The following is a 57,671-nucleotide window of genomic DNA, read 5'->3' as shown; positions in this document are numbered from 1 at the left end:
TGTAACACCGACTTGCATCAGGTTGATCGTATGCAAGGCCACACTATAATAAGCCCGCTCCGGTGTTTCTTCTTCTCCGGAAGCATATTCTATTTTCATGATCTGCCAACGACCATCCAAATCTCCGTTAATCGGTGTTTTTCCACAAGCGCTAACTATCAATATTAGCAGCACAGCTATTATATATCTTTTCATCGTATCCATCCTGTTTTTCTGATTGTTAACATACCACCGACACTTTTACCCAACATAGCACCCCGGTCTAGTCCCAATGATGCGGTGAAATCCCAGCCTTTCAACCTATGAGGAGTATATTTTAATTCGGCTAAAGCATTTCCGTTCTTTTTGATTTCATAAAATGGTAAATCATAAGTACCCCAGTTGCGAGTAACTGACAGGAGAATACGATATTGCAGATCGCCACAAGGATTTCCCATTATTCCAAAATGATGTCCCTGCATACGTGAACTTTTAAAACTGATATCACCGTCAGTATTATAGACAGGAGACATCACCAAAGGATTTCCGATCCCCATCCCCCAGTGCTGCCAACCGGTATAAATACCATGGTTATAATAATTATCCGCCCCACTCACCTGCTCAGGTATCTCCGGCGTATGGTCCCAATAGACAGCACCTGTCTGATCTTTTGTCGACAGATATTCATACACAAAACGACTAATGACGGGATTTTTGGGAAATGTTATCTCTATCCCCGCCAGACAATCCTTCCAGCCATACTCACCGAACATCTGCGAATGGTCTTCAAAATAATGCTCATAATAAGGACGAACCGTCCAATCCTGCGGAGCGTACCAGGTGAGTGAAAAATTCCAGCTTCCCAAATGATTCCCGTAAATGTTGGTTTGCTCTCCCATTGGAGTATCACTACTTCCTCCGCTCGGAATAAACACTTTAAAGAAATCCTTTATCCCATTCGGCATATCTATCTTTCCATTCCCGATAAACGCATTTCCTCCAAACTGTGCAGCCATCTCCAGCCCTCCTTCAAAGATCAGCGGGAATTTCTCCCGATTGCCAACCTTCACATACAGATCTTTGGAATGATAGAGCACATGTTCCGTATATTTATTTCCCGGAACTACGAAATCCTTCTGCCAACCATCATCCGTAAACATGCCATAAGCAATATGCCCTTTAAAGGCCAGCCACCCTTTCGTCCCCGGCACAGCGGTATATTCCGGAATACCGATACGCACTTGCGGAATGGGACGAGCATTCCCCGAAAACGTCAATCCCCCGCTACTTAAAAGCGGATTATTAAATTCACTATACCGTTCCTTACTACCGATACTCAGTCCCAGGCAGCGATATTTCAAATCGGCATATAATTGCTGGATAATGAATGTCGACGTAAAATTATAGGCTACAGCCAGATCCGCCCCGAAAGCATACGAAAAGCGTTTATCCTCTTCCATCTCCCGGAAAATCCCGGCACGCAGATAACCGTTATTCTTTTCGATAGACGAAAGACCTTGTTTATTAGCTGTCAACCAGAAAGGAGTATGTTCCCCTCCGCTAAAACTGACGCCAGTCTCCGCCCGGTAGCTCAAACCTTTGGTAAACTGAGCATAAGAAGTTAAAGGAAGTATACACATACTTCCCAAAAGAATTAAGTCTGATATTATTTTCATTTATTTCAGATATAAAATAAGATGCTGATTATCTCCTGCCCAATTCACAGGAAACGCTACTTAAATAATTTCGTTGATACTGTAAATCAGATAATAAAAGAACACGCGACTCTTCATCGGCAAAAGTACGGGATAAACGATAGAGGTCCTGCCGGACACGGTCAACCAGGCGTACCTCCAAATAACCCAGAAAAAGATAACGGACCAATTCACTGCGACGTACCCGGTCACTATGCAGCGGATCCGTATGCAAAGCATACTGTTTATCCAGCTCTTTATCCTCCGCCCGGAGGCTTTGCAGTTCTGCATCAGGCAAAGATACCAGACTATCTTCCGGTAACAAATCGTCACAGGAAAGGATCTTCCGGATATTATCCACATAAAGAACTTCTTCCCCTTCTTCCGTCAGGCAACATGTATCCGGCCAACGGTGACAGGCAGCAACCAACAACGATTCCGCTCTCCGTCTCGCCGGAGGGAGCATCCCATTTTTCACCCACCGGATAAATACCTCACGCCCCATCAGGCGGAACATCTCATCCGCATCCTTTCCTCTTTCCGGAAGTATATCCACCACTTGCAAACCGGCTTTATACAGTTTTGGAATAACCTCCGCCACCGTCTTCCGTCCTGCTTCGTCGGCATCCAGAAACAAACAAACCGTAGAAGCCACCTTCCGAAGCATGGCAATATGATGTTCCGACAAATTCGTGCCACATATAGCAACCGTATTAGTAAAACCAGCCGCATGCATCGCCAGCGTATCCTTATATCCTTCAGTCAGGAAAACCACTCCTGTTTCACGCACAGTCTCTACCGCCCGGTGCCAACCATAAAGTAATTCATCTTTTTTATAAATAGTACAGGTCTCACTATTCAGATACTTTGCGATCTTTTTGGAAGGCAACTCCCCCTTGTAACGGGCTGCAAAAGCGACCAATTCCCCTCCGGCATTATGAATCGGGAAGACAATCCGCCCGCGTGTAAATTTCCAGGCATCCGGCACGACAGCCGGTGCAATACCCACTCCAAAAGCAACATACGTCTTCACCAGCTCTTCCATCCCAGGATTATACGGCAGTAACGTCTGCCCATACTGTCGATTCTCTTCAACCGTAGGAGCAACAGCCTGCCTCTTCGCCTGATGTGAAACCGCACGGGAACTATCCTTTCCGGCCGGTTGCTTTACCTGCTTCCGTACTCCCTCATCGGGTACGGGAACGGACAAACAACAGATATCCGCACAGATACGGACCGCCTCACTAAAACCGCATCCTTCCTTTTCCTGTACAAAACAAAAAACATCCCCTCCTGCCCCGCAACTAAAACAGTGGTATACCCCTTTTACCGGATCTACCCGCAACGAAGGATGATGATCGTCATGGAAAGGACACAATCCCAGATAAGCCGCCCCTTTCTTTTCGAGTGTCAGGAAATGGCCGACCACCTTTATCAGATCGACCCGTTCCTTGAATGATGAAATTTCCAGTCTGTTCATCAATCTTCAAAATGTAAGTTACCACCCGGATTCACAAAAGACGTATAGGTATCATTCCTGTATAGCTCGGCAATACCTGTCGATCCGTTACGATTCTTCAGGACATACAACTTGACCAGGTGTGAGGCATTCTCCCCGTATTTGTCCAGATTCTTCTCGAAACGTTCCGGACGATTGATGATCACCACACAATCCGCCACAAACTCAATGGCTCCCGAATCACGTAAATCGCTCATCATCGGAACAAAACCATTCTCGGCACGTTTCAACACCTCTCGGTTCAACTGCGAAACGACCAACATGGCACAATTAGCCTCCACGGCAATACGTTTCAATGCCGTTATGGTATTACGGATCACAGACTCCTGCGTCTCCCCCTTTTTCGTCGGTGGAGCAAGTGTATGCAGGTAATCGATCACGACAGCATCGCATTCGCCCTTCCGACTCCGGAGCATCACCTCCGCCCGCAATGCCTCGAGGCTCATAGAAGAAACATTCGCAAAATAATAAGGCATTCTTTCCATACCGGAGGCATACCGTTTCATCCGATCGATATCCTCCTCCCGAAGTCCCCCTATACGCAGTCGGGCAGCCTCCACACCGGCATAACCGGCAAAAAAACGAGCGGCAGTCTGATCCCCGGTCATTTCAAAACTAAAATGAAGCACATGCTTCCCCTTGCAAGCCAAATTCATCGCCATAAACATCGCCAACGCCGTCTTTCCATCGCTCGGAAGACCGCCCAACACCAGCACTTCTTTCCGGTAAAGTCCTCCCGTCAGTCCGTCCAGCCCGCTGATACCGGTCAGCATGCGCACCGGATCGTCCTTATGGCTCATCCGGTCGAGATGAATGTCTATAGATTGTTTCATCACTTCACTAAGCGGCTGAAGCGAGTCTGATTCCGAATTATCCATTCGCAAACGCAGTAAATCGCGCTCGCAGTCTTCTATCACTTTCTGGTAGTCCGTACCGTATTGCAGGCATTCCGATGCTTTTTGTACAAACAGTTTGTGCATACAAGCCAACAGATAATGACGAAGGATTTCGCGCGCATACTCAACGGCATTATATTCCAGGCGAACCGTCTCCATTCCATCCGACAAGTACGCTATGCCTCCCATCTTCAGGTAACGCTCCGGGTCTTTCTTTTTCATTTCCTCTTCCACCAGGATCAGGTCAGGACGTTTATTCCGGTTAAACAAATCGGTAAAAGCCTCGTAAATAAACCCATGATCCGGATCGGAAAACATCTCCGGACGCAACAACCCGACCACTTCCAGAATCGCCACCTGGTCCAGAAACAAAGAACAGAGCAAAGCCCTTTCAATTACATTCTTTTCCATATTCACAGCAGGTTTTTAAAAGGTCGGTACGAGGCACATTCCCGTGACTAATCTTCAGTTCGGCCTCCGCTCTTCGCACAGCTATCGCGTCCGGCTCAACCGTTTTCTTTGTCACTCTGGTTCTCTTACTCTCTTGCGGTATTTCCGCAGGGACATCCGAAGCCGTAAAACAGTTATAACCACAAACACGGAAGCAGCTACAGTTTGCTACCCGTTTCACTTCTATCAAAGATTCCTTTTCCAGCGAGTGGACATACCTTCTGACAGAACGGCTATCCACCATCATTAACCGGGCTAACTTTTCGTAAGTGATGATGCATTCTCCTCTATGGCAAACTTCTTGTTTTCCTTTGATCGACACATAGCCATCGGCATAATTGCAAAAACAAAACAGCAACCAATGTACTATTCCGATCATACGTTCACTATTATTGGATGAGGACATCCGTTCTATGATTACACGAGGTATTTTTAAATAAGATTTTCCAAAATAGATCAAGGCCTTAACATCCGTATAAACATTCTCATTTTCAGCTATTTCCATAATGCCGTTTGTTTGTCACACATAAAATACAGTAAATCAACCCTATACACCACCTCCTGCCTGAAGGTTGTCAAATCCCTACATTATATATAAGAATAAAAGAAAAGGGATTCATTCTTTTTATGCGTTTTGATTATTAAAATTTATCGATTAAATAAAATACAATTGTATTCAGTCACAAAAACAATTGTATTTGTAAGCAAAAACAGTTGTATTCGAAATCAAAAACAATTGTTTTTTTGCATACACAAAGTATTATGGTTCGCCTAAAAAATCCACAATAATTGCAACTTGCAAAGGAGAAAGAATACGGACTCCTTTAATCCACCCGGAACGTATCAGACGTTCGTACAGTTCTTTATTTATTATCACCCAATGTGTAAGTCTTCTCGATGCAGAATGAGGAGTTAATCCCGGAGCATAAAGGACGGCTAATTCTTGCCATCCGTATGCTTTTTGTTGAAATAGTTCTTTCATAATAATATGATTTTAAATTATTTTATCACTCCCTAAATATACAAAACAATCCTGACATACCAACTATATTATGAAATAAAATCAACAAAAAGTTCCCCTAAATACCCATTGAGTTCCATTCGGTTCATTCACCTTATATCTGCATCGTATATTTGTAATGAATTCAAGAGAAAACACCGGTTAATTCCTTCCGAATTCATCACTAATTTTCAATCTTCAATTATCAATTTTCAATTACAAAGTTATGCCATTAAAGTATCGAATCGTCCTCAAAAAGGACATGAGCAAAGGAGCAGCCCAAGGCGCTCAGTTGTATTACGGTCAGATCCGTTCGATGGAGAAGACTACTTTCAAAAAACTGTGTAAACTGGTATCCGGTTATTGCACCGCCAAACCCGGTGAAGTAGAACTGGTTATCGATGGTCTGATTTATGTTCTCTGTATGCTGCTCGAAAGCGGCAATGTGATTCAAATGGGAGAATTCGGTAACTTCCGCATGGTAGCCGGAAGTAAGGGTTCCAATACCCTGAAAGATTTCGACCCTATGATGTTCAAGAAACCTCGTATCGTCTTTACCCCCGGCGCCATGTTACGCCAGCTGATCTCCGGTACAAGTTACGACCGCCTCGATGCCTTCTCCGATCCGGAAGAAAAGAAAGAAGAAGGTGGCAGCGACAGACCGGAAATCGAATAATCCCCTATAGGCTATGACTAAAAAGGATTTTATCACCAAGTATCTTCCCCTGGCCCAAAAGGCGGGGGAAGCTTTCCGGATCAATCCGGTTGTTATCCTGGCACAAGCGGCCATCGAAACAGGTTGGGGACAAAGTGACCTTTGCCTGCGGTATCATAACTTTTTCGGTATCACCGCTTACGGGAAAAAGAACGTCTGGTGGACAGGAACCTCCGCACAGTTAAGTGCCGACTCCCTCTCCTTCCGTACGTATCCCGCCCCGTTACACTCTTTCATGGACTATGGCCGCCTGATCCGCCATGCCTACACCGATGCCGCCGACGTCAGCTACAAACCTGCAGCCTTTGCCCTCAAAATCGGTTACAGCAAATACATCAGCGAAGTAAACGGCGACAACCGGGAAGCCTACCGCCGGATGCTAGTCTCGATCAGTCGGACAATCGAAAAAGCAATAACGAATTAGATTCAATATTTTTCTAAATTCAAATTATCAAAACGATGAATGTACTCGAAACGATTTTCAATTTCCTCACCAGCCTTGCTCGGATCATTTTCCCCCGTAAGCAAAAAACGGCAGCCGGTGATTACCCCTGTCCTAATCCCTACCCTCGTCCTCTTTCTGATGGCGATCACTCTACTGTCTCTCCTGATGAAGCAGACGGAAGTGACGCTAACTGCGATCGGAGCGATACTCTCACTCTCAACCAAGGCGACTGGGGAAAACATGTCGAACCGATAGATATTGCCGGGTATTGTTTGATGGCCGGAGGATTGATTGGAGGGGTGTATAAACTTTTTATCAGTTAACAACTGACAGAAAAAGTCTGGAAAGTTTATTAATCACGAATCTTGTTGTTATTCTTTAAATAACAACAAGATTCGTGATTATGTATTATTTCTGCTAATGCCTAACTGGTGCAAATAAAAATACTTATTCATAAAACCTATATAGCACAGACTCAATGCTATAATCGTACCTGCCAAATAGTAATAACTGTATTCGTAAAAATAAATGAAACCTATTATTATCAATCCTTGTACAACCATATAAATAGTAGCCACAACTAAATGTGGTATCTTTAATTCATTAGCCATAATCTGATACAAATGCTTACGATGAGGCTGTCCAATATTTTCATGAAGCATCAAACGGTGTACAATAGTCAATACGCTATCTACACCATAAACTGCGAGAAACACGATATAAGTAAAGTCACCCGTTTGTAAAATTAGCTTTCCTATAATAAATAAAAGAATAAAAGCGATCCCTACCGAACCAATGTCTCCTGCAAAACATTTCGCTTTTCTCCGGAAGTTAAACATGCAAAACACCAATACACTCAAGATAATAATGATCAAAAAACTATTATCAATAAAATGAAGGGAGTGATTCACATAAAATAAAGGAAGAAGTACTGCTAGAGAATATCCTCCCGTAATACCGTTTATACCATCCATGAAATTATATGCATTCACAATCCCCACACATAAAACTAGTCCAATTAACACCATCCACCAACTATCCATATTTAAAATTCCATATTCTTGAAACATCATGAACATAGCTGTAAAATGGACTAATAATCGAATTTTATTGGGAACAGGATGTATATCATCCACAAAACTGATCCCAGCTATAGCTGTCAATCCTGCCAAAAAACAAGGATATTGAAAACCAAAAAACAAAGCATGTATCCATAGTCCCAACAAAAAAATTATACCACCTCCTCGTAAAGTTATATTTGTATGAGAACTACGTAAGTTAGGTTTATCAATGATATTAAATTTATCAGCCACATAAAAATATAACAACTCTAACCCCAAGAGTAATATTGCTATGATAATATAAGTAATCATCAGTTATTCTTTCTGGAAACTTTTAATGGTTTTCTTTAATCCATCTATCGCTCGCACAGGCATTCGTTCTATACCAAGCGCTTTTTTTATTTTAGTATTAGAGACGACATAATTTTCTGTTAACTTTCTCAATCGTTCTTCGTTTAAAGGTAAATGCAACAATGTCCCCAATCCAGCACACCATTCCATCGTCCCTTTATTCACTTTCCAGATACGAGATTTCTTTTCCATCACCTCACACATAGTTTCTATCAGTTCATTGGTTGAAATAGGCTCGTCATCTCCCATATGGTAAATGCCTGAAGGAACATCCTTCGTCAACAAACCTTCTACTACATAGCACAAATTATCAATGGAAGTAAACGAACGATGATTCTCGAAGTTTCCCAATGGCCAAGGGATCCCTTTCTTCACTACGTTATAAAGCAAGTTCAAATTTCCTTTATTTCCAGGCCCATGAATCATGGAAGGACGTAAAATATACACTTGCTTATCTTTAGGCAAATGTTGTTGTATATATTCCTCTGCTTTTATTTTGCTTTCCCCATAAGGTCCAACAGGCCTTGGAATCACATCCTCCGTCAACATCTCCCCTATTACGCTATCCGCGGCAGCCTTTACCGAACTGAAAAAAATAAATTTCTTTGCAGAAGATTGCAGAAAGAAATCAAATATCTTTTGAGTCAGCCTTGTGTTAATGTCAAAATATAGTTGAGCCGAGGACTGATTTTTAGTGTCATGAGCCTTACCTGCCAAGTGGATAATAGCATCTATTTGAGACACATAAGCACTATTAAGTTCCGCCCAAGAATAAATTTTTACTACTCCTTCCATTTGAAGCGTGACAATATCTAAACCATATATTATATGATTAGATTTAAGTGATTGAACTAAATTTGAACCTACGAAGCCGTGAATACCTGTTATTAATATATTCATGGCTTATTATTCTTTAACAAAAACAAACTCAAAACCCTTTATTATGTATTTAAACATAAGTAAAAACATACATGTCCAGATTCCATTCTCTTTACATGCCCGCACAATCTCTTTATTAAGCAACCAATTACTCTTCAAAGACGCAGTACTAGTTCCTCCCATACGCATTTTCATGAAGTCTAAAAGAATATATTTACATTTCAATCGATGTATGTACATGAAACGAAGCAATAATTCAAAATCTGCAGCAATTTTATAATCCGTTTTATAATATCCAAATTCCTCAAAATATTTTCGATAAGTAAAAAAAGTAGGATGAGCCGGCATAAATCCATATCGAAAACGTTTCAGAGAGAAATTTTTAGAAGAATAATAACGCACTGTTTTATTCAAATCAGTTGAATTTACAAAACGTACATCTCCGTATACGGCCTGCACACTTTTATCCTGAAAAGTTTCAGCCACGCGAGTTATCACTTCACGGTGATGATAAAAATCATCAGAATTAATAATTCCTACAATATCACCTGTAGCCATTCGTATACCTTTATTCATGGCATCATAAAGCCCCTTGTCGCTTTCACTAATCCAATGCATTCGACCATTGAAATATGGCTCATATTCTTTAATGATACTTAGTGTATTATCTTTAGAAGCACCATCAACAATTATATATTCAATATCAGGATAAGATTGAAAAAGAACTGATTGAATAGTAGCTGGAAGAGTCATAGCACTATTAAAAGTAACAGTAACAAGAGATATTTTCATTACGAAAAGTTTTAATCCAAATATTGTTCTATTCTTTGCCGATAAGATTTTATCATCCTTGCCTCATTTTTATGAACCAAATAAAAATAAATCCAATCAGGCAAAACATCTTTTACTTTTTCTTTTATAACAAAAAACTTCATTTTCCATACACTTATTTTAAAATCAGTATAGGGAATCGGAGTCTTCCAATTTTCACCATACTCATATTCCAAGAAAGAAATAAAATCTTTTGGAATCATAAAGTCACTCCCTTGAAAGGATATTAAAACAGTTTCCTTCAGAAATCTTTCAGGTACACACCAACCACTACAAATTCGGATATTTCGTTCAAAGGTTGCAAAAAAATATAGATCAATATATTCTCCTCCCCGCATGATAGACAATAATCCACGTCTATCATATCTTGCGATTCTAAAACCGACATTCATCAGTAGATGCAAAATACTAAAAAAATGCTGTTTGTCTTCCTCGAATAAAAATAAATCGACATCTTCATCATGCTCAATAAAATCATGTTCACGGATAGCTCCCAAAAGAGTTCCTGCTATAAGTCCAAAGGGGATGTGATGTTTAGACACAATATCCTTAAACAACAACAAATTTTCACGTGCTATAATCTTATCAATTTTTTTAATTCCTAGATACAGAGGATAAGTAGTGTAGCTAATATCACCACAAATTGCTTTTATAACTGGCATATTATTATTTTTTTAAGTAAAACAATCCTTTCTTAACCCACTTTTTAATTTCTCGCGGAAAAAATCTAAATACTCTTATTGACAATGAATTTGTAGATCTATAGAAATCGTGATCAAACTTATAATAAGGCATTACATATTCAGGATGTTTCAAGGGAAAATTCAAAGAAGATGATTTCAAGGTTATATTCCCAAATGACGTATGAGTCGCATCTACATCGTTACCAATATTCGATACCAAATTCACAACTGGATATATACATAGTTGATTTTGTGCTGCTAGTGAAAAATACCATTGCCAATCCCACGCTGATACTATTTCTTTATCAATACATTTTAATTTATATTTCCATCCTGCTATATCTTTTCCACAAAAACCGGAATTTCTCAACACCGAATAAGTATTATCCTCTCTCCAAGACATATTAATATCCATATTACGCCATGCACGACGCCAAGTAGCCCATCCCCAACAACTTTTGTACTTTGAAAAAAGATACGAATACTTATAATCAAAAAGTTGTATCGGATTTGTCCCAGCAATCATACCTATCCTCGTATCAGTTTTATATTTCATCAGCATTTCTTGTACAAATTCAAAGAAGGATGTATTAACAACACAGTCATCTTCCAATATGATCCCATATTCAACACATTCAAAAAACCAGCTAATGGCTGTATAAACACCTATTCCACACCCCAAATTCCTATCTTGAAATAATGTTTTCACCTCACAATCCCAATCAATCCGGGACAAAATGGACTTTCTGACATTTTCTACAACTTCATTCTCTTGGTTCACATTTACTCTTGCGCCATCCTGGGCTATATATAAAATAGTTGGTTTAATGTTTCGAATTGCTTCAAAAGTCTGTATTGCAACTTCAAGCCTATTAAATATAATTAAAAGTATAGGAGTATTATACTGCATATTATTCATTTCAAATTAACAATATTACCCTGCAACAATTTCATAATTCCTCGCTTGTATCGTTTTATTTTGCCTATAATTAATCCCCAAGAAATTTTTTTTAACAGATAATACAGAAAATCTTCTCTATGTCTTCCATTTTTATCTAATGCATATTTGTAAATAGCAAATTTTTGTTTCCCATCTAAATGAAGTCCTCCTACACGAATATAACTACCATCTTTCGATAAACGAAAATAGGGAATATTTTGTTGCCAATATATTTTCTTAACTCCATTATACATTTCAAACAGACCAAAAGAACCGCTGATGCCACCATCAAAACAAATATGTTCTTTTGGTATAGCTATATCTAAAACAGCATTCGGATACTCCTTGACGTAATACTCAATAGCAGTCATATCACAATTCCCACCTGGTTTTTTTTCTAATATAAAGGATTGATATCTTTCCTTTAGCTTACAAAAAGAAGAAGGCTCTATATATAGCATCTTCATATAATGGCAAAACTTATCCAGAGATTCAATATTAAAAAGATTGAATCCTGGATGATATCCGTTGCATATAGTGAAGTCATATTTTCCAATATAACTGGATAGTACCGAAGTCATATCACAATACAGTAGCACATCGCTATCCAAACACACAAAATTCTCTATCTTTTTATTTCGAACAAAGTCTAAAATTATAAACCATCTTTGAAAACAAAAGAGTTCATATTCATACAGATTTGAAGACATATGTTCATACACTTTTTTAAACTCATTAGCAGAAGACATATAATCACTAATCATCACATGATTAACAAAATTATAACGATGATTTGTTTCATCTCCTAACAAATAAATATCAGCATCCCCATTAAAATAACGGGCTTGTCTTAAAACATAGTTTAAATAAAAGTCATTTCCCCTATGAGTAAATATCAATGCTATTCTTTCTTTCATATATTTCTTTTTTTCATTCTAATATCTTCAATAATTTTATCATATTCATATACATCTATTCGTTTCATTTTAGCTATAAATTTTAATATATAGTATCTATACAAATTATAATACAATATATTCTTTACACTCAATGAATGTTTACGTGCATAGTATATTTCTGAATCTAAATAAACCTTACATCCATTAAAATAGATCTTACGTTCACCAATCAAATGTCTATAGCAAATTGATTTCAAATAGATATTCTTCAATGAATTTTTTAATGAAAATAATCTTCTATGCAAATCCTTCTCTTCACAATACATAAATATATTTTCATCAAACATACCCGCTTCAATAAAATAATCTTTTCTTATAAAAAAGCAAGAACCATGAATAAACATTTTTTTACTATTATACAAATCAAAATAGTTTATCAATTTATTAGCAAAAAGGGTAAAAAACACAGAGAATAAACCATAGATAGGATACAAATTAGAATTATCATCCATCAATAAATTAATAGAGGGTGCACAACTAGTTCCATCTATGAGTTGCTTCATACCTACAATAGCCACATCTGCATCCTTCTCATATATATGAAAAACTTTACTAAACATAGGATTTACCAGTCTTACATCTGGATTCATAATTAAAACAATTGGTGAAGATGCCGCTTGTACTCCAATATTGTTACCTTGACCATACCCTCCGTTCTGACAATTCTTTATCAACAAAACTGAGTCACCATAGGTCTCCCTAATCCAGTTAAACATACTTTCACATTCAACACTATTGTTGTCTACCACAATTACCTCTAAAGAATCAGCAATATCATTGTATAAAAAAACAGAATGCAAACAATCTTTTATAAGAGTTTTCGAGTTATAAGTCAAAATAACTACTGAAATTTTTTTTTCACTAAGCATAAATTAAACGATAAATTAAGATTAGTTGAAAAAGGACTAATCCACAACTGACATAGAAAATATTTTTGTGAAATTTTAACGACAAAAAAAGCATAGTATATAACATAAATGTAATAATATAAAAAAAATCAAGTATTCGATACATCATTGATATTGGAGCAAAAACTGCACCTAATATTATACCCAAAATATAAATATTCAAAAAGCAATAATATACTTTCTCTTTTAAGTTTCCCAAAAGAAAGATAAAACCTGATAGTAGTTGAAATACATACTTGAAAGATATTTTTTGACTTGAGTCAACAAGAACATCCGTATACAAAGAAAATTTACTTAAATCAGAATTTTCTGTTTTCATAACGAGCGAAGACAAAATTGAGGAGAAATTATTTAATATCATCATATTTATACGAGAAAAAAAGAGTACAGAACATAATAATAATATCAATAAATACCCTTTTTTATCTAGTGGTTTAGTTAATTTAAAAATTAAAATAATTGGCAAATATACTATAGATGAAACGTGAAATAAAAATGCTAATACAAAAAGTATAGAAATAAGTAATATATCCTTTTTATATAAGCGTTCCTTACAGAGCAACGACAAGGTTTCCAAATATAATCCCATAGCAATTCCTGCTCGTATAGTTATACCACCATAAAAAATACCATAATATGAATAAAACAAAATGAATGCATATAAAACTGGCAATTTAATAGCTGATCCTAATCTATTATCATTCTGTATATTGAAAAGTATACGTTGAATAGCATCCCACAATAAGCACGAAATAATAAATACAATAATGAAGAAATAAACAGCTGAAATATCTCCAACAACAATCTTTACAAGATGGGTTAAAAATTGAAACCCAGGTTCAAAAAAATAATAACTAAAATGAGAAAAATCAACAGCATCTATATCATTATAATATTCCAAATATCCCGAAGTATCTGGAACATCTTCTCCTCTACAACCAATAATTGATCCTACGGCTAAAATATATAAAAATGTATATTTTTTTTCATTTGCTCGACATGACATTTTAAATGAACAACAAAGAAAAAACAAAAACAAAATAAATATCAGAACAAAATTCATCTATTTCTGTATTATTATCCTCAAAAGTCGGAGTACTCCAACAGCTAGTCTTCGCAATTTTGCAATAACTTTTTGCATACTTGTAGTCTCGACCCAACTACCCGAACAACAATGTACTGCAACAGTCTGATCTGTTTCATAAGAGGGATAACCTGCAAATATGGTAGAAGGAAGAATCAACATATTATCACGTAATAATTGTTTTTCGTCTTTATAAAGAAAACCAAATGACACAGCCTGATTTGCCAAAAAATCCGGAGCAATAAGTCCACTACCCTTACCATCAGGTATAGCAAAAGTTGTATTTTCATAGAATGACATACAACTTTTCAAAAATGGATGCCCTTTGATAGACCCTAATATGGCAGCTTGCAGTCCCAAACCTGGAACGTGACACACGGAAGAATCAAGTAATTCACCCTTACTATTTAGTAAAGATTTTCCATTTTCTTTTTCGAATATTTTAGGATGATACTCAACTGAAGTAAAAAAATCAAAATTTAAAAACTCATCAAAATTTTGTTTCACAAATACATCGCTATCTAAATAAATTCCTCCTTCTGTATAAAGAGCGTATAACCTAATATAATCAGCTGCAAATGCCCATTTTTTCATAAAATAAGCTCTCTCTACATAAGAAACAGAATGTATATCAAAATTTGATGTATTCCAACATTTCATTTCATATTCTGGCAATTTTCTCTTCCAAGTATTTATACAATTTTCAATCGACTTAGGAAAAGGTTCTCCACTCAACCAACAATAATGTATTATTTTGGGAATCATATTTAAAAATATTTATATTTTTATTCTTTCCACCATTCTTTCCCATGACAATGATGTCACATCATAGTCATTATACACATCTATCTCAAGTTCCCCCAATATAACTTCATTTAACCGTTCAGCTAATTCCTCATCTGCATTTTGAGACACTGAAATTCCTAATTTACCATTATCACATAAGTCACGAAAAGCACCAACAGGTGTAGAAATAAGATAATTTCTAAAGCGTTTCGCTTCGTTCAATACCAAAGCAAAGCTCTCAAACTTAGATGTCAATACAAAAACTTTTGCTTTATTATAGTATTCCCATAATTGCTTCTTATCATAAATTGGACCCGTAAATAAAACTTGTTCTTTTTTATTAGGACATTTCATATAAAAATCCTCAATATACTTCTCAAATAATTCACATATTGGTCCTATTAAATAAACCTTCCATTCCCCTAAATCTATTTTTTCTAATGCTCGTAATAGCATTTGTGTATTTTTCTGATCACGACCTAAATCTCCTACAGTTAAAATTAGATTCTCTTTCTCCTCAAATAATCGTTCGTGAATATGCATTTTTTTTAAGTATTCTTCATCAAATCCATTTGGCATTAATATCAATTTATCTTTTAATATTGAAGAATACACTAAATTAGATAGTATTTCTCTATATGCTTGTAGCAATTCACATGTAAAAACATCTATGTATTTCACAAAATATTTCAAATAATAATCTTTTCTAAATAAGGCATCATTATCCGAATCCAATTTCACATATGTTTTTCCATTAGGTTTCAATTTTTTATATACAAAAGCCATTATAGCCATATATTTTCCCCAGTGAATTTGCATTAATAAATCAATAGTATGCGCATTACGTATCAAATATTTCAATGATGACAACTTATAAAATATAAGAAAATTTCCTATTGACTTTAAAGGAACTAAATTCACTCCTCTAACTTTAGATGGCAAATTTTTATTAGTTCCCGTTAAAGGATAAACGATTGTTACTTCGTAGCCTAAGCGTTTTCCCAAATAGTAAGGAACTAAAAAAACATCTTTTCCTAAATGAACCTCCTCAAAACATCTAAATATCAATGTTAAATTCATATCAATCATCTTTATTTAATCAGATTATGCAAAATCCCTACAAAGAGAATAAGGAAATGACTTTAATAACTCAGTCTGTATTATTTTTACTTTATCCATAGAAGGCAATAGTTTTTCATTTGTATAATTGGGTAATTTATCTAATTGCATACAATCCACATTTAATGGAGAATATGAAGGGATACCCACACTATAAAAATAATCTAAGAATTTACTTCCATCTCCACCTATTTGGTTATGTTTTACCTCTATTTGGATAGCTGGTATTTGATAAGCATGAGCAACAATTAATCCATGTAGAGATGAAGAAAAAATATAACTACAAGAATTTATTTCATCAATAACCTTCTCTACATCTTTTGTTCTTAACGATATTACTAAAACATTTTCACAATCTTTATACAATCTACTTATATATTCAAAATCAACATTATGAGGAATTATTCCGTATTTATACTTTTTGATAGATACGGTTTTATACAACAAGGGCATCAACAACGCAGGATCCCCAACAGCAATATTACTTATATTGATATCTAACGCTTTCAATCTTTCTATTGTCAATGGTCCACGAACTGCTCTAATCCCACATTTCTTATTCACCATAACGTCAATTGAAGATATACCTGCTCCCCATACTATACAGTTTTCTGTTGCCTCTGCTATTATAGATCCTACAGCCAGAAGAACTTTTTTACGTAAAGAATATGCTAAAATTCTTTTTCTTATATTTTTATTACGAATATATTTGCAATATCTAATAATATCAATAAAAAAATTTGAAAAACTAAATGGTTTCAAAAAGTAGGTTCTACATCCTGAAAGTTTTTCCACAATATATGGAGACAATTCATCACCAAAATTATTAATATAATTGTAGAGAGGTATTTTTTTATTTTCTGCCATAACAATAATTACTTTATTTCCAATTATAATAAATAAAATTCATTTTATTTCTCAGCTTCTCTTTATCTTCTTTACTTAAACATATATTATATACCCAAAAACAAAAAGAGAACATAGATAAAAAAGAGATAACAACTAAACGAAGAAATCCAGGAGATAGTAACCATGCAATACTGAGTGGTAATAAGGAAGCTAATATTGATACAGTCAATGCTTGAAAAATTACATACTTAAAAAAAGATTTGATATTAATATCTAAAATATCATGCAAAATAAACATGCGAAAAAGTAATGCAATAATAGATATAAATATACTCACATAAAAAGTTATTTCTGCCGGATATCCTAATTTAAAAAACAAGTAAGAAATAGGTAAATTTATTAACCAAATAGTTCCTATTACAATTTGGTATTTCTTTATTTTACCTGTAGCCTGTATAGCTGTAATCAACCCACCTGAAAAGGAATCAATCAGCGAGTTTATTATAATCAAACGACAAAAAAGAATAGTAGATGAAGGGACAATTCCCAACCATAAATAAAGAATAGTCTTTGTTTCAAACAGAATTGGAACAGCAAGTGCAGCCAATAATAGAAAAGAAAATTTTGAACTTAAACAAACTAGCCGATACATATAGTATTGTTCCTTTTGAGCGTAAGATTTTACAATTGATGGATTGATTGCTAATTGAAAATTAGTCATGAACGACTGAGTAGCAGCATTTACTTGAAAAGCAATACCTCTAGCAGCATTTACAGAAGGACCGAAAAACATATTCAATAAGATGTTCCCCCCTTGTAGACATCCAATATAAGCACTACTTCCATACAAATTCCATCCTCCATAATTCAATAGTTTAAAATATATATTTTTATCCCATATAAGTGAATATCTACATTCTAAAAAAAAATATTTACAATACAATTTATAGATTAATGCAATAAAAAAAGTAACAATAAATAATAATGCAGCATATAGCTTCAATTTGTCAAAAACTCCCCATTCCAATATAAAAACAATAGTTAATTTAAAAACAGCTTCTAATACACTAATACATGCATAAATATTCATACGTTCATGTGCTATAAGGCTTGCTGTATAGGGGACTTGAATAATTGAAATTAAAAGAGAAAATAATGAAAATTGAAAAACCCATATAGCAGCTTCCATACGTTCTGTAGGGAAATTCATTTGGGTTTTAAGAAACCACATTCCAATCGATTCTGCAAATAGAAAAATCAAAATGGCTATTGTCAAATGAATGTTTAATGTAACTTGAAATGTTTTTTTTAACTCATCCAATTTGTTTAGTCCTAACTCAAAAGATAAAAATCGCTGAGTGGCAGAGGTCATTGAGGCATTCAAAAATCCAAACATCATAACAAATCCACCAACAACATTGTAAATGCCAAAGTCATCAACTCCTAACACATTCAATACAACTCTAGAAGTATATAATGATACTCCCATAATTAATAACATACGGAAATAAAGCATTAATGTGTTTTTTGCAATCAAACTCTTAGATGATATCATTTTAAGAAATATTCAAGATGTTCTTCGGATTACCTACCGCTAAAGCAACTCCTCCCATAATTAACAAACTACATATTAATATTTTTATAGAAAATGTACCATCAAATAAAAGTACGCTAAATAGAATCGTCCAAAAGGAATAAGTAACATTCAAAGAGATAGCTCTTGAAGCACCAATCGTATCAATAGACTTATACCACGTCAAATAGGAAATAACACCTATTAAAGCGACTAGCAACAACCAAAAAATACTAATAGAAGAAGCCACTTCAATAACTCCACTATATCCACCACAAAACAAAGGAATAACCAGACTACCATAGACAATAGACGAAGACAATTCCCTAATTGCTAATGCCATTTCTGGAGTCACATTACCCCTTTTCATTCCGTAAGCACAAACAACACTTTCCAAAGCCCAACCTAATGCGCTAATAATAGCAAATAGAATCCCCATATAAACAGAGGAAGACAATGCCGATTCACAGGGCTCAAAACTCAGCAAAGAAATTCCAAATAAACAAATCAAAAGTCCTAGATATCCCTTTATAGAAGTTTTTTCTTTTAAAATTATACCAGCTAAAGTAACTCCCAGGGCTGGGTAACAACTCGCAATAATAGCCGTATAAGCCGGACCTGCATTTTTTATTGCCAACACATAAAAACTCATGCCTATGGGACCACCAAGAATAGCACCCAAGACGCAAAATAAGCCATCACGTGTTTTAATTTTAGAAGCTAATAATTTAATTCGCTTCCTAAATCCCCAAAATAGCGTCATCCACATCGCCGCAAAAGTATCATGGATAAAACTACAAACAAAAACTCCCGATACAACTAGTATAGCAGATGAACTAAAAGGAGCAATAGACAAAATAACACTAATCAATACGGTATCTAATCCCCAAGTCATACCGGATAACATTCCAAGTGAATATCCTTCCCTGACATCAAGTATAGTTTTCGCTTTCATCTAAAAGAAAATTTAACAAATAAATAACTTCTCAATTCAGTCAATTCTTTTGAAAAGTAGTCATATTGTGCTGATGTACTCCATGCAATCCAATAATCACAAAGAAGTAGGGTTGCAAGGGCAGCCTGCTTTGGATTTCTTGTTTCAATAATTTTCAAGTATATATTTTCACTATCTGAATGTCCATAAATATACAATGATGCCAAAAAACAACCTAAGTCCCAATACTTCACCCCATAGCATAAAAACTCCCAATCTATTGGTATTAGGCCTGTTTGTCCCTTGACTAAATTAGTATACGCCATATCTCCATGGCATACAACAGTCATATCACTCAACAGATCTGCATATAATTGTTCATTAGGAATAAAACTGTATTTTTTAAATATATCCAACAAGGATATTTTAGGTTTTAATCCACATTTACTAATATTATCAGATAAAGAAACTACATCCTGAACAGATATTTCAGGAGTGATATTCCCTTCAATAAAAGGTAAAAACACTAATTTACCAAAACGTTGATAATTAGTAACTCCGAATAAATTATTACTTAACAGTTGAGTATAAGCATCATCCATAAATTCCGTATCACCATGTATTACCTCCTTTATTACAATATTTCCTAAACGGAAATTTTGATTTGTATCTCCATCAAGCTTTACGACATGTGAAGGAGTCAATTTATTTATCAGTTCCGTAGTTGACATTAACTCACTACGTCCCATCAAATGAAATCCATTAATTGACTTTATATATTCATAAACTTTTGGATTCTCATCAAAATCAGTTCCTTGGCAATGATCTGTAATGCCGTATTCATCATAAAACCATTTCTCATAATTATCAGTATAAGTATCTAATGGATCTTGAATAACCATAACTTTTTTATTAGAAGAAAAAATAGTTTCAATCGTATGTATACGCTCCAAACATGTTTGTACTGGTGTTCTTTTAAAAGATTTCGTGTATTTATCAGTAGCAACTCCAATAATCAAAACTTGATCAGGAAATTTATTTAACACTTTCATGATACTCTCCATATGACCTGCATGAAACAAGTCAAAAACTCCTGCTGTAAAAACGTTTCCTTTTTTCTTATTTTCCATTATTATTAGTTGTTAGATAGACAGAAAAACTTGCATATGATTTCTTATATATGAGTTGGATATAAGAGATCCACTTTATGAGATAAAAAGTTTATTAAAAGAAATTGGATATCTATTTCCTGATTTAATTATCCAACTTTTCAAACTCTGAATTCTGACTCTTAAACTCAGGAACAAAGCTTTTCATTTTTCTTACCATGTCTACAATTTCTACATTCAAAGAAAGGCTTGACAAGATGTTAATACATCTCGTAACATCCTGATAGTTATACTCTCTAACATCAGCAATTCGAATTTTTTCGTGGAGAGTTTCTTTTGTATTTTCTTTATGACTTAAAAGCTCTTCATACAATTTCTCACCAGGGCGCAATCCCGTATACTCTATCTCAATATCCTCTCCGACTCTCATACCTGAAAGTTCTATCATCCGTCGAGCCAAATCTACTATCTTCACAGGTTGCCCCATGTCAAATACAAATATTTCTCCTCCATTCCCCATCGTACCAGCTTCCAACACCAACCTACACGCCTCTGGGATAGTCATAAAATAACGAATTATATCCGGATGAGTTACAGTAACCGGGCCTCCATTATTAATTTGCTCACGGAAACGAGGTATGACAGAACCATTACTTCCCAAAACATTACCGAAACGGGTTGTTATAAATTTTGTGTTACCTTGTACTTCACCTTTTATAATAGCCAAACTCAAGCTCTGTACATAAATTTCAGCCAAACGCTTGCTACATCCCATAATATTAGTTGGATTCACTGCTTTATCCGTACTAATCATTACAAATTTTTCAACTCCGTACTTTACAGCAGCGTCTGCAACCAACCGCGTACCGTAAACATTCACCCGTACAGCTTCACAAGGGTTCTCCTCCATCAACGGTACATGCTTATAAGCAGCTGCATGAAATACAATATGAGGATGCCAATTGCGAAAAACATAATCCAATCGGTCTCCATTTCGAACATCTCCTATCACAGGTACAAAATTCAAGTTAGGAAATTTATCTTCCAGTTCCAAACGCAAATTATGCATCGGAGTTTCGGCAGAATCAAAACAAATCAATTTACAAATAGGGAAATGAGCTAGCTGACGGCAAATTTCACTACCGATACTACCGGCAGCACCTGTAACCAGTATCACCTTATTCTCCAACAAGCAAGCTATCTCCTGCATGTTGATCTTGATCTCATCACGTCCCAACAAGTCTTCAATCTTAATGTCACGGATAGACCGTTTTATCGTTCCGTTATGAACCTCTTCCATCTCGGGAACCACCAGAGTATGCAAAGAGATCTGTTCACAGAAACGGATCAACCGTTCTTTCTCATACTGTACTGTTTTCAGATTAGGGAAAAGTATTCCGTCCAAAGAGTTCCGGTTTACTAACTTTAATAGGTCTTCACGAGAGGCTACCTGATAAACTGGCAATTCGGCGATGCGGAAATTCCTTTTCTCTTTGTTGAAGGTAAGAAAGCCGGTAATGCAATAGTCCTGAACAAAAATATGTCGGGTTGCAGTCGAAGCGATCATAACACTTTCATCACCGGTACCATAGACCAACACCTGTTTTCGCTTTTTACCGAACTGCAGCAATACCATATTATACATGTTCACAATGAAAATACGGAAGGTGACCAACATTAACATTGTCAGGACACAATCGATAAACAATCCGACCAGATAAACCTTGGGAGTAAACGAAGCTTTTAAGACCAAAAGCAACGTACACAGAACAATTGATTTCAATACAGCAACTCCCCAAATCCTCCATAAACCACGCAAGGTGGAATGACGGATTACCCCATGATACACCTTAAACGTGAAAAAGGCGATCAAACTTCCTACTAAAGAAGCAAATGCACCTTTCAAAACATCCACCTGGGTGTATGGGATACGCAAAAAGGAAAAAAGTCCTAATACTCCAATCAATGAAACTGACAACGAAATGAGCAAGTCAAACCAAAAAATAATCCACTTATTAATGTATCTCATTGTTATCAGACGAGAAAAAAAATGCTGTAAACTTATATAATGATAGTTCATTGTCATAAGAAGGGTATGAATATGGTTACGAATTTCCCGGAAAGCATAGATATATCAGAGCAATAACTCTGAAAGCTATTACCAAACACCGGAGAATTTCAAAAACGGGTGTAATATTGGAATCACCGAAGTGGTGATTATCAAAAGATAGGACATTAATACTAGTTATATAATTGATACACAGAAGTTCGTCAGTCACAAAGCTGTAACGACGATAATGACTAGGAAAAACGATCGTTTTTTTTAGTCACCGCAAAAGTATGCATTAATTTCCGAACAAACAAAATAAAAAATTCATCATGCCTTGTTAGACAAGGGATAATGAATCTTTTAATGCTTAAATTTAACACTTAAAAAAACCTAAATAATGGCGAGAATAAACGATCGTTTAAATTCGTCATTCTCACCCCTATCGAGAAGTAGCTACAAGGCATATCCGATTTATTAACACACAGGTTATCAGAAATATACAAAAACCTGTTTTTTAGCTCGAAATCTACGGATACAAGCCCTTTTATACGCCTTTAAACAGGTTTTTCGGTCATTTTCGAGGGTCTTTTCGGAGAGTAAAAACGACTCATTCTGCAACTCTATGCTCTTTAATATTTTTTTCGAATTTAGATTCATTTATCATTTATGAAAAATACATCTTCTAATGAGAACTGAAAATGAAAATTATAGCTTCCCAAACGCAGGTATTTCTTTTTTGAGCCTTCCAAAGCATTGATATTCATAGTTAAAATAGAGTAATTGACCACTTATTTGTGAACGAATCAAGGACTCTTCTGTTTATATAGCGACTAAACAAAAAACACATACCTGCATAAGGGACGCCTCCCAATGCCATGATCCGGTATGTATTTAAGCTAATGAATCAACGTCAGTGACCAGATGGGACTGACGAACATTGTCGTATAACTTAACTTCAAACGCAAATGATATATGTCTTGATTTTACTGGCCTTTATCATATCAGTAGTCTTATCTATGCTGATCATTCCACGCATATTGATCGTGGCTTTGACAAAAAGACTCTTTGATATGCCTAACGAACGAAAAATACACACGGGTGCTATCCCCCGTCTGGGAGGGATTTCATTTGCACCGACTATCTTATTCTCGCTGGCTTTCGTTTCCGCGATCTCGTATCTGGGGTATTTATACGGGTTGAAAATTCCTCAAAATATCACTCCGCATATCACTCCCGATTTCTATTTACTTACCTGCGGGCTGATCGTACTCTATCTGGCCGGTATCAAAGACGATCTGATAGGTCTGCGATACCATACCAAATTCATCGTACAAATTCTAGCAGCCTCCCTACTCCCACTTTCCGGATTGTGGATCAATGACTTTTACGGTCTTTTCGGTATCTATGAACTGGCCCCCTGGATCGGTATGCCGCTGACTATCTTTGCAATCGTTTTTATTACGAATGCAATCAATCTGATAGACGGTATCGACGGATTGGCATCCGGGTTAAGTGGGACTGCCTTGCTGATATTAGGGTCTTTGTTTCTGCATCAACATATGTGGTCGTATGCGATGTTGTCTTTCTCAACACTGGGCGTACTGATCCCCTTTTTCTATTATAATGTGTTCGGACAGGCGGAACACGGAAGGAAGATATTTATGGGGGATACGGGAAGTCTGACTCTGGGATATATCCTGGCTTTTCTCTGTATCAGTTATGCGGCGTATACCCCGGACATCTCTCCTTATACCACCAGCGCCATCCTTATTTCATTTTCGACATTGATCGTTCCGATGTTCGATGTGATACGGGTCATGCTGATCCGGTTCCGAAGACGTAAAAGCCTGTTTTCACCCGATAAAAATCATATACACCATAAATTCCTGGAAATAGGGTGCAGCCCCCACAAGGCACTACTCTATATCCTGGCAATTTCATGGGCATTCAGCAGTTTGAATATCGTACTGGCCCCTTATATAAATATCAATATTCTATTTATTGGAGATATAGTGATCTGGACGGCTCTGAACGTTTGTCTGGATAAAATACAAAACAAAAAGAATTCGTTGAAAAAAAAGAAAATCATTTAAAAGGATCATTTGAATTATGAAAGCATGTTTTATGGGATTAGGTTATATAGGTCTTCCCACAGCAATAATAGCAGCCGAAAACGGCATCGAGGTAATTGGAGTAGACATTAACCCTCAGGTTGTAGAGATGACAAACAAAGGGGAAATACATATCGTCGAACCGGGACTGCAGGAACTTTGTCAGCAGGTAGTGGCGTCAGGCCATCTGAAAGCTTCAGTCGAACCGGAGGTGAGCGATGTCTACCTGATCGTTGTACCGACACCATTCAAAGGGAACCATGAACCGGATATTTCGTATGTGGAAACAGCGACCCGGTCTGTCATCCCGTTATTGAAAAAAGGGGATCTGTTCGTGATCGAATCGACGTCGCCTGTAGGAACGACGGAAAAAATGACACAACTGATATTCTCACTCCGCCCGGAGCTGAAAGATAATATATTTATCGCTTATTGCCCGGAGCGGGTACTTCCGGGAAATGTGATTTATGAATTGGTGCATAACGACCGGGTTATCGGGGGTATCGATGAAGAGTCGACGGAAGCGGCTGTCGGATTCTACAGCCGCTTCGTGAAAGGTACGTTGCATAAGACGAACTCCAAAACTGCTGAAATGTGTAAACTGACCGAGAACTCCTCACGCGACGTACAGATCGCATTCGCTAACGAGTTGTCGCTTATCTGCGATAAAGCGGGTATCAATGTCTGGAAACTGATCGAACTGGCAAACAAGCATCCCCGTGTGAATATCCTGCAGCCGGGAGCCGGTGTAGGTGGTCATTGCATTGCTGTCGATCCTTATTTCATCACTGCCGAGTTCCCCTACGAATCGCAACTGATCGCCAAGGCACGGGAGATAAATAATTATAAGGCTTTCTGGTGTGCAGAAAAGATAGAAAAGGAGATGTTGAAATTTGAATTACAGCATCACCGGAAGCCTGTCGTTGCCATGATGGGGCTGGCTTTCAAGCCTAATATAGATGATCTGAGGGAATCGCCTGCCAAATATATCACGACCAAAGTGATGCAAAGTCACAATAATGCCGATATCCTGGTGGTCGAACCGAATGTAAAGGAACATAAGGTCTTCAAGCTCACCGATTATAAGGTGGCTTATGAAAAAGCGGATATCGTTGTCTTTATGGTGGCACACAAGGAATTCAAAGAACTACCACATACAGACGATAAAATAATACTGGATTTTTGTGGGATCAATTCATGAGGATCATTAAAAATGTACTGTTCAATGGTTCCGTACAGGTTTCCGGTATACTGATCAACCTGCTGTTATTACCCTATCTGACCAGGGTATTGGGGGAAGAAGCATTGGGTACCAATTCTTTCGGATTATCCGTCACCAGTTATTTTACATTGGTCGGTAATCTGGGGATTGTATTATACGGCGCCAAATCGCTTGCCGAACAGCGGGATCATCCGGAGAATCTACAGAAAAAATTCTCCCAGTGCATTACATATCAGTTCTTTTTTAATCTGCTGGCTATATCCTTATATAATATATGGGTCTGTTTTGCTCAGCAGATTACCCCCATCTATTTCCTGTTTAATATCGTCCTGTTCACGACAATGACCGACCTGTCGTGGGTATATACAGGTTTTGAACGGTTCGATCTGATCGCTACCCGTAATATACTGATCAAAATAATCGGAACTTTACTGATCTTCCTTTTTGTAAAGGATACGGATGACCTGCCGCTTTATATTATTATACAGCAGGGTGTTCTATTGATCAGCAATATCATTTTCTGGACTAATTTGTCGAGGATAGGGTTAAAAATCCGTTTTACAGGGATCAGGAATTCATTGAGGGCTATATTCAAGCCGGCCATATTCCTGTTCGTGCCAAGTATTTTTACGACTATCTATCTGTCACTGAACAATATCATGCTTGGATATATATCGGGGGTGAATGCTGTCGCCGTCTATGATTATCCGAATAAGCTTGCCCGTATCCTGATCACGATGATCAGTATATTAGGTATTACTATGATGCCCCGGCTAGCTTATCTGAGTAAGAAAAAGACACAGGAAGAGTATTTGAAGAAAATGACACAAATGTTATATGCCTCCCAGATCATCAGCATACCGGTTATGTTCCTGCTGATACTGACTTCGCATACGTTATGTTTGTTTGTATTCGGCAATGGATTTAACGGTTCAGACAGGGTATTAGCTATTGTCGCACCGACAATTGTCTACTCTGGGTTAGGTTTATACAATATTTTTATCACGCAGGATAAGATCCGGCAACTGACACGGGGAGTGATTTGCGGAACCATCGTCAATGTATTGCTGAACCTGCTGCTTATCCCCCGGTTGAGTTTTGAAGGGGCAGCTTACTCGGCGCTTATTACAGAGACAGTCGTTCATTTGCTCCTGCTGTTCTATTTGAGGAAAGTGTTGGATATAAAAGATTTTATCATCACTTTTTCATCCCTTTTCTCGATAGCCTTATTCATTTTCCTGATACTCAGGTTTACTTTTACCGTAAATAATTTCTTCGATATGATGACTACCGGTATTATTTATCTGCTGTCATACCTGCTGCTTCTCTTTATTTTCCAGAGAAAAAGGATCAGGAAACTCTTTTTGAAACCTCGTTTATAACCCTGTTTTAGAAATGATATATCTGCTGATTCTGTTCACGATTCTCTTTTTCCTGTATTTATCGGAAATAAAGGGTGAGAAATCCTGGAGAATACCGGGAAGTTATATCATCTGGATATTGTTTGTGCTGGTTGCCGGACTCAGATATCGTGTGGGGGGCGATTCTTTATACTATCAGGATATCTATCCCTCTTTTCCGCTATTCAAGGATTTGAGAAATTATGGATTATACGAAAACGGATATGGTCCGCTATGGTATCTGTTCTGCGCAACAACCAAAGCCATAGATACCCGTTTTTTCATTATGCAGATCATACATGCCCTGATCATTAATACGGCAATGGTCTTTTTTTTCAATAAATACTCCAGGCATTTACTGGCCTGCCTCCTTCTCTATTATGTGTTTTACTTTTTGTATTTCAATATGGAGATTTTAAGAGAGTCTCTGGCTATATCGGTGTTTCTGTTCAATATGAAAAATCTGATCGATAAAAAATGGATAAGGTATACGGCCGGATGTGTTTTATCCCTGGGATTCCACCTTTCTGCCGTTGTTTTATTCTTTTTGCCGTTCCTGATGATGACATTGCAGAAAAAATATATCAAGGTTTCATTGACGATATTATTCATTACGATCACCGGCTTGTTCTATATACTGCAAAATAAAACGGATTCCCTTACCTTTTTACCAGGCATCCTGTTAATAAAAATGCACTCATATGGGACCAGAGAGATGAATAACCTGAACGGTATCATCAACAACTCAATGCCTTTCATCTGTTATCTGCTTATTTATCTGGTACATGGCAGACTGATAAGAAAAGGGTCGGACCAATCGGGGGGGAACCGGCAGGATCTACTGTTCAAAGTATTCCTTCTTTTCGCTTTTCTGGGAGGATTCAACGAAGGTATCTTCCGGTTTACCAATTACCTGACGCCTCTGGCTATCACCTATAGCGTCAATGTGATATACGATGTTACCCGGGAAAAGCGTAAGCAACTGGGGATAGTCGTTTCCTGCCTGGGATTGTTTATCCTGTTTGCACACAAATCGCTTTATTATTATAAAGATACCTCCGGTCTGGCCGATCATACCCGCAGGTATGAATTATGGTATCCGTATGAATCGGTTTTCACAAATAAAGAACATTACGGACGGGAACTTATTTTTTACAACGCAACTCAAAACTTAATTGATCTAAGAAATAAAAAATAAATATATGAGTAAAGATCGAAATATACGCCTGCTGGCACTCTATCTGCCCCAATATTATCCGTTTGCCGAAAACAACCGATGGTGGGGACAGGGGTTTACAGAATGGACGAATGTAGGAAAAGCACGTCCTCTTTTCCGGGGACACTACCAACCGAAAGTACCGGCCGACCTGGGGTATTATGACCTGCGGTTGCCGGAGATCAGACAGGAACAGGCGGACATGGCTGATGAATATGGCATAGAAGCATTCTGCTACTGGCATTACTGGTTCGGAAATGGAAGAATGCTGTTAGAAAGAGTTTTTGAAGAAGTCGTCGATTCCGGCAAACCTGATTTTCCTTTTTGTCTGGCATGGGCAAATCATAGCTGGGAAAAAAAACTGTTCGATAAATCGGGAGATAATACTTTACTGATAAAACAGGAGTATCCGGGAACGGAAGATCATACCGCCCATTTCTATTATCTGCTCAAAGCGTTTAAAGATAAACGTTACGTAAGGGTGAACAATAAACCGTTCTTTATGATATTCAATCCGGATGAAATACCGGATATAGAACAATTCATAGACCTGTGGAACAAGCTGGCCCGTGAAAATGGTCTTGAAGGAATCCATTTTGTCGCCCAATTAAGAGAATGTACTTTACAAAAACCTGAGGATTATCTGAAAAAAGGATTCAATGCAGTCAATATGGACAGGAAAAAGGATTTTTATAATCAGCACATCAGTTTTCAGTATAAGGTTTACCTGAAACTATTCCGTACCTTTTACCGCATGCCGAATGTGATCGACTACGCTTTTGCTTCCCGGTATTTCACAACGGATGAAGATAAAGATATACACATCTATCCTACCCTGATCCCCAATTGGGATCACTCCCCGCGCTCAAAGAACAGTGGTTTTATCCTTAAAAACTCAACCCCCGGATTATTTGCCAAACATATTCGTGAGGTTTGTGAAAATGTAAAAGATAAACCGGAGGAAGAACGGATTGTCATTGTCAAGTCATGGAATGAATGGGGAGAAGGGAATTATCTGGAACCGGACCTGAAGTACGGCAGACAGTTTCTGGAAACTTTAAAAAGAACTATCGACGATTTTTTTAATGAAGAACGGCATGAATGATCCGCTGATATCTGTTATTATCCCGGTATATAATGCAGAAAGGACACTTGAAAGATGTATCTGTTCTTTACTGGCACAAAGTCACCGAAACACAGAACTGATCTTCGTCAATGACGGGTCGACAGACTCGTCTGCCGGGATATTACTGCGTTTTGCACGTAACGACAAGCGTATCTGTGTACTGGACATAACGAATAGCGGTCCCGGAATTGCCCGGAACAAGGGGCTGGAATATATGAACGGTGAATATTTCTGTTTCGTCGACAGTGATGATTATACAGAACAGGATTTCCTATCACGGATGTTGTCACATGCAGTCCTGCACAAAGCTGACATTGTACAGGTCGACCATTATTCCGTTACGGAAAAGGGAGAGATTATATCCGGCAGAAAACTTCTTCCCGAACTACTCAGAGGTTCTTTTATCTGCCTGGAAATGTTCAGCGAACAAAAGAGAATAAAGAATTTTCCCTGGGGAAAGTTATTCAGGAGCAGCAAATTCAGAGAGATACGATTCCCAGCTTTATATAAATCAGAAGATAAGGTGTATCTGTTCAAAGTTCTGACTCAATGCAACCGAATGTACCTTTCCGACCAGAAACTTTATTTCTATGTATTGGAACCGAACAGTTTATCGAGAGCTTCCTTTTCCCTGAAAGATATGGATGAAATAAAAGCCGGCTTGGAGATACGGATGTTATGCACACGGTTTTATCCTGGATTATCTGTTTACTGGGATATATACATCGCATCCAGGTCGGCTTTAATATACTGCAAATTAATGCTTACAGAAACCGGAAACAAAGAAAAGTTTCTGCAGCAGCTGTCAAAAACATTCGATACGCATTATCAAAACAGCCTGCACATTTTCTTAAAAAATAGAAACAGGGCTTTGTTCATTCTATTGTTCCATTGGAACAAACGGTTCACGGCGTGGCTCTACAGACATATTAATCCTATTAAAAATAATTGATCCATATGAAGATCTGCTTCTTTTGCAAAATAAAAAACAGGAAACTCCTCAACACCGTAGAGTTTTATAAACAGGATATAGATATCCTGAAAAAGATCGATCCGGGCCTAACTATAGCCACAAATTATTCAGAGATAGACTGGAACGCCGATATTATTTTTATCTGGTGGTGGACATATGCACTCTATCCGGTCCTTGTTGGGAAGATCAAAGGGAAAAAAACATTTATAACAGGGACGTATAATTACAAATGTCCCGAAGCCGACAGGGATTATTTTAAACGCCCGTACTGGCAACGGTTATTGCTGAAGCTGGCAACCCGGCTTACGAATAAGAATATATTTGTCTCCAGACAGGAATACGAGCAAATACGTAAAGATTGGAAATTAACTAATACAATATACAGTCCTCACGGGATAGATACCGAAAGATATAGCCCGTTGCCTCATCGCTCCAATGATTTTTTGTTTACTATCTGCTGGATGGAAAAAGAAAATATCAAACGAAAATGCATTCTGGAAATAATAGATGCTATCCATCTGTTAATGGGCAAACATCCGGATATCAAACTATATATTGCGGGACATAAAGGGGATGCATCCGGCTATGTCGAAGATTATATCAGCAAACTGAATTTACAAAATAATATATTCCTGATCGGCGAGATATCGGCCGAAGAAAAGATCAATTACCTCCGGAATTGCAGAATATATTTACAACCCTCCAGATATGAAGGTTTCGGCCTTGCCATAGCAGAAGCTATGAGTTGCGGTGCACCTGTTATAACAAGTGCTGTCGGTGAAGTACCGGTTGTGGTGAAAGATGCAGCCATATTGGTCGTTCCGGAACCGGAAAATATAGCGAAAGCTATAGAAGAACTACTAAATCAAGATACAGACCAGTTAAGCCGATATGCCCGGGAACGTATCGAAAAGAACTTTCCGCTTTGCAGGAGAGAAAATGAAATTATATACAATTTAAATCATTAAACAGTGAAACAGATAATTCAAGATTTGAAAACAGGTTCAACCTTACTGGAAGATGTACCTGTACCACAAGTAAAACCCGGTTATATACTCATTCAGACAACGCGTACACTGGTTTCTTTAGGAACCGAACGTATGTTGGTTGAATTTGGCAAAGCCAATCTGGTCGATAAGGCCCGGCAACAACCGGACAAAGTGAAACAAGTATTGGATAAAATAAAAACAGACGGTTTACAGCCGACTCTTGAAGCCGTATTCAATAAACTCGGGCAACCGCTGCCTCTTGGATATTGCAATGTAGGAAAAGTTATTGCCATAGGAAAAGGTGTGACTGAATTTATGATAGGTGACCGGGTTGCTTCTAACGGACATCATGCAGAATTTGTTTGTGTCTCTAAAAACCTGGCAGCCCGGATACCGGATAATGTATCTGATGAAGAAGCGGTTTTTACTGTTATAGGATCTATCGGTTTACAAGGGATACGTTTATTAAATCCGCAGTTAGGAGAAACGATCGTCGTTGTCGGATTGGGACTGATCGGGTTGGTTACGGCACAGCTTTTAAAGGCAAACGGCTGTAAAGTGATCGGCATCGATTATGACCGGCAAAAAGTAAGTTTAGCAAACGAACAAGGCATATTGGCTATTACGCCCGAAGAAGGCACAGACCCTGTCAGGTTCGTACAGGAACAGACAGATCATATCGGTGCTGATGGTATATTAATTACAGCCTCTGCCAAAAGTAACGATGTTATTCATCAGGCTTGCGAAATGTCCAGAAAGCGGGGCAGAATCATTCTTGTCGGTGTTATCGGATTAAATATGCGCAGGGACGATTTCTACAAGAAAGAACTATCTTTCCAGGTTTCCTGCTCTTATGGTCCGGGACGATACGATGAAATATATGAAAACAAAGGGATAGACTATCCTCTTCCATACGTAAGATGGACGGAGAAACGAAATTTCGAGACTGTTCTGCAGGCTTTATCAGCCGGAATACTGGATGTGAAACCGTTCATTACCGAAGAGGTCGATCTGGATAACTACAACGCGATATACGGTGATATGCGTAAAAAAGGATCGATCGCATCGATTATCCGGTATCCGGAAACAACGGAAATAAAAACAACGATACCTGTTTATAATCACGATTTCAAACCCGGGAAAGGGGTGATCGGTATTATCGGGGCGGGTAATTTTACTTCTTCGATGATCATCCCGTCTTTGAACAAAGTACAGGCGGAAATCAAATATATTGCCAGTGCACAAGGATTATCGGCCAAGATACTGGCATCGAAAGCTAAAATTGCTTATGCCACTTCCGATTATAAAGTGATACTGGATGATACGGAAGTCGATCTGGTGATCATCTCCACACGGCATAATCTACATGCTCCCATGGTTTTAGAAGCATTGAACAAGGGGAAAAGTGTCTTTGTTGAAAAACCATTATGCCTAAACAGGAATGAATTGGAAGCTATCATAGACGCTTACCGGAATGCTCCCGAAAATATCACATTGACAGTAGGCTTCAACCGACGCTTCTCACCTTTTGCAAAAAAAATGAAAGAGCTCTCTGGAAATGGCCCTAAGAATATCGTAGCGACAATGAATGCCGGATTCATACCGGCAGACTTCTGGGTACATGATCCGGAAACAGGTGGAGGCCGTATTATCGGCGAAGCCTGCCATTTCATCGATCTCTGCTCTTATATCGCAGATAGCCATGTGATCGCCGTATGTATGAATCCGATGGGGATAAACCCACAGGAAAATACAGATAATGCGAGTATTCTTTTGCGATATGCCAACGGATGCAATGCGGTTATCAACTACTTTGCCAACGGTTCCAGATCGTATGCCAAAGAACGGATCGAAGTTTTCGCACAAGAACAGGTTCTGGTGCTGGATAACTGGAGAAAGCTGGAGGGGTTCGGAGTAAAAGGCTTTAGCTCTATGAAAAGTAATATGGACAAAGGACACAAACAACAGTTTGCATTATTGAATGAGCGGATCCAAACCGGAGGCGGACCGTTAATCCCTTTCGAAAGCATTATAAACACGACCAACGCTTCTTTCGGATGTATTACCAGCATGAAAGAAAATCGGTGGGTTGCGATAGAATAGGCCCATATGAAGTTCAAACTTTATTACCATACGCTTAAACATTTGAAACTCCGGCAGATTGTACATCAGGTAGCGCATAAGATCGTTCCGCCTTCCGTCCGGAATAAAAAAGTAGCCTGGAGGTCAGCCATTCAAAAACAGAGTCATGGACTGGAACTTATTCCTTATATAGAAAAACCTACGGGGTATCTGGGTAAAAATACTTTCACATTCCTAAACCTGGATGCAGACTTCGCCGGATGGGAAGACAAACGGCAAGGTGCATTATGGCTCTATAACCTGAATTATATGGATTTTCTTTTACAAAAGAATATCACTTTTGAAGAAGCGTCTTATTGGATCAATTCATTCATTAAAGTACTTCCACTGAATCGACCGGGCATGGAACCCTATCCTACCGCACTCAGAGGTATTAACTGGATAAAATGCATTTCCCGTTACCGCGAACTGATCCCGGCACAAGAACTACAGAAATGGGACAGTTCGCTCTACTTCCAGTATCTCTGTTTATATGGCAATTTAGAATATCATTTATCAGGCAATCACCTTCTGGAAAACGCTTATTCACTTTTATGGGGAGGTCTTTATTTTCAGGAAGGAAAGTTTTACGAAAAAGCAGTCTGGCTGTTAACGCAGGAACTGAATGAACAGATCCTTCCCGATGGAGCACATTATGAATTAAGCCCGATGTATCATGAAATACTTCTGGACCGGTTGCTGGACTGTATCAATGCTTTAAAATATAATGAGCGTTTTGAAGGGCAAGAATATGTTATTTCTTTTCTGGAAGAAAAAGCCCGGCTTATGCTTAGTTGGCTGAACGCGATCATCTATAAAGACGGAACAATCCCTTTACTGAATGATTCCGCTTACGGGATAGCGCCGACGTCAAAAGAATTATTTGCCTATGCTAAACGGCTGGATCTTCAATGGTCGGTTCATAAACTGAAAGAAAGCGGCTACCGTAAATTTGTATCCGGACCTTTTGAAATGGTTCTGGATGTCGGGAACATCGGTCCCGATTATATCCCCGGACATGCCCATGCCGATACGTTCAATTATGAATTACGTATCAACGGGAAGCCTTTGGTTATCGATTCGGGTATTTCAACTTATGAGAAGAATGAACGCAGACAATACGAACGCGAGACGCGTGCCCACAATACCGTACTGGTAAATGGAAAGAGTTCCAGTGAAGTGTGGGGAGGTTTCAGGGTAGCACAGCGGGCAAAGATCACGGGCTTAAAAGAAGATAAGTACTGTATTACGGCATGCCACAACGGTTTCAGGGAATCAGGAGTCGAACATCAACGAATCTTCAATATGAATGATAAGGAGATTATGATTTGTGATTCTCTTCTACCCATATCCGGGAAAAACGGAATCAATCTGATCCATCTTCATCCGGATATCCGGATCATTTCCGTCAATAATGATTCTATAAAAACAAACCTGGCAATTTTCAATTTTTACGGAACAGATGAAATATGGATCGAAGACTGTGAAATAGCTTTCGAATATAATAAACGAGTCGCTACTAAAAGAATAGGAATCGCATTTACCAATCAAATGCAATACACGATACGCTGCGACTAACATAAGAGTAAAACACAAATGAACATTTTATTTCTTACCGACAATTTTCCCCCAGAGGTAAATGCACCTGCCAGCAGAACCTATGAGCACTGCAAAGAGTGGGTTCAGCTTGGAGAAAAAGTAACAGTTATCACCTGCACACCCAATTTTCCACAGGGAAAGGTATACGAAGGGTACCAGAATAAACTGTATCAGACGGAATACATGGATGGCATCAAAGTGATCCGTGTATGGAGTTATATCACCGCCAACGAAGGATTCCTGAAACGTACGCTCGATTACATCAGCTTCTCCGTTTCTTCTTTCTTCGCCGGTCTTTTCCAGCAGGCTGATATGATCATTGCAACATCTCCCCAATTCTTCACGGCTCTTTCCGGACGCACATTGGCTTTTTGGAAAAGAAAACCCTGGATCATGGAAGTGAGGGATCTGTGGCCTGAATCGATCAAGACCGTCGGGGCCATGAAAGACAATCCGGTCATTCGCTTTTTTGAATGGGAAGAGAAAAGATGTTATCAGTCAGCCCGAAAGATCGTCGTTGTAACCGACTCTTTCAAGAAAAGGCTGGAAGAAAAAGGAATATCACCTCAAAAGATAGTTGTGATAAAGAACGGAGTAGACTTAACAAAGTTCAAACCGGCAGAAAAAGATCGGAAGTTACTCAAAGAGCTACATCTGGAAGGGAAAAAAATCATCGGTTACATAGGTACGCACGGGATGGCTCATAAACTGGATTTCATACTGCAATGTGCAGCCGGGATGGATGGTAAAAACAATTATCATTTCCTGCTGATCGGGACCGGAGCAGAAAAAAAGAATTTACTAAAACGAAAAGAGCAATTAGATATAAAGAATGTAACCATGCTCGATCCGGTCTCCAAGCAAGAGGTAAAACGATACATATCTATTCTGGATATTGCTTTGATCAATTTACGCAAATCTGATTTATTCACGACAGTCATTCCTTCCAAAATATTTGAGAATGCAGGTATGGAAATCCCTATTCTTATGGGTGTGGACGGTGAAGCCCGCCAGATCGTAGAATCTTATCAGGCAGGATTGTGCTTCGAGCCGGAGTCGGAAGATGATTTTAACCGGAAGCTGCATCTGCTTCTTTCTGATCCCGCTTTATATGAAAAATGCAAAGAAGGATGTCGGAAACTGGCTCACGACTTCAACCGTAAACTTCTCGCTGAACAAATGTTGCATATAATAAAAGAAACAAAATGAAAAAGATTATGCTGGTTTTCGGGACTCGCCCCGAAGCAATAAAAATGGCTCCGCTGATCAAGGAGTTTCAAAAATATCCGGAACAGTTCCAAACAATCGTTTGTGTCACCGGACAACATCGGGAGATGCTGGATCAGGTTCTTCACCTTTTTGATATTCACCCCGATTACGATCTCAACATAATGAAACAGGGACAAGATTTATATGATGTTACCGCCCGTGTCCTGACCAATATGAGAGACGTTTTGCAAAAAGCCAACCCCGACCTGGCACTGGTACACGGCGATACGACTACCTCTACCGCAGCCGCCCTGGCCGCCTTTTATCAGCAAATACCCGTCGGACATATAGAAGCCGGATTGCGTACTCATAATATATACAGTCCCTGGCCGGAAGAAATGAATCGCCAGATCACGGGGAGAATTGCTTCTCATCACTTCTCTCCTACCTCTTTAAGTAAAAAAAATCTACTTGCGGAAGGGATAGATGAGAACCGGATCACAGTAACAGGCAATACTGTAATAGACGCCTTGTATCATGTGGTCAGTCAAATAAAGAATAAGGACAATTTACGCCAACAGCTTATTGCAGACCTGGAAACAGCGGGGTATAAAATAGCCCGTCTGTCAGAACAAAGTAACCGGAAATTGGTTTTAATAACAGGTCATCGCAGGGAAAATTTTGGTACTGGTTTTATAGCCATGTGTAAAGCTATCAAAACTTTAGCTGAAAAATATCCGGATGTAGACTTTGTCTATCCGATGCACCTGAACCCGAATGTACGGAAACCTATACAGGAGGTGTTCGGAAATACGCATCTTCCGAACATGTTCTTTATAGAGCCGCAGGAATATCTTCCGTTCGTTTATCTGATGGAGCGATCTGCCATCGTCCTGACAGATAGCGGCGGTATTCAGGAAGAAGCTCCGGGATTAGGAAAACCGGTATTGGTCATGCGCGATACCACCGAACGCCCGGAAGCAGTAGACGCCGGAACAGTGAAACTGGTTGGAACTGATTTTGTCAAGATATTGGACGAGACCTCCCGGTTACTGGAAAATCAAGCATATTATGAACAAATGAGCAAGGCTGTCAATCCTTATGGAGACGGACTTGCCAGCGAACGAATTGTCACTAAAATTAAAGAGATTTTATGAAGACGCTAAACAAACTTTTTTTCTGTACTTTTTATCTTTTATTTTCAATCATTGTATCTGCACAGATACCGCAGGAACTCATCGACAAAGCCAAAGCGGCAGGGATGACCGAAGAGCAGATCCAACAGGAAATAGCCAAACGAATAGGAAACACGAATAGTAAAACTCCGGTAACTCCTTCTTCCGGTACAACAGATATACAAAGGGTTACAACCAACAATGAAATTCCATCGATAGAAAAGCAAAGAGAAGATAATAGCATCCAGGACAGTACCCGGAATCAAGTATTCGGCCGTGACATATTCTCAAACAAAAATCTCTCGTTCGAACCGAACATGAACATGCCGACTCCCAGAAATTACCCTCTCTCGGCCGGTGATGAAGTCCTTATCAATGTATGGGGAGATTCTGAATTAAATCTGAAATTAACTTTATCTCCTGACGGGACGATCATTATCCCGAATGTCGGCCTTGTCCCTTTAAGCGGACTCACCATCGAACAGGCTGAGAATAAAATCAAACAGGAACTTGGGAAAATCATAGCGAACCTGAACGATAGCGAACCCAACACATTCGTTTCAGTCGGCCTCGGTAAGATACGCAGTATAAAAGTAAACATTGTCGGGGAAGCGATCGCACCCGGCACTTATACACTACCTTCTCTAGCTTCCCTGTTCAATGCATTATACGCGGCAGGAGGTGTAAATGATATCGGCTCTTTACGAAATATCCGTGTCTACCGGAATAACAAAGAAATTGCCAACCTGGATGTATACGATTATCTCCTGAAAGGGAAGTATGACACGAATATTCGCCTGGAAGACAATGATATGATTATCATCGAACCTTATGAACAACTCGTCAATACGCATGGAAAAGTAAAACGCAACCGTACATTCGAACTTCGCAAAGGCGAAACTTTAAGCGACCTGCTTAAAATGGCGGGAGGATTCACCGGAGATGCTTTTACCGAAGATGTCACAATCAAAAGAAAATCAGGTTCACGCTATCAGATAGCGACCGTAACGGAAGAAGAGTTTCCGACATTCATGTTACAGGACGGCGATTCGCTGCTTGTGGATTCCGTTATCCCGTTCTATGACAACCGGCTCACTATAACCGGGGCTGTCTGGCGACCGGGTGAATATGAATTAAGCCCTAAAGTACATACGGTGAAACAACTGGTAAATCAGGCTGCCGGTTTAAAAGGCGATGAGTTTATCGGACGTGCCCAGATCATCCGGTTGAACCCCGATTTCACCAGCACGGTTCTGGCTATCGACATACAGGATATTATGAATGGAAAATCACCCGACATCGAATTACAGAAAGAGGATAAAGTACATATCCCTTCTTTATTTGAACTTCGGGAACCTTACACCATAAAAGTTGGTGGAGCTGTAAATAACCCGGATACGGTCCTTCCTTACAGCAAAAATATGACTGCGGAAGATGCGATCATTCAGGCAGGGGGATTACAGGAATCAGCTTCCACCATCAATGTGGAAATAGCACGCCGCATAAAAGATCCGACAGCAGATAAAAGTACGAACCAAATAGCAAAAGTATATACTATCTCGCTAAACGAGAACTTACATTTACCATCCAAAATAGCAGGAACACCCGATACACTCTTTACCCTCGAACCTTTCGATGAGGTATTCGTGCGTTTCTCTCCCGGTTATGAAAAGCAACAGGTTGTAAAGGTCGATGGTGAAATTACTTTTGCGGGTGATTACGCACTTCCACATAAAAATACCCGCTTAAGCGACATTATCGCTCAATCAGGAGGAGTTACCCCGGATGCTTATGTAAAGGGAGCCAGCCTGAAACGCCAGTTAACACAAGATGAAATCCGTCAGGTCGAAACACTTCTTGAATTAAGTAAAAACAAAAGTAGTAAAGATTCTGTCGCCTTATCACTGGAAAACATCAAAGATTATTCAGTCGGGATAGATCTGCAACAGGCACTCGCTCACCCTGGCAGTACTCATGACCTGGTTCTGAGAAATGGTGATGCTATTTATATTCCTCAGTTACAAAGTACCGTGAAGATCAGTGGTTCCGTCACTTATCCGAACAGTATTACTTATACGAAAGGAATGTCTGTACAGGACTGCCTGTCACAAGCCGGAGGATATAACGATATTGCACGCAAATATCCCATCGTCATTTACATGAATGGAAAAGTGGCGACAACACGTAAAGTCGGTATCTTCTTCAAACGGTATCCGAAAGTCGAACCGGGCTGTGAAATCGTAATTCCAAGCAAGACCCAACGGGACAGAGGAGCCAGTCTGGCAGAAGTGTTAAGTATTGCCAGTTCGACAACATCTATTGCTGCCATGATCACGACACTGATAAACTCTTTAAAATAAGATCTATGAATATAACCGATAATAAAACTCCGGAAGACGAACGGGATATAGACTTTATCGCTTTAACTAAATATTTATGGTCCAAACGGAAATTATTCCTGAAATGTTGTGGCATAGCGATCGTTGCCGGACTCATCGTTGCCTTCAGTATTCCTAAAGAATATACGACAACGGTCAAATTAATGCCCGAGACGAACAATATATCGAACAAAATGGGTAATCTTGGCGGACTAGCTGCCATGGCAGGAATTGACTTGAATAGTGGGAATAGCCAGGATGCGATCTCGCCGGATCTATACCCGGATGTTGTTCACAGCACACCTTTTTTACTGGAATTATTCCCTGAAGAAGTTATCAATAAGAAAAAGACATTGTCTACGACTTTGTTCGATTATATGGATGAACATCAACGTGAAGCCTGGTGGAGCTATCTGCTAAAAGCACCTTTAGCAGGTGTATCGTATCTGGCAGAGCTTTTCAACGGACAAGAAGAAAACCAGGGAAAGATCGATCCTTTTTTTCTGACAAAACAACAAAAAGCAATTATCAAAGAGTTACAAAACCGAATATCGGTTTATATCGATAAAAAAACACAGGTAGTAACTGTTTCCGTTGAGATGCAGGACCCGGTAATTTCGGCGTCCGTGACAAGGAAGGTCATCGATATGTTACAAAGTTACATTACCAATTACCGGACTCAAAAAGCCAAACAAGACCTGGAGTTTACCAATAAGGTATTGAAAGAAGCACAAGAGGCCTACTACAAAGCCCAGCAAGCCTATGCCGCTTTTGAAGACGGGAATAAGCAAATCATCTCCGCCAGTTCCCGGACAGAACAGGAACGTTTGAAGAATGAGATGACACTCACATTTAATGTATACAATACGCTAGCACAAAAACTCGAGCAAGATAAATTACGGGTTCAGGAACAAACACCGGTCTATACGATCATAGAACCGGCAACAGTTCCCCTCAAAGCTTCAGCTCCTAAAAAAGTGCTGATCCTTATCGGTTTTGTTTTTATGACGATCGCCGGATTAACCGGATATTTGCTGGTCACAGATAAACAGTTATTTTGACCGGCAAATATCCGTCGGCTTTATGACCGGCTGATCTGCAAACCCTTGTCCGAAAGACTCATCTCTACAAAACGGGCATTCGGATTATGAGGAGAGGCTGTCAGCTTTTTACGTATCAGCAAAGCGGCTTCAGGATCTTTAGCCACAATATACAAATAGCCTCCGCCTCCGGCTCCGGGCAGTTTACAGCCTAATGCATAGTCTTTTATCTGGGTGATCAATGCTTCGACAGCCGGAGGATTCGTTCCGGAATCGAGCGCCTTTTTCTGTTCCCATGTCTTTGCGATAAGCTTACCGTAAGTCTCAAAATTACCGCATTGAATTGCTTCGAACATATCCAAAGCATGCGTTTTCATTTCTGAAAGCAAACGAAGATGGGTTGCACTGTTCAGGAACATTCCCTGCACGATCTCTGCCAGAATATTTTTTGCCGTACGGGTAATGCCTGTATAATATAATAAGTGACAAGCCCGGTACTGCGGATCGGTAAATAAATATTCCGGCAACCAACGCACAGAAGGATTCTGATTGAACCCCTCTCCCGTCTGCAGCAGTTTCAATCCATGCAATACGCCGCCATACTGGTCTTGCCAGCCTCCGCCCGTTGTAAGCAGTTGTTCTAAAATCAATGTACGATATCCTATTTTACTTTTGTCCCATGCCAGACCACAGAAATCAGAAATAGCTCCAAGCACTGTTGCAGCCAGAATGGAACTGGTACCAAGTCCGGAACCTGCCGGAATAGCTGCCAACAAAGTAACCTCCAGGCCACAACCGAAGTTCTTCAGCTGATCTTCCAACGAAGAATAATGTGCTGCAGAAAATTCCGGAACAAAACCGGCGAGAGCCAATGCTGCCTTAGGAATAGAAAAAGGAGAACCGATCTTCTTATAATCCCGTAATTCATCCCAGGTAGAAACAACCTCCATCGCTCCCAGGTCAATAGAACGCAGGATGATCTTATATTCTTTCGAAGGTTTTACATAGACCTGCAAAGGCGGTTGACCGTTCAACTCAATGGCTACATTAACGACATTTCCTCCGGCATACATACAGTAAGGAGGTGTATCGGTCCAGCCTCCGGCCAGGTCTATACGAACCGGACTGCGCCCCCACACAATCTGATCGTGGTACACATTCAGATAAGGAGATTGCTTTTCACCAGAGACAGATCCTATCAGTCCTTTCCGTAACAAAGAGAAAGCTTCCTGTTGTTCTTCCTCATACGGTTTCCCTTCCAATTGCAACACACGTGCCCGGAACATCCGGTTATGTATCTGCTTCATCAAAGGCATTTCTTCCGAAAGTGCTGCCGGTAAATCAAGGCCTCCTCCGGCAAACTCTCGGGCTGCATCGGCCAGGTCCAACTGATAAAAGACACTTTTTTCATGATTGGCAGCCAACATAGGCCAATTCGTATAACGGAATTTCTCACGCTGAGTAAACAACCGACTCAGATTTGCACGATCGGATAATTCATTCGCCGACATTTTTTCAGACGATTTCCATATCTCCCTGCCGCTTTCCAGTTCCGCTTCAGAAACCATCCAGCGTATAACCAGCCCTAATTCTTCTATATCTTTACAAACGGGGAACAATGCAGCATTCTGCAAATCATCGAATGCTTCCAATGTGATGCCTCTCTCTTCTGCCCACTTGGTAACAGGCACTCCCATAAAGAGAGTCTTCTCATCGGTAGATGCCCCCTTGAACGGATCATTAAAACCATAAGGACGTCCAACCCAATCCTGTTCACCGACAGGTACCACATCGATACAAACACCGGACGGGAGATTCAGTTTCCAGTTATTTTCGGGTACACCGGTTATAATATGTCGGTTATCCAGTTTCCAGTTCTTGCCTATATAACTGTTCTCTATCCATAACTCCGAGTTTCCGGCAGTCAACGGAAGATCGATAGAAGCATTCTGCACAAACATGGCCGGATGAGGTTTCACCTTCCGGTGCATGATAGCGCGTTGGTCGCGAACCAGATTCTGCACAGCTAACGTCGAAGAAATCAGTTCGCGGCTCGTCCCATAATGATAAAACTCCCCTCCTTCCAAAGGAAGAATAGCTACGCTCAACTGGTTCAGTTCATCATCAACGATACGGGGATGATCTCCCAATGCCAGTCCGAACTCAGAATAGAGATCATATGACTTCATCTTTTTTTCCTCACCTGCATATGAGTGCCCCATCAGCAAGTCCATCGCCCGGTCACTAAGCAACCACACTCCTATATCCATCAGAAAGAGATGTGTCTGAGCCAACTGTCCCAGTTCAGTCAAAGACGGCTTTTGGAGCATAAAGTCTAATTTATCCGGTGTCTGCCTGTTTGAAACAAACACGCCATGATTGGTTGCCAGAGCGGGATCGACCCATAATCCGTAACAGACGACATCCACTTCCGGAATATCCTGTAACGGTTCGCTGTTTCGGATATATACATCTCCGCTTGCAATCAATGTATGAAGCGAAGCGGGCGCCTTCTGCATGATCTCTTCATACAGCGGAAGTTGCAGGGATAGTAGATTTTGTGATAATTTCTGTCCTCTCGCCCACCGGAATACAGGTATCGGTGTTAAAATCTTTCCCGACGGAGCATATCCGGGCAAACGCCGGCTTTGTCCTCCGGCATGCAACAATATTCTTTTTTCTTTAGCCAACCATTCTTTTACTGACATTTCTGGTGCTTCCTTTTGTCGGCATGCTTCGACCAGCCAGGTTGTCCCACCACCGGAACCTAAGCGGGCACCTACCGGATCAGAAGTACAAAACCACTCATCAGCATCCACTTTCGTTATTTTGTGGAAACAGTTCACCAAATTAGGAGGTAACGATAATAATTTCTTCATATTTATATATGTGTCGGAAAACAATGAAGTCATTTCCGTCTAATTAATCAAATCTTTAGCACAAAAGTAGTTTTTCCTATCATTTCGATCACATCGAAGTTAAATTTTAATTTAATTTTACCATTCAAGATGGTATTGGTTTAAATTATTATATTCATATTTGTAGAGAAAAACAACTTACATATCCAGTTGACGATAAAAAACGTTGGTTTTTACTAATCACCCCCTGTCATTTCGTATTCTAACGTATCTTTAGTTATTCATTTAATATTCAATTGTATGATATACGGTTATGTAAGAGTCAGTACAGACAAACAGAGTACTGAAAATCAGCGATTTGAGATTGAAAAGTTCGCAAAAGCTAAAAGCATGCGTATTGATCGCTGGGTAGAAGAAACAATCAGTGGAACAACAGATGTTGCAGAACGGCAGCTTGGCCGGTTAATTAAGCAAATTCGCAAGGGGGACATGCTGGTTACAACTGAGTTATCGCGTTTAGGGCGTAATCTGATGCAGGTGATGAGTTTCCTCCATCAATGTATGGAAAGAGACATTTTCGTGCTGACGGTAAAAGAGCGCTATGAGTTGGGAAACAACATCAACAGCAAAATCCTGGCATTCGCTTTCAGCCTGAGTGCCGAGATAGAACGCAACCTGATTTCACAACGTACCAAAGAGGCATTAGCCAGAAAAAAGAAAGAAGGCACCAAACTGGGACGTCCTAAAGGGGGAAAATCAGAACAATACAAATTATCCGGTAAAGAAAGTCAGATACGCAAACTCCTGGAAGAAAAGAAAACCAGGCTGTACATCAGTAAAAAGCTAGGTGTAAACAGGCAAACTCTGAGAGATTTCATGAGGATGAATCCGGAATTGGACTAATTATAGAAATATTAAGTTTTTTGTCACCCGAAGAATATATGTCTAAATTGTTAAACAATGCAATCCCGGTGAATGAATCCTAAGCTAAATTGTTTATTTATAGTTGTTTGTTCTAAATACACGGGGAATACCTGTACGAAAGTTTCTAATATTAATAATGTTTGTGTTCTTAAGGGATATTTTGACCGCAATTACACTCTCATTATAAGACAATTAGATACAATTATAGATCGGCAGAAAATTAATTTCAAATGATTTTTGCATTTAAGGCAAATATGCAGACTCTCTTCGGATAAGACAGATGGTTTTTTGGAAAAAAATCTGAGGTTGTAAAAATTACACCAAGAGAAAGAATTCAAAGAATAAACAATAATGGACACAAGAGTCCGAGTTAAAAACAAAAGAGATGAATCCATAGCGCAGCAAGTAATAAAAAGGACAAAGACTTTGGAATTTTACTTTAGTAATGAATTATTGGTGTATAGGGAAAACTTCATTTTCCCACCTTACTTTTACACATTATTATACAATAAATTAACTAATAGTAAATAAATATACTATCTTTGGGACAATTAGCGCAAAGTGGAATATTCGTAGAACCTTATAAAAAAAATCAGTATGGAAAGAACACTTGTAATATTGAAACCATGCACCATTCAACGAGGTTTGATCGGTGAAATTATTGCCCGTTTTGAAAAGAAGGGCCTGATCCTCGAAGGTATGAAAATGACATGGCTGACAGACGAGATTTTAAGTGAGCATTATGCCCATTTAAAAGAAAGATCTTTTTTCCAAAGGGTTAAAGATGCAATGGCCGTATGTCCTGTCATTGTTTGTTGTTGGAAAGGGGTCGATGCAGTAAATGTTGTACGTACGCTGGCCGGAGCCACTAATGGCAGGAATGCAGCACCCGGTACTATCCGGGGAGATTACAGCATGAGTGTACAGGAAAATATCGTACACGCCTCCGACTCACAGGAAACAGCAGCCATTGAATTAAAAAGATTCTTCAGCGAGGATGAATTATTTAATTATGAGACAAAAAACCTGCTCAGTCTTTACGCGAATGACGAATTCTGAGATATAAAGTAAAACAAAAAGCCGGAAAAAAGTATATGATATCTCTTTTCCGGCTTTTTTATTTCAGATATCTCATCCTATCCTCGCGGACCGGATGAACAACCTCATTACTAATCTAAAAATCTAATACCATGAAAAACACACTACATCATATAAACAAGCCCTCTCTATGAAATGTTCCGAAAAAATAAAGAAATTCATTGCAGTTGTATTATTCCCGAATTGCACCTATATTTGTACTGTATTTTAAACACGAGTACAGACAATAAAAACGAAAACAATATGCACAGTTGGTTTGAATGTAAAGTCTCCTTTGAAAAAGTACTGGAGAATGGAATGCAAAAGAAAGTAACAGAACCTTACCTGGTCGATGCCCTCTCTTTTACCGAGGCAGAAGCCCGTATCATCGAAGAAATCCGTCCGTTCATCTCCGGCGAATTTACTGTTACAGACATTAAACGTGCCCGCCTTTCCGAATTGTTCTTTAATGAAAACGGCGACCGTTTCTATAAGATTAAAGTATATTTTATCACACTCGACGAAAAAAGCGGTGCAGAAAAGAAAACAGCAGCACAGATGCTTGCACAGGCTTGTACGCTGAAGGAAGCTATCTCCGTACTGGAAGAAGGTATGAAGGGAACAATGGCCGATTATACGATCGCTTCGGTTACGGAAACTATGTTGATGGATGTTTTTCCTTTCTCCGTCAACGACGACAAAACACCCAAATCAGGAGAAGAACTGATCGCCGAACAGAAAAAGCAAGCAGAAGACAAAGCACAGGAAGCATGAGTATCTCCCAGAATATAGTACAACTCAAGGCATCGTTACCGGCAAATGTCACGCTGGTAGCCGTGTCTAAGTTTCATCCGGCAGAAGCATTGAAGGAAGCCTACAATGCAGGCCAGCGTGTTTTCGGCGAAAGCAGGGCACAGGAGCTGACGGCAAAACAGAAAGTACTACCGGGTGATATCGAATGGCATTTCATCGGACCGCTGCAAAGTAATAAAGTGAAAGATATTGCGCCGTTCATCCATACGATCCATAGCATCGACTCCCTTAAATTATTGCAGGAAGTGAATAAACAGGCTGTGAAAAACAGCCGGATGATCCGTGTATTACTGGAAATACACGTCGCACAGGAAGAAACCAAACACGGACTGACTCCTGACGAATGCCGCGAACTTCTGCAGAACGAACAACTCGCAGAACTCAGGAACATTCAAATATGCGGATTGATGGGAATGGCGACCTATACAGATGACACAACACTCATCGAACAGGAATTTCACACCTTGCATGAACTTTTCAGTGATTTAAAATCTATATATTTCAAAGGAAATGATAATTTTGCAGTGTTATCTATGGGGATGAGTCACGATTATCCGATCGCCATCAGCCAGGGTAGCACCATGATACGGGTTGGAACCAGTATTTTCGGCGAACGCGAGTACTAACACATTAAAATTGAATCTGACATGATTGACATTAAAACCCAATACGCGGGACTAACACTTCGTAATCCTTTAATCGTTGGAAGTTCAGGTCTGACAAATAACCCTGAACGGAACAAGGAATTTGAAAAGGCCGGTGCCGGAGCAATCGTTCTCAAATCTCTTTTTGAAGAACAGATCGAAATGCAGAGCGATTCGCTCATGCAGGATTCTGATTATCCGGAAGCAGCCGATTATATCCGCGGATATGTAAAAGCAAACCAGGTAAACAATTATCTGGAGCTGATCAAAAAGACTAAAGAACAGTGTACCATTCCTATTATTGCCAGCATCAACTGTTACAAATCTGATGTATGGATTGACTTTGCCCGTCAAATAGAACTGGCCGGAGCCGATGCACTGGAATTGAATGTTTATTTCCTCGAAACAAGCCTGGAATATAATCAGGATGAAATACGCGATCTCTACGTGAATATCATCAGGAAAGTAAAAGAAACAGTTTCAATACCTGTTATTATAAAGATCGGAAAGAATGTAGGAAATATTCCGGCATTGGTCAACACATTAAAGGTAAACGGAGCGGATGGTGTAGTAATGTTCAACCGTTTTTACCAACCGGATATCGACATTAACAACATGCAAATAGTATCTGGCAATGTATTCAGCAACCACTCCGACCTGAGTGATACGATCCGCTGGACAGCCATTGTTTCAGGAAAAGTACCAGGAATAAGTATCGCTTCATCTACCGGTATACATGATTGGGAAGACGTTATCAAATGTCTGTTAGCCGGAGCGTCTGCCGTACAGATGTGTAGCGCATTGTATACGCATGGCGGTGAAATCATCTCACAGGTACTTACTTGTGTGGAAGAATGGATGCATCAGGCACACTATCAAAGCCTGGCACAATTCCAAGGTAAACTGAATTACGCTAACATACCGAATCCGGCTATGTATGAACGTTCACAGTTCATGAAATATTTCTCTAACAGAGATTAATATAGATAGAATAAAGAAAAAAGAGACAAGGCTATCAAAAAACCTTGTCTCTTTTTTCTTTTTATCCTTTGATCATGGTCAAAAGCATTTTAAACCGTTGTACTGCTGTTAATGCATGTGGTACATTCGCAGGAAGCACCAATGACTCCCCAGCTTTCATCTTGGAATGATTTCCATCGACTACTATTTCCATCTCACCTTCCAGTATCTGGACCAGGGCATCAAAAGGAGCAGTATGCTCACTCAATCCCTCGCCTTTATCAAAAGAAAACAAAGTGATATTACCTGCTGCACTTTTTACGATTTGTTTACTGACTACCCCTCCTTCAGAATAATCAACCCAACTACTCAGATCGACCACAACTCCTTTTTGAAATAACTTTTCCATATTCATCCAATTTATCTGTTACAAATTATTCTTCTTATTTTCTTTATTAAACAACAAATGAAAAACATTTGTTCTTAACAGCCTGTTTATAGGAAGAATAAAATATTTTCCACTAAACAATATAAATATTAAAAATATTATCTATATTTGCACCATCAATAAAAATACAACATGGAAGCAATCTGTGTAATCAAAGACATATACAAAACATTGTATCAGTTTGAAAAGGCTTTTTCAGAGGTACACGAGATCACGATCAATGAAGCGATGTTACTCTGTTGCCTGAAGGACAACCAGGCAAAATCAGCAGGGACGATCTGTGATTATATAGGTTTATCGAATTCACGGGTATCGAAGGTAATCACTTCTGTCGAAAATAAAGGTTTTATCCACCGGGCAATCAGCAAAGAGGATAAACGGCAGATGTTTTTCTCCCTCACCCCGAAAGGTAAAGAGAAAGTACAACAGATGATGAATGCCGAACTACGTTTCGACGGTTTGTTCGGTAAATTGCAGCAATGCATGGAAAAAGGGTAAAACCTTTTTTTATCAATATATTTTCCAATAACAAATATGTGTAATCAAAATAATACACCCATAACATGAAATACTTAATAGTCGGAGGAGTTGCCGGTGGAGCTACCGTAGCAGCCCGTTTACGCAGAATCGATGAAAATGCAGAAATAATCCTGTTCGAAAGAGGAAAGTATGTCTCTTATGCCAATTGTGGATTACCTTATTATATAGGTGGGACAATCGCTGAACGCGATAAACTGTTCGTACAGACAGCTCAGGGATTTACAGCCCGTTTTAATATAGATATTCGTACCGAGCAAGAGGTAACAGCTATTCATCCGAAAGAAAAAACAGTTGAGATAACAGATATCAACACTGCTCGTACCTATAGCGAAAACTATGATAAACTAATCCTTTCTCCCGGAGCAGAACCTCTTCGTCCCGGCATTGAAGGTATCAATAGCGATAAGATATTCACTTTACGTAATGTCCCTGACACTGATACAATCAAGAAATATGTCAGCAGAAGCAATCCCCGGCACGCCGTAGTTGTCGGAGGTGGATTTATTGGACTTGAAATGGCAGAAAACCTGCACCAACTAGGCATTCAGGTAGCTGTCGTTGAAATGGCTAACCAGGTCATGGCTCCGTTGGACTATTCTATGGCAGCCATTGTACATCAGCAATTAACAGACAAGCAAGTCGATCTGCGGCTGGAAGATGGTGTCTCACGTTTTGAAGAAACACCTGAAGGGATAATAGTTCACCTACGTAGCGGCAAACAGATTACGACTGATCTGGTTATTCTTAGTATAGGCGTACGTCCGGAAACCAGACTGGCCAAAGAAGCAGGATTGTCTCTCGGTACATTAGGAGGTATTGCTATAAACGATTACATGCAAACTTCCGATCCTGACATCTACGCTTTAGGCGATGCCGTGGAAGTACGTCATCTGGTTACAGGCAAACCTGCCTTAATCCCACTCGCAGGCCCGGCAAACAAACAAGGACGCATCGTAGCTAATAATATTGTATATGGAAATCGCGAGACATATCCGGGTACGATGGGAACTTCCATTGCCAAAGTTTTTGACCTTACCGTTGCAGCGGCCGGGGCTAACGCCAAGTTACTGAAACGCGAAAGGATTACTTACCAGTCCTCTTATACTCATTCGGCATCACACGCCGGCTATTATCCGGGAGCAGTACCGATGTCTGTTAAAATATTATTTTCACCGGAAAACGGTCAGTTACTAGGTGCACAAATCGTCGGATTCGACGGAGTGGACAAACGAATTGAAATGTTTGCACAAGTGATCCAACGTAAAGGTACGGTTTACGACCTGGCAACGCTAGAACATGCTTATGCTCCCCCCTACTCTTCAGCCAAAGATCCGGTAAACATGGCTGGTTATGTAGCTGAAAATATCCTGACTCAAAAGGTCGAAATAGTACACTGGCGTGATATTGCCGGATTACAGAAAGATACATTGTTACTGGATGTCCGTACAGCCGATGAATACAGTCTGGGAACACTACCTAATGCCATCAATATTCCGGTAGACGAACTCCGTACCCGCTTATCGGAATTGCCGAAAGATAAACCGATCGTAGTAAGTTGTGCTGTCGGATTACGAGGTTATCTGGCTTATCGTATCCTGACACAACATGGTTTCAAGAATGTAAAAAATCTTTCCGGAGGTTATAAAACATGGAGCGTAGCTTCTGCAAAACCAATCTCTGTTATGGGAAACGGCACACAAAAAGCAATAGATCCCCCAAAAGTATCACGACCGACTCCTTCACAAGTATCCGAAAAACAGACAGTTCGGATTGATGCCTGCGGACTGCAATGCCCCGGTCCGGTTCTGCAATTAAAAAAGCATTATGCCGAAATAAACACTGGCGACCGGCTACTGATAACGGCCACAGACCAAGGATTTGGAAAAGATGTTGCAGCCTGGTGTAATATGACCGGAGCGCAATTGGTTGGAGTAGAAAACAAATCAGGAGTAATTCACGCCACCATCGAAAAAGGAGAGCCGAAAAGTAGTTGTAAAGTTCTGGGCGGTGCCGACAACAAAACTCTTATCGTTTTCAGTGACGACCTCGACAAAGCTTTAGCTTCATTCGTTATTGCAAATGGAGCAGCCTCAACCGGCAAGAAAGTAACCATGTTCTTTACTTTCTGGGGATTGAATGTTATCAAGAAACGCCAGAAGCCGTCAGTATCGAAAGACCTGTTCGGTAAAATGTTCGGTTGGATGCTCCCATCGCATAGCAGTAAACTGAAACTGTCAAAAATGAATATGGGAGGAGCCGGAAGCTGGATGATGCGTCTGATCATGAAGAAGAAACATATCGATAGCCTGGAAAGTCTGATTGCACAAGCTGCAGAAAACGGAATCGAAATGATCGCCTGCACTATGAGTATGGACGTCATGGGTGTGAAAAAAGAAGAATTAATGGATAATGTCACTTTAGGAGGTGTCGCCACTTATCTCGAACGCGCAGAAGAAGCCAATATAAACCTCTTCATCTAAGAGATTACAACATCTTCTATATTTCTATCAAGTCCTGAATAACTTATAAGGGTTATTCAGGACTTGACATTTTAACAGGAAATACAATAGGGGGTTGACGAAGAGTAAACAAAATATTACATATCTTTGTATTCATATAAATCAAAAGAATTTACGGACTTATACCTAAATAACCAAAGAAATATGACAAAGCACACACAAATATTATTCTTTCTTCTGTTATCACTGCTATTCCATTCTGCCGACAGTAAAAATATTTCCCCCTATTTTTTCTCGCAGATCGGGATAGAGGATGGACTTACCCAAGGCACTGTTACTCATATCTATCAAGATACAGACGGGTATTTATGGCTCGGAACCCAGGGAGGTTTACACCGGTACGACGGATACGAATTTAAGGTATTTAAGAACAATCCGACAGACTCTTGTTCATTGGCTGACAATAATGTACAGGACATCGCTGAAGACAGGAATAAAAATATTTGGGTGATCACAGACAATGGGGTTCACAAAATTGCGCATGAGACAGGGCATATCAAACGATATCATGTGAAAGAAACCCGCTTTATGCATTGTTGTTTACGCTGCCGGAACGGAGAATTTTTATTTGCCGGAGAAAAGTATCTATACCAATATGATGAACAGGGCGATTCACTCGTTTATAAAGATTGGCTATCCTCTACTCCCATCGCTCCTAACATAAAAGCCCTACAGGAAGACGAAGAAGGAAATTTGTATGTAGCCAGTTCACAATCCGGACTTGCCGTATTAAACAAGCAGAGGGAAGTCATACATTATTATAAACATGATCCGGATGATCCGTTTTCACTTATCAAAGGTTCTATTTGCGGGTTATTTACCGATAGTCATAAACGCCTATGGATACTTTCTGAAACATCGGGGCTTTGCTATCTGGACAAAGCTAATAACAAGTTTATCCATCTGAATACGACAAATTCAGCATTAAGCAGCAATGTTGTCCGGGCAATAACTGAAGGGGAACCCGGAACATTATTACTCGGCACTTTCGCCGGATTGAATAGTCTGGATCTGGAAACATTTAAGGTGACTCCTTATAAATTCAATCCGAATGAGCCCGGAGCATTAAGTTATTATTCCGTTCACAGCCTGCTCAAAGATAATGCCGGGGCATTATGGGTCGGGACCTGGAAGGGATTGAATTACTACAGCCCTGCCAGAAAACAATTCTATCTAATCACTCCCAATGAATTCACCGGATTGCTGGGTATGGGAAAAGAAGACGACAACGGTAATATTTGGTTTGCCACAGAAGGTGCCGGATTATTCTGTTATAATCCTGATACACAAAGTCAGCAGTTTTATCCTAAAAAATCACCGTATAAAAGTAATTACAGTTCCAACATATTCAAATCTTTATTCATAAAAGGTGACAGTATTCTTTGTGCGACTAATACCGGGTCTGTTTACCTGTTCTCCAGAAAAAGAAAAGATTACCGGTTACTTTTTGATTGTGAGCGGGGAGATATTTATACCCTGCTGAATGACAGTAAAGGTAGACTATGGATTCCGACCAACTCCGGTACCGGATTAGTGTTGATAGATAAAGGAAAGCAAATTAACCAATTTCCGGTAGATGGAAAAAACAGAAAATTTCTTTATGTCTCCACATTAAAAGAAGTAGAACCCGATGTTTTTATTCTGGGAACACTCAAGCAGGAACTTTACAGATATGATATGAAGAAAGAGACTCTCAAAACGATCTCTTCACAGGATCTTAACCTGCATGACAATGTAAAGCCCGGAGCCATCAGCGCCATTTTAACCGATTCGCTACAGAATATATGGATATCTTTCTTCGGTAGTGGCATCTACTGTTTTGATCGGGAAATGAATCTGATCAAACAATATACTGACACCACCGGTGTAACGGATGGTTATATCTACACCATGGTACAGGATAAAAATCAATATTTATGGGCCTTATCCGGAAATAGTTTATATTACTACGAACCGGAGACAGATCGTTTCATATCTGTTCATAATGCCAGCCAACAAGTACTGGAATTCACTCTGCTTGCAGGAACAAGCGATAGCAGGGGTACTCTTTATTTCCCGGGAAATAAAGGAATCATGTGCTTTAAACCCACCTCTATGAACAAAAACACCTATATTCCACCTGTCTATCTGACTTCATTGTCTATTAATAATAATCAGGTAGAATTTGAGGATAAAAAATCTATCGAATTAAAGGCTGACGAAACCAATATTTCTATCGGATATACAGCTCCAGACTTTATATCACCTCAACAAAATCAATATGCATATAAGATGGAAGGAGTAGAAAGTGAGTGGAACTACGTAAAGGGGCGAAGAGTGGCCTACTATAGTAATTTAGCACCAGGTAGTTACAATTTCAAAGTAAAGGTCGCAAATAGCGAAGGAGAGTGGAATCCGCAAGAGTCCTCTTTAAGTATTACAGTCATGCCTCCTTTATATAAAACATGGTGGGCTTACACCCTGTATATCATCGTTATATGTATTATTATATACAAGTTTGTCTACCACCAGAAAGTACGCCACGAGCTGGAAAGTAATATCCGTTTCAAACAGCTGGAACAAGAAAAAATGAAGGAATTACACGAGGAGCGTATGAGATTATTTACCAACTTCTCACACGAACTAAGTCACTTTCGTTGGAAAGTACTGATAATTTCATCTCAATAGTCCCCTTTTCCGGTGTGAATTTAAAAGCATTAGACAATAAGTTAAACAGCACTTTTTCAACCTCTTGACGGTCATAATAGACACAAAAACAGTCAGGAATATCATTTTTTTGAGTGAATGTGATATGTCGATGGTTAGCAATAGATATAAAGGAATCATATAATTCTTTTATAAATTCTGCCAGATTAAATTTTTCTTTTTGTAATACCATTTTATGAGCATCGTATTTTTGTACATCCATCAGATTATTAACGAGTAAGAGTAATCTCTGAGTATTTTTACGCATGAGTTGTAAAGCGTTTTTTACCTCTGTAGAAAACGCACTATGGCTTAAAAGATCTTCCAGTGGATTGATAATAAGAGTTAAAGGAGTGCGTAGTTCGTGTGAAACTAAGTCAAAATTCACACCTCATCGAGGACTATTATTTACACATACAAGTATCTGATAATGGGCAAGGTATATCACAGGAAGAGCTTGAAAAAATATTCCAGCCATTCTACCGTTCTTCACAGGATTTACATCACCAGGTTGCAGGTTCCGGTATCGGTTTAAGTTTAGCACGATTTATCGTAGAACAGCATAATGGTATCATATGGGCGGAAACAATGCCTCAATCCGGTACCCGAATGCATGTATTACTCCCTGTACAGGAAAAACCGGTCAGTGCCCCGATAAAACAAACAGAATCGATAATTCCCGTAAATATTCAGGAGCTCATCCCGAACGATAAAAAAAGAAATACAGCCGTCACACAAACACTATTGCTCGTTGAAGACAATAAAGATGTATTGGAATATCTCGAAAAACAATTTGAAAATGAATATAACATCTTAAAAGCAGGGAACGGTAAAGAAGCATTGGAACAAATAGCATTGAAAACGCCGGATCTGATTGTCAGCGATATCATGATGCCGGAAATGGACGGTTTGGAGTTATGCACCCAAATCAAGCAAAATATCAAATTTTCCCATATTCCTGTCATTTTATTGACAGCCAAAACTATGCCTTCTCAAATAACCGAAGGATACAAGGCCGGAGCAGACGACTATATCATAAAGCCGTTCGACATTACTCTATTACAAACCCGTATAAAAAATCTATTGACCTCACGGAAACAGATACAACGGAAATATGAGAAAAAACTGAATCTGGATGAACTTGGTGTTAAAACAACCCGGCAGGATGAAGAATTCCTCAAACAATACACAGCCATTATTAAAGCAAATTTCTCTAATCCGGACTTGGATGTCGATATGATCTGTAAAGAAATAGGTATGAGCCGGGCTAACTTCTACCGGAAAGCAAAAACCCTGACCGCCCTGTCTCCTGCCGAAATGATCAAGCATCTCCGTTTGGAAGCTGCGGCCCAAATGCTACGTGAAACCAATTTAAGTATTTCCGAAATACTGGAAAAGGTTGCGTTCAGCAGCAGCGGATACTTTGCATCCTGCTTCAAAGCTGTATATGGCATGTCACCAAAAGAATACAGAAACGTCAATAATTTAAAAGATTAAAAAATAAATATCCTTTATTAACAAGTAAAAATAGTCTCAGAATCTCTATTTAGAGACAAAACTAACCTTTTTTGAAACGAAATAGACTTTTTTCGCCTTGATTTCTCATCACTTTTGCAGTGGGTCAATCAATAAGTGTTAACCATTTATTATAATTTATATGAGAAACAAGTTTTTAACAATGTTGATGGGAATTTTTCTTTTCGCCCACCAATTAATGGCACAAGACATTTCTGTGTCAGGTAATGTAAAAGATGAGAAGGGTGAGGCGCTGATCGGTGTCTCCATCCAGGTAAAAGGGACCACAATCGGGAACATTACCGACATAGACGGTAATTTCATGATCTCCTCTGTGCCCGCAAACAGCGAATTAATGTTCTCCTATATGGGGTATGAAACTCAGACAATCGCTGTTAAGGGAAATAAAGTTATTAACGTTACATTAAAAGAGGACTCTCAGGCACTCGAAGAAGTGGTTGTAGTGGGTTTCGGTACACAAAAGAAAGTGAACTTGACAGGAGCTGTTGCTTCAGTCGGTGCAGAAGTACTGGAAAACAAACCGGTAGCAAATATCGGTCAGGCTTTACAGGGGGTTGTTCCTAACTTGAATGTGTCAGCAACAAATGCGTCTCCGAATGCAACACCATCTTTTAATGTACGTGGTGGTACGTCTATAGGATTAGATTCAGACAACAAAAAGTATGAAGTAAAAAATGGTAGTCCATTAATCATAGTTGATGGTATTCAAGTTGATGCAGAGTATTTGAATATGATGAATCCTAGCGATATCGAAAACATCTCTGTATTGAAAGATGCTTCTGCTTCTGCCATCTATGGTGCACGTGCAACTTACGGTGTTATGTTGATCACTACCAAATCAGGAAAGAACGATTCTAAAGCATCTGTAACTTACAATTTAAACCTACAATGGAATACGCCCTCTCATACTCCAGATATTTTGGACGCTTATACTATTCAGCTCGCAACCAATAAAATTGCAGAAATGACAGGAGGAACAGTTACCCCCTGGATGGAAACACTATTAGCAGCTAAAAAAAAATACATGGAAGATCCAAAACCGGAAAATGCATGGATCTATAATGAAGGAAGTACAACCAATATGACGTGGGTTGCTAATATGAATCCTTACGAGGTTGGAGTAAAAAATTGGACACCCCTACAACGCCATAATATTTCCATCAGTGGTGGATCTGCTAAAACTCGCTATTATATATCCTTAGGTTACCAACGTCAGGAAGGTATGTATAATATCAATACCGATATCCAAAATCGTTACAACATCAACGCAAACTTAAATACCAATATTTCTAAA

At 39.1% G+C, this 57,671-nt stretch carries 50 protein-coding genes (2 of these 50 running past the window's edge); 26 read left to right on the top strand and 24 right to left on the bottom strand.

Features of this window, described 5'->3' with window-relative positions:
- From DWW23_RS09455 to DWW23_RS09430, 6 genes are all read right to left on the bottom strand, one after another.
- Positions 1-204: the 5' portion of a lipocalin-like domain-containing protein gene (locus DWW23_RS09455; RefSeq protein ID WP_122353036.1), read on the bottom strand. 186 nt of this gene lie to the left of the window's left edge; 204 of the gene's 390 nt are visible here — the first part of the coding sequence; the start codon lies at positions 202-204; its stop codon lies beyond the left edge, outside the window.
- Complete coding sequence (locus DWW23_RS09450) at positions 192-1,655, bottom strand: capsule assembly Wzi family protein (protein WP_122353035.1); 1,464 nt, start codon at positions 1,653-1,655, stop codon at positions 192-194. Before DWW23_RS09450 ends, DWW23_RS09455 begins: the two co-directional genes overlap by 13 nt.
- Positions 1,656-1,683: 28 nt before the next feature.
- The gene (locus DWW23_RS09445; RefSeq protein ID WP_122353034.1) at positions 1,684-3,153 is read right to left on the bottom strand and encodes a CHC2 zinc finger domain-containing protein; all 1,470 of its coding nucleotides are present in this window, start codon (positions 3,151-3,153) and stop codon (positions 1,684-1,686) included.
- Positions 3,153-4,499, bottom strand: a complete 1,347-nt coding sequence (locus tag DWW23_RS09440; RefSeq protein ID WP_122353033.1) for a DnaB-like helicase C-terminal domain-containing protein — start codon at positions 4,497-4,499, stop codon at positions 3,153-3,155. Before DWW23_RS09440 ends, DWW23_RS09445 begins: the two co-directional genes overlap by 1 nt.
- On the bottom strand, positions 4,480-5,043 hold the full coding sequence (locus tag DWW23_RS26705) for a hypothetical protein (RefSeq protein ID WP_233564295.1): 564 nt from the start codon (positions 5,041-5,043) through the stop codon (positions 4,480-4,482). The genes DWW23_RS09440 and DWW23_RS26705 overlap by 20 nt, the downstream gene beginning before the upstream one ends.
- Positions 5,044-5,298: 255 nt before the next feature.
- Complete coding sequence (locus DWW23_RS09430) at positions 5,299-5,520, bottom strand: DUF4248 domain-containing protein (protein WP_122353032.1); 222 nt, start codon at positions 5,518-5,520, stop codon at positions 5,299-5,301.
- A gap of 244 nt (positions 5,521-5,764) precedes the next feature.
- Here DWW23_RS09430 and DWW23_RS09425 point away from each other — a divergent pair, with 244 nt between their 5' ends.
- Genes DWW23_RS09425 through DWW23_RS09415 form a run of 3 tightly spaced genes read left to right on the top strand, consistent with a single transcriptional unit; the run spans position 5,765 to position 7,021 of the window.
- Positions 5,765-6,214 (top strand): HU family DNA-binding protein, encoded by a 450-nt coding sequence (locus DWW23_RS09425; protein WP_122353031.1) that lies wholly within the window; start codon positions 5,765-5,767, stop codon positions 6,212-6,214.
- A 13-nt stretch (positions 6,215-6,227) separates the two neighbouring features.
- Complete coding sequence (locus DWW23_RS09420; RefSeq protein ID WP_122353030.1) at positions 6,228-6,677, top strand: glucosaminidase domain-containing protein; 450 nt, start codon at positions 6,228-6,230, stop codon at positions 6,675-6,677.
- 35 nt (positions 6,678-6,712) lie between these two features.
- Positions 6,713-7,021 carry a hypothetical protein gene (locus DWW23_RS09415; RefSeq protein WP_122353029.1) on the top strand — a complete coding sequence of 103 codons (309 nt, stop codon included), beginning with the start codon at positions 6,713-6,715 and terminating at the stop codon, positions 7,019-7,021.
- Between the two features lie 78 nt (positions 7,022-7,099).
- Here the strand turns inward: DWW23_RS09415 and DWW23_RS09410 are convergent, their stop codons facing one another.
- From DWW23_RS09410 to DWW23_RS09340, 15 genes are all read right to left on the bottom strand, one after another.
- Positions 7,100-8,071, bottom strand: a complete 972-nt coding sequence (locus DWW23_RS09410) for a glycosyltransferase family 4 protein (protein ID WP_199664132.1) — start codon at positions 8,069-8,071, stop codon at positions 7,100-7,102.
- A gap of 3 nt (positions 8,072-8,074) precedes the next feature.
- Positions 8,075-9,010 (bottom strand): NAD-dependent epimerase/dehydratase family protein, encoded by a 936-nt coding sequence (locus DWW23_RS09405; protein WP_122353028.1) that lies wholly within the window; start codon positions 9,008-9,010, stop codon positions 8,075-8,077.
- A gap of 6 nt (positions 9,011-9,016) precedes the next feature.
- Positions 9,017-9,781: a glycosyltransferase family 2 protein gene (locus DWW23_RS09400; protein WP_122353027.1), complete on the bottom strand. Its 765-nt coding sequence runs from the start codon at positions 9,779-9,781 to the stop codon at positions 9,017-9,019.
- A gap of 11 nt (positions 9,782-9,792) precedes the next feature.
- Positions 9,793-10,482 (bottom strand): LicD family protein, encoded by a 690-nt coding sequence (locus tag DWW23_RS09395; protein WP_122353026.1) that lies wholly within the window; start codon positions 10,480-10,482, stop codon positions 9,793-9,795.
- Between the two features lie 4 nt (positions 10,483-10,486).
- Positions 10,487-11,422 (bottom strand): hemolysin hemolytic protein, encoded by a 936-nt coding sequence (locus tag DWW23_RS09390; protein WP_233564294.1) that lies wholly within the window; start codon positions 11,420-11,422, stop codon positions 10,487-10,489.
- Positions 11,419-12,360 (bottom strand): hypothetical protein, encoded by a 942-nt coding sequence (locus DWW23_RS09385; protein WP_122353024.1) that lies wholly within the window; start codon positions 12,358-12,360, stop codon positions 11,419-11,421. The genes DWW23_RS09390 and DWW23_RS09385 overlap by 4 nt, the downstream gene beginning before the upstream one ends.
- Positions 12,357-13,271, bottom strand: a complete 915-nt coding sequence (locus DWW23_RS09380) for a glycosyltransferase (protein ID WP_122353023.1) — start codon at positions 13,269-13,271, stop codon at positions 12,357-12,359. The genes DWW23_RS09385 and DWW23_RS09380 overlap by 4 nt, the downstream gene beginning before the upstream one ends.
- Positions 13,264-14,373 (bottom strand): EpsG family protein, encoded by a 1,110-nt coding sequence (locus DWW23_RS09375; RefSeq protein ID WP_122353022.1) that lies wholly within the window; start codon positions 14,371-14,373, stop codon positions 13,264-13,266. Before DWW23_RS09375 ends, DWW23_RS09380 begins: the two co-directional genes overlap by 8 nt.
- Positions 14,374-15,159, bottom strand: coding sequence for a glycosyltransferase family 32 protein (locus DWW23_RS09370; protein ID WP_122353021.1), 786 nt, complete (start codon positions 15,157-15,159; stop codon positions 14,374-14,376).
- 12 nt (positions 15,160-15,171) lie between these two features.
- Complete coding sequence (locus DWW23_RS26700) at positions 15,172-16,260, bottom strand: glycosyltransferase family 4 protein (RefSeq protein WP_233564293.1); 1,089 nt, start codon at positions 16,258-16,260, stop codon at positions 15,172-15,174.
- A 24-nt stretch (positions 16,261-16,284) separates the two neighbouring features.
- Positions 16,285-17,166, bottom strand: coding sequence for a polysaccharide pyruvyl transferase family protein (locus DWW23_RS09360; RefSeq protein WP_122353020.1), 882 nt, complete (start codon positions 17,164-17,166; stop codon positions 16,285-16,287).
- A 13-nt stretch (positions 17,167-17,179) separates the two neighbouring features.
- Positions 17,180-18,703 carry a lipopolysaccharide biosynthesis protein gene (locus DWW23_RS09355; RefSeq protein ID WP_122353019.1) on the bottom strand — a complete coding sequence of 508 codons (1,524 nt, stop codon included), beginning with the start codon at positions 18,701-18,703 and terminating at the stop codon, positions 17,180-17,182.
- A 1-nt stretch (position 18,704) separates the two neighbouring features.
- Complete coding sequence (locus DWW23_RS09350) at positions 18,705-19,676, bottom strand: DMT family transporter (RefSeq protein ID WP_122353018.1); 972 nt, start codon at positions 19,674-19,676, stop codon at positions 18,705-18,707.
- The gene (locus tag DWW23_RS09345) at positions 19,673-20,785 is read right to left on the bottom strand and encodes an adenylyltransferase/cytidyltransferase family protein (RefSeq protein WP_122353017.1); all 1,113 of its coding nucleotides are present in this window, start codon (positions 20,783-20,785) and stop codon (positions 19,673-19,675) included. The genes DWW23_RS09350 and DWW23_RS09345 overlap by 4 nt, the downstream gene beginning before the upstream one ends.
- Before the next feature lie 124 nt (positions 20,786-20,909).
- Positions 20,910-22,850, bottom strand: coding sequence for a nucleoside-diphosphate sugar epimerase/dehydratase (locus DWW23_RS09340; protein WP_122353016.1), 1,941 nt, complete (start codon positions 22,848-22,850; stop codon positions 20,910-20,912).
- Positions 22,851-23,779: 929 nt separating this feature from the next.
- On the opposite strand from DWW23_RS09340, the gene DWW23_RS09335 reads away from it, so the two are divergent.
- From DWW23_RS09335 to DWW23_RS09275, 13 genes are read left to right on the top strand one after another with little or no spacing between them, the layout of a single operon-like run.
- Positions 23,780-24,907, top strand: coding sequence for an MraY family glycosyltransferase (locus DWW23_RS09335; RefSeq protein ID WP_122353015.1), 1,128 nt, complete (start codon positions 23,780-23,782; stop codon positions 24,905-24,907).
- Between the two features lie 16 nt (positions 24,908-24,923).
- Entirely contained in the window at positions 24,924-26,126 is a 1,203-nt protein-coding gene (gene wecC, locus DWW23_RS09330; protein ID WP_122353014.1) for a UDP-N-acetyl-D-mannosamine dehydrogenase, read from the top strand.
- Entirely contained in the window at positions 26,123-27,529 is a 1,407-nt protein-coding gene (locus DWW23_RS09325) for an oligosaccharide flippase family protein (protein WP_122353013.1), read from the top strand. The genes wecC and DWW23_RS09325 overlap by 4 nt, the downstream gene beginning before the upstream one ends.
- 13 nt (positions 27,530-27,542) lie before the next feature.
- Positions 27,543-28,745 (top strand): EpsG family protein, encoded by a 1,203-nt coding sequence (locus tag DWW23_RS09320; RefSeq protein WP_122353012.1) that lies wholly within the window; start codon positions 27,543-27,545, stop codon positions 28,743-28,745.
- 4 nt (positions 28,746-28,749) lie between these two features.
- Positions 28,750-29,868 carry a glycoside hydrolase family 99-like domain-containing protein gene (locus DWW23_RS09315; RefSeq protein ID WP_122353011.1) on the top strand — a complete coding sequence of 373 codons (1,119 nt, stop codon included), beginning with the start codon at positions 28,750-28,752 and terminating at the stop codon, positions 29,866-29,868.
- Positions 29,861-30,841, top strand: a complete 981-nt coding sequence (locus DWW23_RS09310; protein ID WP_158583169.1) for a glycosyltransferase family 2 protein — start codon at positions 29,861-29,863, stop codon at positions 30,839-30,841. Before DWW23_RS09315 ends, DWW23_RS09310 begins: the two co-directional genes overlap by 8 nt.
- Before the next feature lie 5 nt (positions 30,842-30,846).
- Positions 30,847-31,830, top strand: a complete 984-nt coding sequence (locus DWW23_RS09305; RefSeq protein WP_122353009.1) for a glycosyltransferase family 4 protein — start codon at positions 30,847-30,849, stop codon at positions 31,828-31,830.
- 3 nt (positions 31,831-31,833) lie between these two features.
- Entirely contained in the window at positions 31,834-33,954 is a 2,121-nt protein-coding gene (locus DWW23_RS09300; protein ID WP_122353008.1) for a bi-domain-containing oxidoreductase, read from the top strand.
- Between the two features lie 6 nt (positions 33,955-33,960).
- The gene (locus tag DWW23_RS09295; protein ID WP_122353007.1) at positions 33,961-35,550 is read left to right on the top strand and encodes an alginate lyase family protein; all 1,590 of its coding nucleotides are present in this window, start codon (positions 33,961-33,963) and stop codon (positions 35,548-35,550) included.
- An 18-nt stretch (positions 35,551-35,568) separates the two neighbouring features.
- A complete protein-coding gene (locus tag DWW23_RS09290; protein ID WP_122353006.1) occupies positions 35,569-36,780 on the top strand; it encodes a glycosyltransferase family 4 protein in 1,212 nt (403 codons plus the stop codon).
- Positions 36,777-37,937 carry a non-hydrolyzing UDP-N-acetylglucosamine 2-epimerase gene (gene wecB / locus DWW23_RS09285; protein ID WP_122353005.1) on the top strand — a complete coding sequence of 387 codons (1,161 nt, stop codon included), beginning with the start codon at positions 36,777-36,779 and terminating at the stop codon, positions 37,935-37,937. The genes DWW23_RS09290 and wecB overlap by 4 nt, the downstream gene beginning before the upstream one ends.
- The gene (locus DWW23_RS09280) at positions 37,934-40,315 is read left to right on the top strand and encodes an SLBB domain-containing protein (RefSeq protein WP_122353004.1); all 2,382 of its coding nucleotides are present in this window, start codon (positions 37,934-37,936) and stop codon (positions 40,313-40,315) included. The genes wecB and DWW23_RS09280 overlap by 4 nt, the downstream gene beginning before the upstream one ends.
- Positions 40,312-41,394, top strand: coding sequence for a Wzz/FepE/Etk N-terminal domain-containing protein (locus DWW23_RS09275; RefSeq protein ID WP_370449252.1), 1,083 nt, complete (start codon positions 40,312-40,314; stop codon positions 41,392-41,394). The genes DWW23_RS09280 and DWW23_RS09275 overlap by 4 nt, the downstream gene beginning before the upstream one ends.
- A gap of 20 nt (positions 41,395-41,414) precedes the next feature.
- On the opposite strand, the gene DWW23_RS09270 is transcribed toward DWW23_RS09275, so the two are convergent.
- On the bottom strand, positions 41,415-44,252 hold the full coding sequence (locus DWW23_RS09270) for a bifunctional fucokinase/fucose-1-phosphate guanylyltransferase (RefSeq protein WP_199664130.1): 2,838 nt from the start codon (positions 44,250-44,252) through the stop codon (positions 41,415-41,417).
- 279 nt (positions 44,253-44,531) lie between these two features.
- Between DWW23_RS09270 and DWW23_RS09265 the strand changes: the two genes are divergently transcribed.
- From DWW23_RS09265 to DWW23_RS09235, 5 genes are all read left to right on the top strand, one after another.
- Positions 44,532-45,134, top strand: a complete 603-nt coding sequence (locus tag DWW23_RS09265) for a master DNA invertase Mpi family serine-type recombinase (RefSeq protein WP_122353001.1) — start codon at positions 44,532-44,534, stop codon at positions 45,132-45,134.
- A 618-nt stretch (positions 45,135-45,752) separates the two neighbouring features.
- Positions 45,753-46,214, top strand: coding sequence for a nucleoside-diphosphate kinase (gene ndk / locus DWW23_RS09250; protein ID WP_122352998.1), 462 nt, complete (start codon positions 45,753-45,755; stop codon positions 46,212-46,214).
- A 282-nt stretch (positions 46,215-46,496) separates the two neighbouring features.
- Positions 46,497-47,006 carry a DUF4494 domain-containing protein gene (locus DWW23_RS09245; RefSeq protein ID WP_122353109.1) on the top strand — a complete coding sequence of 170 codons (510 nt, stop codon included), beginning with the start codon at positions 46,497-46,499 and terminating at the stop codon, positions 47,004-47,006.
- Positions 47,003-47,671 carry a YggS family pyridoxal phosphate-dependent enzyme gene (locus DWW23_RS09240; protein ID WP_122352997.1) on the top strand — a complete coding sequence of 223 codons (669 nt, stop codon included), beginning with the start codon at positions 47,003-47,005 and terminating at the stop codon, positions 47,669-47,671. Before DWW23_RS09245 ends, DWW23_RS09240 begins: the two co-directional genes overlap by 4 nt.
- A gap of 21 nt (positions 47,672-47,692) precedes the next feature.
- The gene (locus DWW23_RS09235) at positions 47,693-48,670 is read left to right on the top strand and encodes a dihydroorotate dehydrogenase-like protein (RefSeq protein WP_122352996.1); all 978 of its coding nucleotides are present in this window, start codon (positions 47,693-47,695) and stop codon (positions 48,668-48,670) included.
- 61 nt (positions 48,671-48,731) lie between these two features.
- On the opposite strand, the gene DWW23_RS09230 is transcribed toward DWW23_RS09235, so the two are convergent.
- Positions 48,732-49,058, bottom strand: a complete 327-nt coding sequence (locus DWW23_RS09230; RefSeq protein ID WP_122353108.1) for a cupin domain-containing protein — start codon at positions 49,056-49,058, stop codon at positions 48,732-48,734.
- Between the two features lie 171 nt (positions 49,059-49,229).
- On the opposite strand from DWW23_RS09230, the gene DWW23_RS09225 reads away from it, so the two are divergent.
- The 3 genes from DWW23_RS09225 to DWW23_RS09215 all read left to right on the top strand — a co-directional run bounded on the left by DWW23_RS09225 (position 49,230) and on the right by DWW23_RS09215 (position 54,823).
- On the top strand, positions 49,230-49,595 hold the full coding sequence (locus DWW23_RS09225; protein ID WP_122352995.1) for a MarR family winged helix-turn-helix transcriptional regulator: 366 nt from the start codon (positions 49,230-49,232) through the stop codon (positions 49,593-49,595).
- A 65-nt stretch (positions 49,596-49,660) separates the two neighbouring features.
- Positions 49,661-52,117, top strand: coding sequence for a CoA-disulfide reductase (locus tag DWW23_RS09220; RefSeq protein ID WP_122352994.1), 2,457 nt, complete (start codon positions 49,661-49,663; stop codon positions 52,115-52,117).
- 183 nt (positions 52,118-52,300) lie between these two features.
- Positions 52,301-54,823, top strand: a complete 2,523-nt coding sequence (locus DWW23_RS09215) for a two-component regulator propeller domain-containing protein (RefSeq protein ID WP_122352993.1) — start codon at positions 52,301-52,303, stop codon at positions 54,821-54,823.
- On the opposite strand, the gene DWW23_RS09210 is transcribed toward DWW23_RS09215, so the two are convergent.
- Entirely contained in the window at positions 54,759-55,229 is a 471-nt protein-coding gene (locus DWW23_RS09210) for a sensor histidine kinase KdpD (RefSeq protein WP_122352992.1), read from the bottom strand. The two genes, DWW23_RS09215 and DWW23_RS09210, sit on opposite strands and share 65 nt — an antisense overlap.
- Here DWW23_RS09210 and DWW23_RS09205 point away from each other — a divergent pair.
- A complete protein-coding gene (locus tag DWW23_RS09205; RefSeq protein WP_122352991.1) occupies positions 55,208-56,338 on the top strand; it encodes a response regulator in 1,131 nt (376 codons plus the stop codon). The genes DWW23_RS09210 and DWW23_RS09205 overlap by 22 nt on opposite strands.
- A 160-nt stretch (positions 56,339-56,498) precedes the next feature.
- Positions 56,499-57,671, top strand: partial view of a TonB-dependent receptor gene (locus DWW23_RS09200; RefSeq protein ID WP_122352990.1) — the 5' portion only. Its footprint extends 1,983 nt past the window's final position; only the first 1,173 of its 3,156 coding nucleotides appear in the window; its start codon is at positions 56,499-56,501; its stop codon lies beyond the right edge, outside the window.

The organism is Parabacteroides sp. AF14-59, from assembly GCF_003479515.1.
Taxonomy (GTDB): domain Bacteria; phylum Bacteroidota; class Bacteroidia; order Bacteroidales; family Tannerellaceae; genus Parabacteroides; species Parabacteroides faecis.
Note: the sequence above shows the minus strand (reverse complement) of the source record. Positions and strands in the feature narration are given on the sequence as shown.

Bases quoted from the DNA above. Each gene is read 5' to 3' on its own strand.
- DWW23_RS09450 (WP_122353035.1), bottom strand. From the start codon at position 1,655: ATGAAAATAATATCAGACTTAATTCTTTTGGGAAGTATGTGTATACTT.
- DWW23_RS09445 (WP_122353034.1), bottom strand. From the start codon at position 3,153: ATGAACAGACTGGAAATTTCATCATTCAAGGAACGGGTCGATCTGATA.
- DWW23_RS09440 (WP_122353033.1), bottom strand. From the start codon at position 4,499: ATGGAAAAGAATGTAATTGAAAGGGCTTTGCTCTGTTCTTTGTTTCTG.
- DWW23_RS26705 (WP_233564295.1), bottom strand. From the start codon at position 5,043: ATGGAAATAGCTGAAAATGAGAATGTTTATACGGATGTTAAGGCCTTG.
- DWW23_RS09430 (WP_122353032.1), bottom strand. From the start codon at position 5,520: ATGAAAGAACTATTTCAACAAAAAGCATACGGATGGCAAGAATTAGCC.
- DWW23_RS09425 (WP_122353031.1), top strand. From the start codon at position 5,765: ATGCCATTAAAGTATCGAATCGTCCTCAAAAAGGACATGAGCAAAGGA.
- DWW23_RS09420 (WP_122353030.1), top strand. From the start codon at position 6,228: ATGACTAAAAAGGATTTTATCACCAAGTATCTTCCCCTGGCCCAAAAG.
- DWW23_RS09415 (WP_122353029.1), top strand. From the start codon at position 6,713: ATGAATGTACTCGAAACGATTTTCAATTTCCTCACCAGCCTTGCTCGG.
- DWW23_RS09410 (WP_199664132.1), bottom strand. From the start codon at position 8,071: ATGATTACTTATATTATCATAGCAATATTACTCTTGGGGTTAGAGTTG.
- DWW23_RS09405 (WP_122353028.1), bottom strand. From the start codon at position 9,010: ATGAATATATTAATAACAGGTATTCACGGCTTCGTAGGTTCAAATTTA.
- DWW23_RS09400 (WP_122353027.1), bottom strand. From the start codon at position 9,781: ATGAAAATATCTCTTGTTACTGTTACTTTTAATAGTGCTATGACTCTT.
- DWW23_RS09395 (WP_122353026.1), bottom strand. From the start codon at position 10,482: ATGCCAGTTATAAAAGCAATTTGTGGTGATATTAGCTACACTACTTAT.
- DWW23_RS09390 (WP_233564294.1), bottom strand. From the start codon at position 11,422: ATGAATAATATGCAGTATAATACTCCTATACTTTTAATTATATTTAAT.
- DWW23_RS09385 (WP_122353024.1), bottom strand. From the start codon at position 12,360: ATGAAAGAAAGAATAGCATTGATATTTACTCATAGGGGAAATGACTTT.
- DWW23_RS09380 (WP_122353023.1), bottom strand. From the start codon at position 13,271: ATGCTTAGTGAAAAAAAAATTTCAGTAGTTATTTTGACTTATAACTCG.
- DWW23_RS09375 (WP_122353022.1), bottom strand. From the start codon at position 14,373: ATGAATTTTGTTCTGATATTTATTTTGTTTTTGTTTTTTCTTTGTTGT.
- DWW23_RS09370 (WP_122353021.1), bottom strand. From the start codon at position 15,159: ATGATTCCCAAAATAATACATTATTGTTGGTTGAGTGGAGAACCTTTT.
- DWW23_RS26700 (WP_233564293.1), bottom strand. From the start codon at position 16,260: ATGAATTTAACATTGATATTTAGATGTTTTGAGGAGGTTCATTTAGGA.
- DWW23_RS09360 (WP_122353020.1), bottom strand. From the start codon at position 17,166: ATGGCAGAAAATAAAAAAATACCTCTCTACAATTATATTAATAATTTT.
- DWW23_RS09355 (WP_122353019.1), bottom strand. From the start codon at position 18,703: ATGATATCATCTAAGAGTTTGATTGCAAAAAACACATTAATGCTTTAT.
- DWW23_RS09350 (WP_122353018.1), bottom strand. From the start codon at position 19,676: ATGAAAGCGAAAACTATACTTGATGTCAGGGAAGGATATTCACTTGGA.
- DWW23_RS09345 (WP_122353017.1), bottom strand. From the start codon at position 20,785: ATGGAAAATAAGAAAAAAGGAAACGTTTTTACAGCAGGAGTTTTTGAC.
- DWW23_RS09340 (WP_122353016.1), bottom strand. From the start codon at position 22,850: ATGACAATGAACTATCATTATATAAGTTTACAGCATTTTTTTTCTCGT.
- DWW23_RS09335 (WP_122353015.1), top strand. From the start codon at position 23,780: ATGATATATGTCTTGATTTTACTGGCCTTTATCATATCAGTAGTCTTA.
- wecC (WP_122353014.1), top strand. From the start codon at position 24,924: ATGAAAGCATGTTTTATGGGATTAGGTTATATAGGTCTTCCCACAGCA.
- DWW23_RS09325 (WP_122353013.1), top strand. From the start codon at position 26,123: ATGAGGATCATTAAAAATGTACTGTTCAATGGTTCCGTACAGGTTTCC.
- DWW23_RS09320 (WP_122353012.1), top strand. From the start codon at position 27,543: ATGATATATCTGCTGATTCTGTTCACGATTCTCTTTTTCCTGTATTTA.
- DWW23_RS09315 (WP_122353011.1), top strand. From the start codon at position 28,750: ATGAGTAAAGATCGAAATATACGCCTGCTGGCACTCTATCTGCCCCAA.
- DWW23_RS09310 (WP_158583169.1), top strand. From the start codon at position 29,861: ATGAATGATCCGCTGATATCTGTTATTATCCCGGTATATAATGCAGAA.
- DWW23_RS09305 (WP_122353009.1), top strand. From the start codon at position 30,847: ATGAAGATCTGCTTCTTTTGCAAAATAAAAAACAGGAAACTCCTCAAC.
- DWW23_RS09295 (WP_122353007.1), top strand. From the start codon at position 33,961: ATGAAGTTCAAACTTTATTACCATACGCTTAAACATTTGAAACTCCGG.
- DWW23_RS09290 (WP_122353006.1), top strand. From the start codon at position 35,569: ATGAACATTTTATTTCTTACCGACAATTTTCCCCCAGAGGTAAATGCA.
- wecB (WP_122353005.1), top strand. From the start codon at position 36,777: ATGAAAAAGATTATGCTGGTTTTCGGGACTCGCCCCGAAGCAATAAAA.
- DWW23_RS09280 (WP_122353004.1), top strand. From the start codon at position 37,934: ATGAAGACGCTAAACAAACTTTTTTTCTGTACTTTTTATCTTTTATTT.
- DWW23_RS09270 (WP_199664130.1), bottom strand. From the start codon at position 44,252: ATGAAGAAATTATTATCGTTACCTCCTAATTTGGTGAACTGTTTCCAC.
- DWW23_RS09265 (WP_122353001.1), top strand. From the start codon at position 44,532: ATGATATACGGTTATGTAAGAGTCAGTACAGACAAACAGAGTACTGAA.
- ndk (WP_122352998.1), top strand. From the start codon at position 45,753: ATGGAAAGAACACTTGTAATATTGAAACCATGCACCATTCAACGAGGT.
- DWW23_RS09245 (WP_122353109.1), top strand. From the start codon at position 46,497: ATGCACAGTTGGTTTGAATGTAAAGTCTCCTTTGAAAAAGTACTGGAG.
- DWW23_RS09240 (WP_122352997.1), top strand. From the start codon at position 47,003: ATGAGTATCTCCCAGAATATAGTACAACTCAAGGCATCGTTACCGGCA.
- DWW23_RS09235 (WP_122352996.1), top strand. From the start codon at position 47,693: ATGATTGACATTAAAACCCAATACGCGGGACTAACACTTCGTAATCCT.
- DWW23_RS09230 (WP_122353108.1), bottom strand. From the start codon at position 49,058: ATGGAAAAGTTATTTCAAAAAGGAGTTGTGGTCGATCTGAGTAGTTGG.
- DWW23_RS09225 (WP_122352995.1), top strand. From the start codon at position 49,230: ATGGAAGCAATCTGTGTAATCAAAGACATATACAAAACATTGTATCAG.
- DWW23_RS09220 (WP_122352994.1), top strand. From the start codon at position 49,661: ATGAAATACTTAATAGTCGGAGGAGTTGCCGGTGGAGCTACCGTAGCA.
- DWW23_RS09215 (WP_122352993.1), top strand. From the start codon at position 52,301: ATGACAAAGCACACACAAATATTATTCTTTCTTCTGTTATCACTGCTA.